Source organism: Streptomyces sp. NPDC000404 (assembly GCF_040300365.1).
Taxonomy (GTDB): Bacteria; Actinomycetota; Actinomycetes; order Streptomycetales; family Streptomycetaceae; genus Streptomyces; species Streptomyces ramulosus.
Map to the genome: position 1 here is coordinate 1 of NZ_JBEPDN010000023.1, position 55,075 is coordinate 55,075.

The window sequence follows — 55,075 nt, forward strand, 5'->3', positions numbered from 1 at the left end:
CTGTGGTACCCGCTCCGCGGGTACCACAGGGCTGCGCCCTGTGCGAGTGAAACGCCTCGCGATGCTCGGCGTGCCCGTGCGGAGCACGGGCGGCTCCCTTCGCTGCGCTTCGGGAGCCAGTGGGCCGGTCGCTGCGCTCCCGGCGGCCGCGCGGTGCGCAGCCGGGCAACTGACGGTTTATCCGATACGGCTAACGTGGTCTGTAGTAAGGCAGTTGAGGGAGCGTTGAACGCTCCCGGCGGGTCCGCTGCGCTCCCCCGTCTGACGGTCCCTCCGGCTGCGCCTCCAGAACCGTTAGGGCCCGCTGACGCGGGCCGGGCTGACTACAGGAGGTGGGGGTCGCTCGATCGTGTCGGGTTCCAGTGTAGCGGGCGCATCAAGTTGATGCAGCATGTACCATTGGCGAAAACACGAGACACCCACCAACCGCCCTGGCGCCTTCCCAGAATTCCGAGAGGAACGATCACAGATGATCGGTTATCAAGAATCCATCGGCCCCGATCCCGCGCTGAGCAGCGATTCTCTGCGCCGGGTGACGCAGTACCAGACAGCGGGCGTGAACGCCCGATTGAAGCTGTTCGCGCTCTTGGAAGCTCAGGGTGTGTCTGCGAGCGAGGCGGACGACCTGGTGGCCGCGCTGGAGGCTGGAGCAGTCGCTGGGGCGCAGTGCGAGGTGGTGGAACTGGACAGGTGCACGGGTACCAGGGTCAAGGAATTCAGGCAGGGCTGGCGCGCAGGTGTGAAGGTCGTGAGTGATGCTCTGGTAGGGATCGCTGACCGGGACTGGTCGCGGCGTGGTGGCCGGTCTTCTGGAGCCTCCAAGCTGGCCGTACACATCGCAGATGTGAGGCAGCGTGAGCGGGCTGAGCTAGTGCGGCTGGAGGAGTTCGTCCGAGAGAACGTGCTGCCGCGCACGCACCCATACACCACGGCGCGGCGCCGTGTGCTGGAGGCGCTGGGCGAGGCCGGCGGTCTGTGCACGGCGCGGACAGTGAACAGCGACGGAGACGTCATCGTCTGCACGCTCGATGCCGGGCACTACGACGTGGACGACAAGCCGCCCTTCAAGGACGGGAAGTCGGGCGGCTGGCACAAGGCGGATGCGTCGATCTGGAACGACCTGGGCCCGGCCTGCATTCCGCACGCGGCCCTCTGAAAGACCACAGGAATTCAGCGCTCGGGGAGGTACAGAAATGTCAGCGATTCCGCTCAAGGAACACCAGGTAGAACAGCGCTCCGCATTTCGTAGGTGGGTGGGATTTCCTGCAAGGCCATCTGTGCCCGAGCAGGGCGTCCGGGGCACGATCGTGTCAGCGACCGGCTCCGGCAAGACGATCACCGCCGCTGCATGTGCGCTGGAGTCGTTCGCGGACGGTCGGATCCTCGTGACCGTGCCGACCTTGGACCTGCTCGCGCAGACCGCCCAGGCGTGGCGGGCGGTGGGCCACCGGGCCCCGATGGTCGCGGTGTGCTCGCTGGAGAACGACGCGGTCCTCAACGCGCTCGGGGTGCGGACCACCACGAACCCGATCCAGCTGGCCCTGTGGGCCGGGCACGGGCCGGTCGTCGTGTTCGCCACGTACGCCTCCCTGGTGGACCGTGAGGACGTCGACGCGCCGGAGGGTCGGCGGAAGGTTCGCGGGCCGCTGGAGGCTGCTCTGGCGGGCGGAGAGCGGCTCTACGGCCAGCGCATGGACGGCTTCGACCTCGCGATCGTGGATGAGGCACACGGGACTGCCGGTGATCTTGGCCGTCCGTGGGCGGCGATCCACGACAACGCCCGGATCCCTGCGGACTTCCGGCTGTACCTGACCGCGACCCCGCGCATCCTCGCCGCGCCCCGGCCCCAGAAGGGCGCGGACGGCCAGGAGCTGGTGCTGGCGTCGATGGGCCAGGACTCCGAGACCTACGGGCCGTGGCTGGCCGAGCTCGGGCTTTCGGAGGCGATCGAGCGGGGCATCCTCGCCGGGTTCGAGATCGACGTGCTGGAGATCCGCGACCCCTCGCCGGTCTATGGGGAGTCGGACGAGGCGCTGCGGGGCCGGCGCATGGCGCTGCTGCAGACTGCGCTTCTGGAGCACGCCGCGAGGTGGAACCTGCACACCGTGATGACGTTCCACCAGCGGGTGGAGGAGGCCGCCGCGTTCGCGGAGAAGCTCCCCGAGACAGCAGCCGAGCTGTACGTCAACGACGCCTCGGACGAGGACCTGACCGCCGCGGAGAAGCTGCCCGCGTCGTCGATCGGCGCGGAGTTCTACGAGTTGGAGGTCGGCCGCCACGTGCCCCCGGACCGGGTGTGGTCGGCGTGGCTGTGCGGCGACCACCTCGTGTCCGAGCGGCGCGAGGTCCTGCGCCAGTTCGCCAACGGCATCGACGCGAACAACCGGCGCGTACACCGGGCGTTCCTCGCCAGCGTTCGCGTGCTCGGGGAGGGCGTGGACATCACCGGCGAACGCGGTGTGGAGGCGATCTGCTTCGCCGACACCCGCGGCTCGCAGGTTGAAATCGTGCAGAACATCGGCCGCGCACTCCGGCTCAACAAGGACGGCTCCACCAAAATCGCCAGGATCATCGTGCCGGTCTTCCTCCAGCCCGGCGAGGACCCGACCGACATGGTCGCCTCCGCCAGTTTCCGCCCGCTTGTCGCCGTCCTCCAGGGCCTGCGCTCGCACGACGAACGCATGGTCGAGCAGCTTGCCTCCCGCGCCCTCACCAGCGGCAAGCGCAAGGTCCACGTCCGGCGGGATGAGGACGGGCGCATCGTCGGGGCCGGCGGCGAGAGCGACAACGAGGGCCAGGAGCACGACGACGGCACCGACGCCGCGGCCGAGTCCGCGCTGCTCCACTTCTCCAGCCCACGCGACGCTGCGACCATCGCGGCGTTCCTCCGTACCCGGGTGTACCGGCCGGAGTCCCTGGTCTGGCTGGAGGGGTACGAGGCATTGCTGCGCTGGCGGGCGGAGAACGGCATCACCGGCCTGTACGCCGTCCCGTACGACACCGAGGTCGAAGTCGGCGTCACCAAGGACTTCCCGCTCGGGCGGTGGGTGCACCAGCAGCGCAAGACACTGCGCGCCGGCGAACTCGATCCGCACCGCAGGGAGCTGCTCGACGCACCGGAGGCCGGGATGGTCTGGGAGCCGGGCGAGGAAGCGTGGGAGACCAAGCTCGCCGCGCTCCGGTCCTACCGGCGGGCCACCGGGCACCTCGCGCCGCGCCAGGACGCGGTGTGGGGCGAGGGCGAAGCGATGGTGCCCATCGGGCAGCACATGGCCAACCTGCGCCGGAAGGGCGGGCTCGGCAAGGACCCGAAGCGCGCGGCGGAGCGCGCGGAACAGCTGGCGGAGATCGACCCGGACTGGAACTGCCCCTGGCCGCTGAGCTGGCAGCGGCACTACCGGGTGCTCGCCGATCTGGTCGATGCCGACGGCGTCCTGCCCTACATCGCACCGGGCGTCGTCTACGACGGCGACGACATCGGCACCTGGAGGTGGCGACAGCAGGAACCAGGCACCTGGGCACAACTCCTACCCGAACAACGCGAGCGGCTGACCGCGCTCGGCATCAACGCTCCTGCGGCCCCGTCTCCCGCCCCGGCAGCGCCCCGTGCGACGAAGGGCCCGAGCAAGGCGCAGCAGGCGTTCCAGCGAGGTCTGGCAGCCCTCGCGCAGTGGGTGGAACGGGAAGGCGCTGGCCGGCCCGTGCCCCGCGGCCACAGCGAGGACATCACGGTCGATGGCGAGGCGGAGCCGGTGGTCGTGAAGCTTGGTGTGTGGGTCTCAAACACCAAGGCCCGGCGGGACAAGCTCACCGTGGAGCAGCGTGCCGCCCTCGCCGCGCTGGGCATGGAGTGGGCGGTGCCGGCCGTCGAGGCCGCCCCGCAGTCCGCGCGGCCCTGAAGCGGCGGGTGCGGGAGCAGCACGAGGAGTGTGACGAGGAGCTGCACGAAGGCGGGAACTGCAGCTGCTGGTCCATCGAGCGGTTCGGCCGCCCTCCGAGCGAGAGGGCGGCTGGGGCAACCTCTGACTGCTCCCCTACCACCGAGACCCCGGGCCCGACAACGGGCCCGGGGTCTCGTGCGTCACTGCGCGGGCTACCAGCGGCGCAGGTCCTTGGTGAGTTCGCCGTACCACTCTGTGCGGCGCGGTACGTACTCGTCGGGCGCCGGTCCGAGCGCGACGGCTTGGTCCGTGATCCCGTAGGTGACTCGGTAGGCCAGGACCTGGGTGGCGAGGTCCATCCACTCCTGCGTCTTGTGCGCCGGCGGTACGGGACCGAGCACGGTCACGAACCACATGGGCAGCAGGGCGCGGTCGCGGATCGCGTCGGCCAGACGGCCGCGCAGCAGCCAGTTCAGTTTCCGCTCCGCCTTGTCGCCCTGCTCGATCAGCGACGCCTTCGCCTGCCGCAGAGTGTCGTCCTGGGCCAGTGCGGCCCGCGCGGCCTGGGCGGGGCCGGCCAGCTTCTTGGCCCGCTGATCGTGCGTCTCGGCGAGGGTGCGGGACATGCCGAAGTCCATGACGGCCTGCTTGTACTCGCGGGACGTACGCGGCTGGCTGGCCAGGGTGTCGGCGGCTTCCACCACCGTGTCGCGGTGCTCGTCGCGTTCGGCGACCGCGCCTTCGTACTCGCGGATCTTGAGGTGGTGGGCCTCGCGCTGGTGTCCGGGGAGCAGGCCGGAGCGTACGTTCCAGCCGTGGCTCGCGGTCCTGGCCAGCTTCTGCCACTCCGGGTCGATGGTGTCGAGGTCGGCGAGCGGGGCGCCGCCCGCGGCGAGCAGGTGTGCTTCGAGGGCCTGGACGCGGCCGGTCAGCCGCTTGAGGGCCTGCTCGGTGTCCTGGATGTCGCCGCGTACGTCGTCGTCCAGCTCGGTGAGATCGTTGCGAACGGTGCTGAGGTCGTCCTCGAGGCTGCGGATGTCGCCGCGGATGTCGTGCAGCTCGTAGTCGAGGTCTTCGACCTCTCCCAGCTTCGACCGCAGTGAGTGCAGCTCGTGTTCCACCCCGCCGGTCCGGGTCTCCAGACGGCTGACCTGGTAGCCGTAGTCGTCGCTCACCGCTGCGCCCCCTTCGGGTCGGCGCCCGTGCTGTCCACCACGGATCCGGCGACAAGCATCCAGCCCAGGGCGGCGGCGATGATGAACCACCGGCTGATGACGCTCAAGCTGATGAGGGCCATCAGGAGGGCGACCACGTGCAGCCCGACGGCTCCGAAGCGGCGGTCACGGTGCTGTTCGGTATCGACCTTCTGGAAGCAGCCGGCCACCGTTCCCGCGAAGTGCGGGACCAGCAGGACCAACCACCAGGTCGAGCGGTCGAGGATGAAGACGAGCGCGATCAGCACGGCGCCGACGGCCGCCTGGCCGCGCCAGGACCACGTCACGATGCGCTCACTGCGTCTGCGCTCGGGTTCGGCCAGACGCTCGGGGATCGTCTTCTCAAACTCCACCAGTTCGTCGGTGACATTCACCAGCCGGGCGTACTCCACCGCGAACTGGTCGTCGTCGACGTCGTGCTTCCGGACCTCGGCATGGTGAGCGCCGACCTTCTGCTGAAGCTGCGCCAACTGCTCCTCGATCTGCTGCTCGGTGCTGCCCACCGAACCACCCCCACCCGCAACACGGCGCACGCCGACCGGACACGTCTTGTCGGCGGACACACCAGCCGTCAAACCGATCGACCGTATCCGCAGCTGTCCCGGCCCCGCCGGGCAATCACGTGGAGTGGCCGAAACCATGCCGCTCAAGGCCGTGCGCCGGTACCTGGCCAGGGGCTTCACCTTGACGGCGGCCCCGGAACCGAACCCGAAAGCACTACAAGGGGGCTCCCCCGCCCGCCGCGTCCCACCCGTCCAGGAAGGCGGCCAGGGCGCGGCGCTGCTCTTCCTCGCGTTCGAGGAGTGCCGCCAGGACGTGCATGTCCCGGTGGGAGGTGATCGCGGTTCTCAGTATGGCGGCGAGGACGTCGGGGGGCAGGGCTTCGGCCTGGGTGGTGGAGGTGCCGCTGAAGGATCGGCGATCGCTGGCCTTCGGCGGGGCGGTGGGCAGATCGTGGTCGGTGATCTGCTGCTCGGTCACCGCCAGGCGCTCGAAGACGACCTCCGTTCCCGGAGCGTCCACGGCGGCGAACGCGGTGACGTCCTCGGCCAGCGCGGAGAACAGGTGGACCCCGCTCTGGTCCCAGTCGGAGACGACGAGGATTCTCACGGCGCGGTGTCCGTCGGCAGCCGCACGCAGCGCCGCTGCCCGTTTCGCCGGCAGCGCGTTGAAGCCGCTGCCCGAGAACACCGGCACGCCGTACGGGTCGGCGACGGCGACAAGCTGTGGAACCATCCCGGCCGTCTCGCAGACGATCTCGAGCCGCACTGGCTGGCCGGCCTGCCGGTCCAAGCGATAGTCCAGCGCAGCCTGGCGCATCCCGGCCCTGAAGTCGTCAGGTCCGTCGTAGGCGGTGGGTTCGGCGCGGATCTCGGTGTCGTCGCGCAGGGCCTCCCACGGGATACGGCCCGAGCGGCGGGCCATGCCAAGGAGCTCCACCGTTTGCTTGTAGGTGCGCTCTTCCTTGACCAGCACGCTGTCGGATACCAGTGAGTACCAGACCTGCCGGACCGTGAGCGGCAGCTGGGCCGCGTAGCGTGCCAGGACCCGGTCCACGGCCGTCAGCAGCTCGCACGTACGGGTGCGGGGCTTCCACTGCGGCTGGTATCCACGCGGCCGCCGGTTCGGCATGACAGCGCCTCCCGACCGGTTAGGACGTCTTGGCGTCCCTTTCCAGGATCCGCCTCGGGCCCTGCCGCGGCAAGGCCCCTCGGTCCGGGGCAGCCGCGACCGCCACGTCCCTCGCCCGGACACCACCCCAGGGGGAGGAGCGGGGCGTGGCGGCGGAGGCGGATCCGGTGGTGTGGGGGCGTCCGGCCGGTGCCTTGGTCGGTCGGGCGTCGCGACGACCATGGCCGTCGGGTCGGAGCGGAAGCCGGGCGGGTGATTTTGTTCTTCACGTACGCGGGCGCGGTTCTAACGGCGCACATCCAACTTGCCCGACTTCAAAGGATATTGACAGGTTTTCAAGTCTTCTGTCATGTTCTGTCCGTCGCTTTCGGCGAACGAGCGAGAGGTGATCTCATGCGACGAACCGAGTACGACGCGAGCCAGGCCGCCAAGCGCCTGAAGGTGCCCGCAACGGCCTTCCGGTGGGCCCGCCACACCGGCCTCATCCCCGCCCCCGACGTGTCGCCGTCCCGGTGGTCCCGGGCCGCCGTGGAAGCGCTGGACGCCGACGCCATCCGGGCCGCGATGCCCGCCCCGGCGATCTCCGGCGGCGCGGCAGCCGACCGGATCGCCAACGCACTCGGCAACCCGAACCCGACCGCGTACGGCGAGCGGGCGAACGTGACGGCGTTCGTGGTGCGCCGGTTCATCGACCGCGGCCTCCTGGTCAACCTGAGCGCGAACCCGGACGGAACGCTGCACCACCCCGACCAGGTCGACCAGGTCTGCCGCCGCGAGGACCTGGCGGACCTGGTCGCCGCCGACACCCCGCTCGGACCCGAGCAGGCCGCCGCCCGCCTGAAGGTGCGCCGTGCCGACTTCGACCACATGGTCCGGCTCGGATGGGTCCGCTCCCCGCAGTCGATCGAGGTCCGCTTCGGCACCAGCCGGGCCGGGGCCGTCGACGTCGCGCTCTACACCACGGCCGCCGTCGACGCGGTCGTTCCCGCCCATCCCGAGGTCGACTGGGAGCAGCTGCGCGCGGTGGAGAAAGGCCGACGCTCTCCGCTCGCCTCCCTGCGCCCGGAACCGGCACCCGCGTAAGCCTGCTGCGGGTGCCGCCCTCCGCACCCGGGCCCGTGGTCCCGCCGGGTGCGGAGGCGGTCAAGAGGACGTCGGTGGGGCTGACTCACGGGTCGCGGAACAGGTCAGCCCTCGCAGGTCAGTTCTTGTCGACGGTGGCCGGCCGGGCGTCCAGGGCCGTACGCAGGCGCTCCGCGACGGCCTGGTACCGCTGGACGAAGCCGGGGTTCTTCATCTGGTCCACGGGCAGTTGCCTGGGCTGGTCGGGCCACCGGCCGGCGAGCGTCCAGCCCAGTGGGCGCAGCCCGGCCCGGTTCATGTCCCGGTCGACGCCCGCCAGGTAGTCCGCGTCGACGGGCAGCTCGCCGTTCGACTGCCAGATCACTCCGTCCAGCCGGATGGGCCGGTTGGGGAAGCCGAAGAGGAAGTCCAGGCAACGCTCCCGCAGAACTGCCGCGCTCTGCTCGGGACTCAGGGGAACGCCCTTCTCTTCGCCTCCGGGCACGGGGAGCGCGGTCCTGCAGTCGGCGTCCGGGAAGACGTCGATCTCGCCGAGCACCACGTGCGCCGTCGCGTTCTCCCGGTCCGGGTAGCTCCACCCGGACTTCGGCAGGAGGACGATCACGTCGTAGGCGTCCAGGGCGCCGGCCACCGTGGCCGCGAGCGGACCGCGGTCCGTGCGGGGCCAGCCGCGGTTGCTCTCGCGCGAGGGGTGGCGGACTTCCCACATGCAGATGTGGCGCATCAGGACGCCGGGGCCGTCCGGTGAGGCCCACAGCGTGCTGGTGGTCGGCTCCGGCGGGGCGGCCGGCTCGGTCTCCTTCTTGCGGCGCCTCCGGCTGCGCGTCACGCCGCTCATGGTCCAGCGCCAGTAGTCCTCGGCTTCCTCGAGGAGCAGGACCCGCTGTCCGCTGTGCGCCCAGGCCGCCGTGATCCCGCCGACCAGGTGGTAGAGGTTGCTCGAGCGCTCCGCCAGGAATCGCACGACGTGCGGCGTGCGCGGCGTCGCGTCGCTGGTCTTCGCCCGGCGCAGGGCCTCGGTGTACTTGTCCCCGCTCCGGCTCGCCCGTCGGGCGCTCTGCGCGGCGGTGGACTGGTTCTTCGGCATGACGTACCCCTCTGCCGTGCCAGGCCACGCCCCGGCACCGGCTCGTACGACTGCCGTAGATACGACGGAACGCAGAACGGTTGGGAGCGGGCCCCGCAGGACCTTGACCCCCGCGTCCGGCGGCGTGGCTCCGGAAGCGGGCGGTGATCGGCAGTACGCCACTAGCCGGGCAGGATGCTAACCGGCACGGCAGCACCAGCCGAAGCCACGAGCCGCCGGTTCCCTCGAACGGGCGAGGTCCCCGGCGGCACGTGCTACGGGTCGTCGGCAACCCGAGCCGTCAGCGGCTGACGGACTCGGGGTAGCGCCGGCGGCGGTCCGGGTCGTCGACACCGATCTCGTACCAGGGCTCGCCCCGCTGGAGCCGCGGCAGGGTTTCACCCACGCCGCGATGGCGATCGCCTACTCCGGGCCGGGGTCGCGCAGCGGGTTGTGGTGACCGCAGTCCCAGCACTTCACGGTCTCCGGGAGCCGCTCGTAGCGCGTGCCGGGGACACCGAAGGAGCCGTCGATGCGGAATCCGCCGCACCCCTGGCAGGGGGTGGCGTGGAAGGGCTTGTCGCAGCGGAGACAGGTGCCTTCCGCGCTGGTCTGGTCGAGGCGGGTAACTCGGGTGTCTGCGCTGCCACATCGCACGCAGAACGCTTCCTGGGTCTTCATGGTTCTGGTGTACAGCAGATTCTCGACATCGTTCCCCCCGCTCCGATCCGAGGCGCAGCCGACGGGCGCAGCCGACGGGCGCAGCCGACGGGCGCAGCCGACGGGCGTGGGTCACGAACCGGGCCCCGGGAAACGGTGGTCCCTCGGGGCCCGTGGTGCGCCGGGTCAGGTCCGCCGACGGAACCAGCCGCCGCGGCCCCGATCCGGCTCGGGTCCCTCCTCCGGCCCCGGCGGCGCGGCAGCCGCAAGGCGGGCGGCTTCGGCGTCGGCCTCCTGGCGGGCGACGTCGTCGGCGCGGCACGGACCGCACACCGACCTGTCCCCGGCCCGGACGGCGGTCCGGTGCACGGCGATCTCCTCCCAGCGCTCGTCACTGAACTTCCGCCCGCACCGCGAGCACACCGGGCGCTGCACCTCCCGCTCAGCAGCACGGCGCTGCTCGTCCTCCGCGGCGGCGCGGGCCTCCTGGGCGCGGTAGAGGGCGTCGCCGTCGAGGTTGTCGAGCGCGGCCGTCAGCGTCTGCTCACCGTCGCGTCCGAGCCGCCGCCATACCGCCGCGTCGGCGCCGTGCTCCTGGAGCTTCTCCAGGGTGGTGATGACGACGGGCACCGCCTGGCGGTAGTCGAGCGCGGTGACGGCCTTCGCATAGAGGGAGTCGTAGCGGCGCGGCGCCCAGTAGCGGCGGCCGTCCTCTTCCAGCACGGCGACCGTGTTGGCGACCTTTGCCTCGGTGGTGTCGGCGAACACGAACGCGAGGGGCACCAGGCCCTCGCGGCCGGTCGGCGGGTAGGACCTGCGCCACAGCCGCTTGTCGTGGTCGACGTGCTCGATCGCGTCCGGTCGGGAGCGGACCAGGTCGACCTCGCTCTTGGCGGCGTCCTTCGGCAGCAGCCGGCCCCACTCCCAGTACCGGCGCAGCTTGGCCACCAGCTCCTGCGCGTCCTCGGTGCGGCGGTCGACCTCCACCAGGAGCACCGGCACCCCGACCGCCGGCGCCCGCACCACCAGGTCGGCCCGCTGCACGAAGCTGCTGCCGAGCCGGTGGCCGATCTCCGTCTGGAAGCCGAGCCGGTGACCGATCCCGGCGCGGTGGAGTTCGGCGGCCGTCGAGGTGACCGCAGCGGCGTGGTCGTCGTAGCCGGTGCCGAGCAGCTCTCCAGTGTCCGGGTCGTACTCCTGCTTGCGCAGCACTGAGACCCGTATGCCCTTCGGCTCCAGCAGCTGCTTCGCCTCACCGTGTCCGCGCTTCGTCAGCACCCACACCTGCCGCTGGTCTTCCTGCACCGACTCGATCCGCACCAGCTGATGGTCCTCCAGATCCAGGAGATTGTCCCGCGTGAGCCGGTCGTGCCGGTTGCCCGGCCGGGTCAGCTTCCAGAGCTGGTCGGGCGTAGCCCTCTGAAAGATCCCGAGTGTTTGCAGGAGCTCCCGCCGTCGAGGCTCGGTCGAAGTCCTCCGGTGCTTGGGCTTCCTAGCTACATCTACATGAGGGTTGTCGACGCTGCGTCGCCCCCCTGCCCACCTGTCCTGACCTGCGGAAACGCCCTGCTTCTGACGACGGGGCGCGGAGGGGGTGATGGAGGGGCCCACGGAGGGGGCCTGTGCGGGCCGGTCGAGGTACTGCTCGGGGGCGTCTGCGGACACAGGATGCTCCAGGAGGTGGGGCGAGACCTATCTCGCCATTCGCCTTGTACTGGTTGGAAATTCGGGGTCCGTGTGACGTCGGCGTCGGAAAACCCCTCCACCGTGACCGCATCGTCATCAATCCCGAGGGGGAGAGTTCTCCCCCGCAGCGGCCGGGCTCTGTCCACAGGGCCGCGGTTCGAGGGTGCCTTCGAGGCCGCCGCGATCAGCGGGGCGGCCCGACGATGAGGAGCCACCCATGCCCAAGAACACCGTCACCGCGCCGCTCCCCCCCGATGGAGCCGGACGACGTCGCCGACGCCTTCGCCTACTTCCGGGCGTTGCAGGCCGATGACATCAACACCGCCTGCGTGGTCATCGACGGCATGGGCCCGGAGTTGCTCAAGGTGCTCCTGGACGTCGCCGCGCGCGTCATCATCCCGATCGCCGCAGCGGACGATCACGACGGGGAGCCCTGCGCGCACTCCTTCCTGGCGGCGACGCTCGGCCGGATCCTGCTGGAACTCCTCTGCAACAGCGTGTGCCTGGCCGGTGCACCGGGCATCGCCAAGACCATCATCCGTTTCACCGAGAACATCCTCACCGAGGACCAGGGCGACGTCGCCGATGTCCTGCGCCAGCTGAAGGCCGCGGGGATGAAGCAGGCGATGGAGGCGCGCCCGGCGCACCACCGCACCACCGCGTAGTCGCGCCTCCGGGATGGCGGTGGTGCGGTGCGGCGCGCATCCCCGGCGTACCACCGCACCACCGTGGTGCGTTCCACCGCACCGCCGGACGCCACCGCGGTGCGGTCCCCCGGCATCACCGCACCGGGCGCGCCACGGCCGGGCGGGCCCCGCTATCACACACCCCCTTGACTGCGACCTGACCGCAAGCCGAAACCGGCGATGTCTAGGGGAAACATCGCGATGGCAGAGCCGGACAAGGGGGGCGCGCGCCCGGCCGCCCCCGGACAAGGGGCGCCGGGCGGCGGGCGCACCGGTGAGGTACGGAGCATCGGGTGCGGCCCACCGGCGCGCGCGAGAATGCCGGGCATCGTCGAGGTGGTGCGGTGTCGGGTGCGGCAGCGCACCACCACGGCGCGCACCGCGGTGGAGTCCGCCGTCGTCCGGCGCACCGGAGTGGAGTCCACTCGGTGGAGTCCACTCCGGTGCGATGCGCGACATCGGGTGGACTCCACCTGGTGGACGATGCCCGGCATCGTCACCACAGCCAGGCGCTGGAGTGCCGCACCCGGGACAGGGCGCGAGCATCCCGGCGCGCGGCCGCGTTGCCGATCCGGCTCTGTCGGGAGCGGGGCCGGCGCGAGTTCCCGGTGGCGAGTCGGCGCTTGGCGGCGTCCTGGAGTCGCCGCCGCTGCTTGCGCAGTTCCTGCTTCTTCGCGGCCTTGGACTTTGGTGTCCGGGGCCGCTTCCAGATCGGCTGCCACCCCACGGGCTCATCGGCCGCGGGCTCCTGGTCCTCGTCGAGCGCGGCGGCCATCTGCCCGCTGGCGGCACGAGCGAGGGCGAGGGCTTCATCGGGGTTGGGCTGTTCGTCCGGGGTGCTCACGTAACTCCTGAACTCCGGCCAGTCGTGTGCTGGGTGCTGGACTGCTGAGTGTGCGGCGGCGGGACCGTCGCCGGGGCGGGCTGCGGACGCAGGCCGTAGGCGGCTTCGCGCGCCCGCCTGCTGTCCTGGATCGTGGCGGCCACCTTCGCGGCGGCTTCGAGGGTCCGGCGGGTCCGCTCCACCGCGTCGATGCAGGTTTCCGGCTCCAGGAGGCGACCGTCCTTCCGGCCGGTGCGGAACGGCCGCGGGCGCGGCCTCGAGGCGGCGGGCACCGCGACGGCGTACGGGCGGGGCCGGGAGCCCAGGCGCTCCGCTCGCCGCGCGGCGCGAACCCGGGCGGCCAGAGCGCCGGCGGCGAGGCGGGCCCGCTCGTACGGGGCCGCCGCGCGGCGGCGGGTCAGCGGGCGCAGCACGGCCTGGTCCTCGGTGTCGTACGGGTACAGGGCGCGCAGGTCGGCGGTCATCATCCGGCCGCGCCCGACGGGGCGGGTGTAGTCGTCGACGACCGCCTGCACGATCTGTTCGTCCAGACCCGGCTCGTGGGGGCGGCCGCGCAGGGCGTAGGCGAGGTGGCGGCGTGCTTCGGCGAGCAGGTGGTGGCGTGCGAAGGCGCCGCGCATCACGAAGACCACGGCGACGGTGTCCACGGCGGCCAGGACGACGTCGACCACCGGCCGCACCCGCGCCCACACCGCCGCGGCCGCCGCCCTCGCCCGCCGTGCCAGTCCGTTGACGACGTCGGCTCCGTACGCCCGGATCGCGGAGCGTCTCCAGCGCGTCCGCAGCTCGGTCAGCGACAGCAGCTCGGTGCGCTTGGGCGGGCGGGTCTGGTCGGCGGCCTGGCAGGCGAGCGCGTAGCCGGCCTTCTCGCCGGGCGGGTGCCCTTGCCGTTCCTCGTACTTGTCGGTGAGGACGGACAGGGCGTCCTCGATCTGCTGACGGCGGGTCGACTGCCAGCCGATGAGCCGCTGGTCGATCCCCGCGATCTCCATGACGGGCCGGCGGCCCGGGGTCACCTCGCGCGGCTCCCACGCCCACCCGAGCCGGGCGGACACCTCCTCCATGAAGTAGAGGGTGTAGAGGCAGTCAGCCGCGACGATGTGGGCCAGCATCGAATCCGCCGACAGGTTGCCCCACTTCCCGTCGTGCGGCCGCCGGGCGCGGATCGACACCACCGCGTGATCGTGAAGCAGCGGCTTCGACTCGGCAGCTCTCGACTCGTAGTGCCGGAACACCGCGACGATCAGCCCGTCCCGGATCGGCTTGCGGTGCTTGCCGCCGCTCCCCCACCTGATCTGTGCGACCGACTCCTCCAGCCACGCCAGCGTCTTGTCCCGGGAGATGTCCTGGCACAGCTCCAGTACCAGGCGGGTCTCGTCATCCCCGAGCGCCCACGCGATGTGTGCCGTCGACGGCGCCCGGAAGGTCAGGTCCATGGCCAGCCAGGGGGTGCGCTCCTTGGCCTTCTCGGTCTCCGACGAGCGGCTGTGCTCGACGGGCCTGCCCAGCACGGTCGCCCGCCGCGCCGTCGCCGGATCGTCGCCCGCCTCCAGGCGCTCGCGCTCGATCCGGTCGGCGTCCGGGTGCCGGCCTTCGCCCAGCAGGAGTTCGGCCTGCCGCTCGGTCACCACGTCCCCGGCCATCAGACCGAGCGCGGTCAGACCGCGCCCCTTCCAGACGCCGGGCGGGACACCGGCTTCGTCCTGGGCGGCGCGCAGCGGCTGGCCCGCAGCGCGGTGGCCGTCACCGACCATCACGCCGCGGAAGAGATAGCGCCACCCGTTCCCCGGGCGAACCTCAGATTTGCTGATCACCGGCCCATGGAATCCCGGCGTTGACCTCGGAAAAGCACGATCCGGGGTCCTTCCCGCAGGGCGGGAGGCCATCACCAGATCTCTACCGGGAGCGCCCGCCAGGCGGGCCGCCGCGACACCAAGACGGTAAGCGGCCGACGCGTGCAAGCCGTCAGGAACGTGACGCGCGCCCGTCCAGACCGGTCGTGCGAATGCTGCGCCCCATCACACGATCCCCACCCGCTGGTCAGTCGCGCGGTCGGTGCATATCGAGGGCGCTTTGCCTGCGGGTCTCGGCGAGCAGGCTGCGCATCAGCGCGTCGAACTGAGCTTCCGGGTCGCCATCTGGCCCTGCTGTTGTGGCGAGGAGCTGGACGATGAGGCCGACGAGGATGGTGACCAGGTCCGCCGAGCCCACGGGGCCGCGGACTGCCAGCAGGTGGCGCACGGCGTTGTCGATCCGGTCGAAGGTCGCTTCGTCGTGGAGGGTCAGGCCCAGCTGGTTGGCGAGGACGATCCGGATGACGGCCACGGCGTCGCCCAGGGCGACGTCCACCTTGTAGTCGATGCGCGCCTTGTCGGCTTCCTTGAGAACGGTGCTGGCGGGCGGCTGCGGTAGTGCCCAGAGCCCCTGCTCCTTCCACTGCTCGTACGGCGGGTCCCCGGCAGCGTCGCGGCGGGCGCGGTGGTGGGTGGTGGGGTGGCCGTTGCTGGTCCGGCAGGCGCGCCCCGTGGCTGCTATGCAGGTGGGGCAGTCGACGCGGCGGAACCAGGTGCGGACCAGCTGCACCTCGGGACCGGACCGGAGGTGCCGCCGCCACTCTCCCCAGGCGGACACGGGCTCGCTCGCGGCGCCCATCAGTGCCCTCCGCCCAGCGGGACTTCGGCGAGCCTGTCCCAGCGGATCTCGCGGCGATCGTGCCATTCGGCGACCAGCGTGAGCGTGGCGACAGGCACGGTGACCGGATCGCCCGGCAAGTCGGACAGCAGCACCTTGAGGGCGCTGCGATCGGCGAGGTGGGCTTCGGCGCCGGCGTAGGCGTGGGCGAGGTGCGGATACGAGACCGTGGGGATGCGGGGCCATCGGTCGCCGACTGCGGCGCGGGTTGCCTGCCAGGTCATCTCCCACAGGGCGCGGTGCGGGGCTCCGGGGTGGCCCTTGGACTCGATGGCGACGGTGCCGATGTCCGGCCGCGACAGCGTCAGGTCGTACGGGGCGACGTCGGCAGCGCGTTGGGTGACTTCGGCGATGAGCTGGTCGGTCTCGCTCGGGGTTGCGGTGTCCTGGGGTCCCATGTGGAGGAGGGTGATGTGCATCCACTCGGGGCGGACCGGGTGCAGGCCCGGCTGCTCGGCCAGCTCCCGGTAGGGCTCATACAGACGCGTCCGTGCGAAGTCCGTTTCGGGGAGGATCAGCCAGTGCAGGTCCTTGCGGCCTGGTGGCCAGGCGTGAGTGCGGTTCTCGACCCGGTCAAAGAAGTCCTCCACGATCAGCCGCCCCTCCCGCGCACCTGGACGCTGCGGTCACGCTACCGGCGGGACGATCTCCGCGAAGCCAGTTCCGGCAAGCCGCCGCGGGCGGCAGGATGGCGTCATGATGTTGGTAATCGAGCAGCTGCGGACGTGGCAGAGCGAGGACCGCGGCGGCCCCGCCGCGTGGGAGGCCGCCTGGGAGCGGGCCCTGGAACTCCTGAGCCCAGTGTGGACGACCGAGAAGGTGTGGCCAGCGTCGCCGCTGGCCGACGGAGGCGCGGCGCTGGCGACCGCGCTCTACATCGTCGCCCGCGAGCAGGACATCGCCCCGAGCGAGGTCTCCCGCAACCAGGTCGGCGATCTCATCGACCGCCAGGGCGAGACCGACCTGGCGATCCCGCCGCGGTGGGAGGCGCGGCTGCGTGCGCTCGGGCACGACCTCGACGACGTCGATGACCCGGTCTCGCTCCGGTGGTGGGCGCTCCGCAAGGACAACAGCCCGCCCGAGGACGCTCCTGATGCCCTGTACGACCACGGCGCGGAGTACCGGTGGGGGCCCGCCTTCCTCGAGGGGCTGCGTGCCGTCCTCGCCCCGATCTACGAGGACCGTCTGCAGTTCTGAGAACACCGGCACCGCCCTGCTGCCGCCCCGTCCAACGCGGCCGCCTCGTCCCGGGGCGCCGGGCGGGAGCCCGGGTTCAGGGGACGTAGCGGACGTGGACGTCTCCCAGATAGCGGATGTCGGGCGCGGGCGGGTCGGCGAAATGATGCGCGCCGATCGGCCCCAGGGCCCAGCCGGAGGCCGTGATCCGGGGATCGGTCCAGGAGTGGGCTGCGGTACACGTCATCATCACGTGGCTGAAGTCGGTGGCGAGGAGCAGCGTTTCGCTGGCGTCACAGCGCGGGCAGTGGGCCAGCAGTACGGACGAGGCGCCCGGGGCGCTCTCGTGGATGCGGATGCTCGCGGCGAGACCGCAGAGGCCAGGGACGCCGTCGGGGGCACATGGCGTGCCGTCTGGCGCGGTCGTGATCCGGTCGAGGAGCTGCAGCATGGCGGCGCGGATGTGGCGGGTGGTGCGGGTCATCACGGGCAGTGAGCCGACCTGGTACGGCTCAAGCTCCGGCTCCCACACCCCGCGTGGTCCCATCCACGGCAGCAAAGCCCGGGCAAAAGCCAGCAGGGTCTCCGCGAACACCGGCGTGAGGGGCTCGGTGTCGACCAGGCGGCCGATGTGCAGGCTGACGTCCCCCAGCAGCATCAGGCGGTCCTCCGTCAGGTCCTCCGGCCGTTCCGTGCTGCCGGCGACGAGGAACTCGGCGAGGCCCGTGGCGGCCTGACGGTCGACCGCGGTGGGGTGCCAGGTGCCTGCGTCGAGGTGATCGCGTGCGGCGGGGCCGACCCGGAGTAGCCAGCGAGCGGGGAGGACATCCAGCGCCTCCGCAGGAACCATCGGCTGTGTCATCGCTCTGCCCTCGCCCGCTCGCGCCCAGACCGATCCATGAGCATGACGGTCACGCTTCCCCCTTTTTTCGACGTCGACGGCGGTCCGGGCAGCGTATCGGCCGACGCCACGGCGAGCGGCAGGCGACCTTCGGCGCAGCGGGTGCTGGTCCCTGCAGGGACCAGCACCCGCTGGCGGTCAGCTTGCCGAGGATCCGCTCTGGTTGCTCCTGTGACCGGCGAGGATGTCGAGCATCTTGTGGAGCTCTTCCCTAGACATCATGCGCATCAGGTGGTGCGCCGCCTTGACGCCGTCCCCGTAGGGGAACTGCGCGGGCGGGTTACCAGCCACGTTTGACGAGCTTCGCGCACCGGCTGGCCCAGGGATGGCGACCGCAGGTTCCGACTCCTTGCGCGGTGCTTGCTGGTCATCGGCGGCTTCTCCAGCCGCGGGAGAGCCTGCTGTTGTTTTACGGCCGTAAAACGGGTCGCCTTCGTGCCCTTCGGGGGTCCGGGGCGGGCTGGGCGGGGGAGGGGCAGCAGCGACCTTCTTCGTTGCTGTCTTTCTGGCTGCCTTTCGGTTCACGGATGCGGCGGCACGTCGCTCTTGCTCTTCTTGCCACCACGCCAGCTGCTGCTCGTTGTCCCACTGGTTGTCGCGGGCGAGTTTTCCCAGGGCCCGCGCAGCTTCGAGCGGCATGCCCTTCTCTCGCACAACTCGCTGTACGTCCGTGGACAGGTGAGTGAGCAGGACTCGCTGGGTGACCCATCCGTCGACTCGGTCGAAGTGCTGGGCCACGGCGCGGTTGGTGCCGAACTCGGCGACGAGGCTCTGGACTGCGTAGGCCTCTTCTATGGGGTTGAAGTTCTGCCGGTCGACGTTCTCGGAGACGACGGCCTCCATGAACGTTTTGCGGTCCTGGGCCAGCGCGTCGTCGACGACACAGTTCAGGGTCGGATTGTCGGCGGCCATAGCACCGAGGTACCGACGGCCTCCTGTGACGAGTACGTAGTCGACGTCCCCGACTCTCTTTGCGTGGTCGGGCCACAGCTTGAGGTAGGCGCTGCGGCTGACCGCCGGGCAGGCTTGGATCTGACGTCGTCGCAGGCTCTTGCCGAGGTCGAGCAGTTCGGCGTCGGTGCCGAAGTCGCGACGTGGGTTGACCAGGTTGGGGGTCAGGCGGCCGAGCGGGACCCGGAGGAGACGACCGTCTGCACGGGTGTCGACGACTGGCGTGTCATCGTCGTCTCCGAAGAAGTCGTCAAACTCATCGTGCCTAGTCATCAACGGGCCTCCGCGTACTTCTGGCGGCGGAGCTGGTGTTCCAGTGCGAGCGATACGAAGTCCTGCTTGGCCTTGGTCGCGACGTGGTTGGACTCGTAGGTCGTGCAGAAGCGTCCATGGACGATGCCGCGGGCGTGCAGCTTGTAGTGACGGACGGTGGCGTTGAACAAAGACCAGTTCCGCGTTTGAGCAAGACTGATGGTCCGGTCGCGGTCGGCGGTTCCGTCGCGTGGGTCCCAGTTGTTGACGACGACGCCGTAGGGGATCTGGCGGGGCATCAGGACGCGTTCGACGGTGACTCGTGTCGGCGTGAACGCCGATCCCTCTGCCTCGAGGGGGACGATGACGTCGTCGGCGACATCGAGGACGGCTCGTAGGGCGTCGCCCGTCGTTCCGTCGCCGAGTGGGTCGATGGACTCGTCTTCGTCGTCCTCTGGCTTCAAGGGCATGAAGCCTGGGGTGTCAACGAGGATGATGTCGGCTTTGGCTCGGCGGAGGCGACGCAGCTTGTCGACATTCTGGCTGGCGTCAACCACGCGGAAGGGAGCAGGCCGTCCGGCCTTCTTGGCTTTCTCGGCGTGTTCGATGCTGGTGCCTTGCGGGTCTATTGAGACGACCGCGACGGACGGGCCGGCGCCTTCTTCGTCCGCGTTGCTGCCGAGGATTTCGGCGTAGACCGCGGCGAGGTTGACCGTCATGAGTGACTTGCCAACCCCGCCCTTTCGGTTCAAGAGCACGGTGATGTAGGGCATGTACTGCTCTCCGACTACTTCCCGGAATACCGGTACTTCGGATGGACGGGGACATCCTCTCAGATGAGTCAGAGGTGCCCGGAGAGCGCGTGGCCAGCGGTTTTACGGCCGTAAAACATGCCCACCGGCTGCTGATGCAGCCGGGTGGCCTCAGAGACGCAGGGCCTCCCTCTCCTGCCAGCTCACGGCCTCATGTGCTGAGTACTGCGGGTTCTTTCACCTCGACGGTGGCCCGTAGGACGTCGTGGGCGCAGTTGAGGAAGGGGGTGAACTGGTCGCGGGGAAGGATGTTGTGCAATGCACGGATGACGTGCCATGCCTCGCGGCGGCCGTCGGCGGAGTCCAGGTCGCCGAGCTCGTCCTGCAAGGTGAGGGAGAAGAACTCCGAGAACGCCCAGCCCGCGGGGCGGGAGCGGTGTGAGGCTTTGCTCTCCTGTTCGCTGCGAAGCGCCGCCCGCAAGATGGCCGCGTAGTCGTCTGTGGTGAGAATCCTGGCCAGCGTGCTGGCCATGGACAGCGCTACCTCGTGATGTGCAGGCCGGTCTTTGCTGGTGCCGAACCGGTCACGCATCAGGTATGCCAGTTCGTCTCGGTACTCGATGTAAGTGCTCAGGTCCACAGGGACAGCAAAGCGATGTCCGGCTCGAAGGTGCGGGCCGACTCGCCGGGGGATCCCTGAAACGCAAGAAGCCCTGCCCCGGCGGATGGCCGGGGCAGGGCTTCGGGCAGTTCACGAGGTGCGGATGCTCTCCGCATCGAGTGCATCGGCCAGGAGCGTGGCGGGATCTGTGGTGCGCGGGTCGGTGTGCAACTGGTGGTCGCTGACGACAAGTGGCGAGTACCGCGTGGAGACCCGGTACCCGGGCACGACGGTGGTCTCCCGTCCCTCCAGCGCAGCTGCGAGCCGGTCGTAGTCCTGCTCGGCGTGCCGGGTCTGGGTGTACGGGCCGAGGCGCAGCAGCGTGAGGCCGTCGCGGCTGCCGTCCTGTTTGCGGGCCTCGATGTAAAGGGCGTAGTGGGCGGGGTCCATGCCGACGTCGTCGGGGAGGTCGCGGCCGGCGGCGGCGTGGGTGAGGGGCGTGTAGGCGGGGTGCCATGCCCCGAGGATTTTTGCTGTTTCGCAGCGGAGCCAGCCGCTGCGGCGGTAGCGGGAGCTGTAGGGCGTGTACGGGCCGCCGGGGTGCTGGAGGGCGATGGCGATGAGGTCGGTGCCGTGGTCGTCGCCGGGACGGGTGTGCGCGCGCTCGATGAACGCGCCGATCCGCACGGCGATGTCCTGGTATCGGCCGGGGATCCAAGGCTCCGGGGCGCGGAGGGCAGCGAGCATCGCTCGGTACGCGTCGGCGACGGTCTGGTCTTCGCGGGGGAGGGGGTTCGGGGCGTGGCCGCGGCGGCGGGGCAGGACGAGGCGTTTCACGGGGGCTCCTGTTCGTGGATGTGGATCAAGTCGAATCAGCGCAGGTTCGCGGTGGGCAGGGACCGAGGCCGATCTGTCTTTGGGCGGAGCGGGTAGGTGAGCTCCAGGGCGTGGGCGAGCAGGGCGGCCTGCGTCCCGCCGCCCACGCGGCGGGACGTTGCGGCTACCGGGACCGCTTGGCGGTGAGGGCAAGGCGCTGCTCGAATGCTTCGAGCAGGTCGCCGAGGTCGCCGGGGATGTCTGCGCAGCCGACCCAGGTTCCGGTCTCGGTCCACATCGGGACCTGGTCGGTGTCAGCGTCGATGTAGCAGACGTACGGGCTGTAGTGCTCCAGCATCGCGGTGCAGGCGTCCGCGAAGGTGGGGGTGGGCTGGAGCAGCGTCATCTCGGTGACGACCAGCCGCATGGGCTCGTCCGGCGTGCGGGGCAGCCGGAAGTAGCCGGTGACGCGCAGTTGGTCGCCGGGGGTGAGCTCGTGCAGGATCTGGTGCGCCATCTCCGGGTCGGCGACGCTGCACGGCAGGGTCATCTCGTCTGTCCGCTCGTCCGTCGGGGAGACGGTGAGCCGGAAGCGGGCGGTGCTGCCGTACAGGTCGCCGGGCGCGGTCTCTTCGTCCAGGAAGCCGTCCAGGACGATCGCGTCGGTGGCGCCCATGTCAGCTGGCCTTCGCGGCCGGGGCCTGGTGGGCGGCGTCGTACGCCTCCAGGACCGCCTTGCGGATCATGCCCGCGTCGGCGACCTGGTGGCCGTTGGCGCGCGCCCAGGTGCGGATCGCGGCCAGTTCCTCGCGGGTGCGTCCGCTGCCGAGGCCGGGCCGGATGGGCGTTGGCGCGGCCGTCGCGGCGGCGGGGGCGCCGTGGGTGCCGGCCTTCGCGGCGCGCAGGTCCTTCTTCGCCTTCTGCAGCTCGGCCGTGAGCTTGGCGATGCGTGCTTCGGCCTCGCGCTGCGCGTCGGCGGCGGCGCGGCGGGCGGTCAGCTCGGACAGGTCGCCGCGGACCCGGGCGGCCTTGTTGCGGATGCCCGCGGTGGGGTGGGCCTCGGCCCACGCGAGCAGCTGCTCCACCGAGTCGTCGACGGCCGCACCCTTTCGGGGTGTCGTCGGTGGCGGCCGGGGCCGTGTCGTCGGTCTTGCGCTGCTGGGCGTCTACGAGGGCGGTGATCTCGTTCTCGGACAGGCCGGTCGCCTCGGTGATCTCCGCCATGGGGTGGTCGGCGTAGAGCATGGACAGCGCTGTCACCTCGAACGCGTTGGGGGTCGGGTTCGCCGGCGTCGCCGGGCAGGCCGACCGCGTCCAGGAGGAGGACCAGGTCCTCCTTGCTGGTCGCGTGGCGGGCGACGGTGCGGGCCGCGGCGGCCTGCTCCTCCACGGGGTTGAGGTTCAGGGGCAGGCCCTCGGCTTCGAGGGCCTGCTGCCAGTCGGTGAACATCTACGCGGCCGCCTTGGTCGACAGCGCGGCCCTGAGGGCCATCCAGTTCTGCGCCTGCCGGGCCGGGGTCATCGGCTCCTTCCACGGCTCGTACGGGGCGGGCCGGGTGGGGATGAGTTCCAGATCCAGGCGGGCCAGCGCCGTCTCGCGGACGGTCGGCGGGGCAAGGCGGGCCGCACGCTGCTTCTCCTGCTGGCGGCGGTCCTGTTCGGCGACGGCGCCGACCCAGTCGTCCCCGAGGCGCCGCACCAGGTCCTTGCGGAGCTTGTTCCGCTCCCGGGCGGTGGTCGCCGCCCACACGCCGGTCGGGGTGAGCGACTTGTTGGCCAGGGCCCACTTGAGGCAGGCGGTGACGATCGGGCAGTCGGCGCAGGCGAGCTTGGCCTTGGCGAGGGCCTTCTCCTGCTTGGCGCGGCCGGTGACGTCCTCGATGGCGAACAGCTTCGGATCGTCCTGGCAGCGGGTCGGGGTGTCGGTGTGGGGGAAGGGGATCCGGTCGTCGGCGACCACGGCCGGGATGTTCGGGGTGCCGGTGCGCAGGCCGCTCATGACGGGACCTCCGTGAGCTGCTGGGTGAGGTGGGGGAGCTGGACGAGGACCTGCTCGAACACGGCGAGCGGGACGCGCCACGGGCCGAGCTGCCCGTCGCACGGGACGGGTAGGGCCAGGGGGTGGACGTAGTCCAGGTCGACGTGGACGCGCTCGGTCTGCGCCCAGGGGCTGCACGGCTCGCCGGGGTCGGTGTGGGAGCCGGTGATGCGGACGATGCCGAGGACCGCGCGGGTGGGCAGCTCGTGCCCGCGGATCGTGCGGGCCACGAGCGGGTCGCGCAGGGCGGTCCGGTCGGTCTGGGCTCCGGCGTGCAGCAGGCGCCAGCCCGGTGCCCAGGCCCGGGGTCGGTTCTCCACGCGCTTGTCGCCGTGGAGGATGCAGGCCGCCCAGGGCTGCTTGATGGTGATGCCGCGGATGTGGTCCGGGGCGTAGAGCGTCGGCTTCTTCACGCGGCGGCCCCCAGGGCGTGGGTGCCCGACCGTCCGGCGCGTCGGCCGTTGATGGACGGGACGGCGGTGTGGGAGCGGTCGGCGAGGACGGCGCGGCCGGTGTGCTTGCCCGCGTACATCGCGGCGTCGGCGGCCCTCTGCAACTGCGACAGGTTGGTGGTGCCGATGGTGTCGGGGGTGGCTGCGCCGATGGAGACGGCGACGTCGACCACGCGGTCGCCGATGTCGACGGGCTGGGCGAGCACGGCGGCCAGCCGGTCCAAGCGCAGGCGGCGGCGCGCGGGTCCGATGCGTACCGTGGCGGCGAACTCGTCCCCTCCGAGCCTGCCGACTGCGCCGCGGCTGCCCGCCCACGCGGCCAGCCGTTGTGCGGTGACGGTGAGGACGCGGTCGCCGGCGCCGTGGCCGTGGATGTCGTTGATCTGCTTGAAGTGGTCGACGTCGACCAGGACCGTCATGGCGCTGGCGCCGTACCGGTCGATGGTCTGTCGGGCCCGGCTGGTGTAGATGTCGCGGCCGTGCAGCCCGGTGAGTGGGTCGCGGCGGGCGGCAGCGAGGCGGCGGTGGAGGCTGACGGCATGGACTGTCCAACCGGTCAGGGGCACCGCGAGGCTGGTGATGAGCAAGGCGCGATTCGCAGTCGGGGCATGGACGCGCGCGATGGAGGCCATACTGGGGGTTCCCTCTCGTCTTGTACGGGATGGGTGGCCCGAGGCAGGCGTCGGTTTCCAGGCCGTGAGCGCCTGCCTCGGGGCGTATCTACAACTCGAAGCTGCTCTTGCTGAACGGGTTGGACCAGGCTTGGGCCCTCGCCGCTCGCCAGTCCGGTTCCCAGCCGTCGCGGGCCCCGCTCGTTCCCCAGCCGCCGTCTTGGCGGCCGGGGCGGCACGGAGCGTCCGTCAGGCAGCAGCCTGGACGGAGGCATCGAGGCCGACGCCGCGCAGCGCGTCGAGGACGTACGCCTCGAAGCGGTTCTGGTGCTGGGCGGCGACCGCGCAGCCGGTGGCGCGGCCGTAGGCGTAGCAGCGCGCCATCATGCTGGCGTCGGTGTCGGTGAGGGCCTGGTCGACGGCGTTGCGGGCGAGGTGCTCGATCCAGGTCTGGGCAGCCGACTCGCGGCGGTTGTGCGAGACCGCCATGGCGAGGGAGTCCGCCCACCGGCCGCTGCCGCAGGTGGGGCCGCCGCACTGCTCCCAGTTCCACTTCCGGTCGCGCATGGCCTCGGGGTCGGCGTCCCAGTCCGCCGCCCAGCGTGCGGCCCGCTCGGGGATCTCCTGCTGGATGACGTTCAGGACGTCGCGGCCGCAGGGCCCGAGGGCGCGGTGGGCGTCGGTCTCCTCGAGGACGCGGATCTGGTGGGAGAGCAGCCGGTAGGGGTAGTGGCGCTGGCTCCAGTTGCCGGTCTCACCGAGCGGCTCCACGATCCACAGCCGCACGGGCCAGGTGACGGGCCAGATGGCGGTGTCCTCCAGGGCTTCGCCGACGCGCTTGACCATGCGGAAGTACGAGAACTGGCTCTCGTCGTACCACTTGTTGGCGCAGGGGTTGGGGTGGTCGATGACCTTGTCGATGTTGGCGGCGAGGTTCACCGGGGTGCCGGCCTGGCGGGACATCTCGATGGTGCCGTCGGTGGGGGTGGCGATGTACCAGGTGACGGGCTTGCGGGCCATGGGGTCCTCCACTGAGGGGTGTTGGCGGCTGGGCCGCTCATAACCGGATGTTGATCGGGGTGCGCGGGTCGTCGGCGGGGTTGTGGACTGTGCGGCGGTGCGCGGCGAGGCCGGCGCTTCCTCCCTGGATCGGCAGGTGGCATTCGGGGCATCCGTGCGCCCACTGGTCGCCGTCCGGGAGGTCGGCCGGGGTGAGCGGGTGCGGATGCGGGCCGTCGGCGGCACGGCTCACTCGCGGACCGCGTCCGCGAACTGGGCTTCGAGGTCGGCGCGGCCGTCGGGGTCGTCGTCCTGGTCGTCGTCGTTGTTCGGGCCGTGGACGGTGCAGACGATGTCCTCGTCGTCGTCCAGGTCGCCGTTCAGAGCGCGGAACAGGCAGGTGACGCTGTAGGCGGGCACCCAGGCGTAGCCGTCGCATTCGTCGTCGTGCGGGCAGGGCACCATCACGTCGAATCCGACATCGCCCTCGCCGTCCACGTCGGTGCGCAGGGCGAGGGTGAGGTACATCTGCCCGAGGCGGATCTCCGCGACGCGGTCGCCGTCGGCGACGTTCGAGCCGTCCTTCCACCGCCACAGCGGCAGGATCTCCGGGCCGAACATTCGGTGGGGGAGCAGCAGATCACCGAGGCCGTCGCCGTCGTCCAGCCCGAGGTCGGCCTGTCGGCTCTCGCTGAGTCGCTCGAGGAACGGCAGCAGCTGGTAGAGGCTCTCGGAGTAGGCGACCTCGATGAAGCCTTCCAACTTGAGGCCACGCCGCTGCGAGTTGACCATGTCCTGGCGCTGCCGGGCGACGATCTCTTCCGGCACGCGGCGGTTGGCCGGCCGCGCGTCCTGCCGGTCCACGCACACTGTGCCGGGTGTGGCGACCAGGAGCGCGATGGGCAGCATGTCGTGCCGCTTGGCGGCGGCGACGAGGGGATGCCTGGCCGCCTCGGTGACGTTGGGGGCGTCGATGACCGTGAACAGCCGGCGGCGCATCCTCGCCTCCAGGAGCAGGTGCAGGGCGGCGGCTGCGTCGCTGGTGGCGTCCTGGTCGCCGGTGTCGTCGCTGACGACTTCGCGCAGCGCGTCCAGGGACAGGACCTGGGATGCGGGCCAGGTGTTCGCGATCGTGGACTTGCCGGCGCCGGAGGGGCCGATGAGGACCACCAGGCTGTGCTCGGGCATCTGCGGGTAGACCAGCTTGGTCATGCGAGTTCTCCTTGCGGGGCGAGGGCGCGGGCAGCTAGCTGGGCCGCTCGACTCGGCCTTGCTCTGCTCGGCAGGCTCGTGTTCCGGCATCGCGGCGCGCTTGCCGGTGCGGGCGGTGGGCGCTATCGGCGGCTGGTGCGCAGGGTGATCCAGGTGGTGACGAGGGCTGCGGCGACGCCGATCGCGCGGTGCGCGGCCTGGTCCAGCTCCATGAGCGCGGTACCGGGGCCGGAGACGTCCTGGACAGGCTCGGTGTCTTCGCCGCCGACCTTGCGGACGACGGTGGCGTGCTGGATGTAGCCGTCCTTACCGGCCTTCTTCGCGAGCCAGATCAGCGGGTCACGGCGGTCGATGATGCCGTGGGTGATCGCGTTGATCGCAGCGCCGGTCAGCAGGGCCTTGGCGGGGACGCGGTAGCCGAGGGTGCGGGTGACGGCGATCGTGGAAGCGAGCTGTACGGCGGTGTAGCTGGCGACGTGTCGGGCGGCGGAGCGGCGGCCGTAGGCGCTGGCAGTGCAGGTGCGGCCCTCTTCGCCGGTCCGCTGCGGGTCGTCCTCCACCGGGGAGCCGTCGTTGCGGTAGACGAGCTGGGGGCCGTGCATGCCCTTGGTTGATGCGTCGTGCGAGTTCTGCGCGAACTGGTCCCCGGCGGGGTGGACGGAGTCGAAGACGGCAGTCAGGGCGGCGACCAGGGCGAGGCCCTCGACGGCGCGAGCGTGGTCGGTCATGTCGGTGTGCTCCTTATCTCGGAGGCGAGTTGGCCGGTCGGCCACTACCGGCCCCGAGCGCCCGCGGGCGGGGTTCGGGGTCGGCGGAAGCGGGCCGGTCAGAGGCCGGTCAGAGCTTGTGGACGCTGCCGTTGTGGGCGCTGGTGCGCACGTTCAGGTCCTGGCGACCGCGCACGCCGCGCAGGGTGATCGAGCCGTTGTGGGTGTGGGCCTCGATCCGGCCGGTGGCCTGCGGGGTGGCGGCGAGGTTGAGAGTGCCGTTGTGGGTGGTCACCCGGGCGTCGTGGCCGTTGTAGCTGCCGATCGTGGTATGGCTGTTGTGGGAGTCGATGTCGACCGACTCCTGGATGGCGTCGAAGGTGTAGTTGCCGTTGTGGCCGTTGACCTTCGCGCGGCCGACGAATCCGGCGGTGACGTGCCCGTTGTGGGTATCCATGCGCAGGGCGGCGAGGGGGCCGGTGACTTCCAGGTGGGCGTTGTGGGAGTCGACCTTCACGCCGGATCCGGCCGGAAGGGTGACGAGGACCTCGATCGGGCTGGAGGAGACTGCGCCGCCGTTGAAGTCGCCGACGATCACGTTGCCGCCGACGATCCGCATGCCGTTGACGGAGCCGTGGACGGTGCCGACGCTCTGGAAGACCGTGGTCCGGCCGCCGCGGCTGGTGAAGACCTGGGTGACGCCGCCCTCAACGCCGGCGCCCTCGATGTCGGGGACGCGGACGGTGAGCCGGTCGCCGGTGAGGGTGACGGTGCTGTCGCGTACGGCGTCTGCGGAGGGGCCGGTCTTGTCGTCGGTGCGCACCGTGGCGCTGGGGACGGTGGCGGTCGGGTCGACGGTCACCGTGACGGCGCCGGAGGGGCAGGTGACGTCGGCGAGGTACGGGCGGCTGGCGGGCTCCTCCTGCCGGGTCCTCTCGCCGGCGGGCCGCGCGGCGGCCGGGCTGGAGTCCTTCTTGAGCAGGGCGATGGCCTCGGCTGCCGCTGCGGCGGGAAGTCCGTACTCGCGCGTCAGCTCGGCGGCGGGGTCCTGGCCGGCGGTGAGGGCGCGCTGGTAGGTGGCGCGGAAGCCCGGGAGGCGCTTGTCGAACGTCGCCTGGACGAACTCTGTGGCCCACGACTCGCCCTGCGCGACGGACTGCATGACGGCCCGCTGGAACTCCGCCTCCGCCTGGTCGTCGGGCATGGCGGAGACGATGGTGAGGAAGAGGCTGGTCGCCATCGTGGCTGCGGGCTCGCTGACGCCGTACTCGGTCATGAAGTCACGGATGAGTTCGGCACGGTCGTCGTCGGTGAGGGTGGCGAGCTGTTCCTTGTTGAACACGGGTTTCTCCCCTTGGTGTGTGGTCGTTGCGCAGAACGGGGCAGGTGGTCAGGCCGCCTGCGAAGGCGTCGGCGGGATGTAGGAGCGGGGGTCGGCGGGGGTGCCGTCGAGGCACTCCTCGCACTTGCCGACCGTCTTGAGGCGGAGGCAGTGGAAGTAGCGGCGTCCGCACTCGGGGCAGGTCTGGCGGGCTGCCATCGCCCGGTCCAGCGCCCATTCCTGGGCGAGCGTCAAGGTGCGCTTCGGCTTCGCCAGGTCGATCCGGTACAGCCACGCCTTGCGCTTGCCGCTGCGCCAGGTGAGCTGCGCGACGGGCTCGTGGCCGCCGGGGCTCAGGCCCATGGCCCTGAGCTGGCGGCGGGTCGCGAGCCCCTTGGGTGCCTGCTTGAAGGCGAACTCCGGGAAGGAGCCGTCGTCGTACAGGTCGACATCGACCAGGTCGCCGTTGTCGTTGGTGCGCACGGGTTGCCTCCCCGGGTGAGTTGGTGTCTCGCTCGGTGCACACCCACCATGCTGTAAACAAGTTTCTTCTGTCAACGGGTTTACAGGTGAAAGACGTTGACAGGTGACGGTGATGGCTTGATCCTCAAAGGCATGACGAACACGCAGCCCGCCGCCGAACACGTCGGCGTCACGGAGATCGGAGAGATGCTGGGCGTCAGCCGCCAGCGGGCCAACAAGCTCGTGACCAGGCCGGACTTCCCTGCCCCCATCGCACGGACGAAGGCCGGCCGGGTATGGGAGCGGGCTGCTGTCGTGGAGTGGGAGAAGGGCTGGGACCGCACCAACGTCGGCGGCCGGCCCTCGAAAAATGCCGCTCAGCAGTAGGAGAACTGAACCGCAGCACAGTGCGCCGCACGGATCTTCCGCGCGGCGCACTGCCGTACCCGAGAGGAATCGACGCTCCGTCGCGTCCTTCACGAGCGTGGGTGTCACCGACAGCAGGCGGGCGTCAGCTACCGGTCGGGGCGGGCCGACGGGGCGGCGGGCGCGGTGTGGCCGGGCCGCGGGTCGGTGTGCTGGGGCGCGGCGTCGCTGGTGTGGATGCCGATGTAGTAGCCGACGATGAGTCCCAGGGTGAGGCAGACCTTGTGCCGGTTGGCCTGCCACCAGCTGGGCGGCGGCGGTTCGGTGAGGACGCCTATGACGGCAGGGCCTTTCGCCAAGACGAAAACTCCTTGGAGATCGCCCGCAGAGGCTGCGGGGTGGTGGTGGAAGGGAGAGCAGGCCGGTCGGCCTGTCCGGTCCTCGGCACGGGGGCCGAGGACCAGGCGGGGCGACGGGTCAGCGTCGGGGGAGGGCTCGGACGTTGCCGGGGGCGTCGGCGACGGGCGGTTCCGGCGGCGAGGAGAGGCGGACCTCGGAGCTCGCGTAGGCGAGCACGCCTCGTAGGGACAGGCCGCGCAGTGCGAAGGCGGAGGCGAGTGTCCAGGCGAGGATGGTGATGGCGGTCGCCACGGTGCGGCCGGTGGTGGGGCTGGACTCCCAGACCATCGCCGCGGTGGCTGCGCCGTGCGTGCTCCAGGTCAGCCGTACGCCGTTGTTGCGGGTGGCGCATCCGAGGACCAAGCAGGCCAGGCCAGTCGCCAGCCACAGCGCGTGGATGGTGGAGGCGCCGATCGGCAGGCCCTGGTTGTGGGAGACGAGGTAGTCGCGAACGGGGTGGTCAATGGCCTCCCAGAGACCGGCGAAGATACCGGTGACCTTCGCGTTGGTGGGCAGCAGCTCCAGCGCCTGGCCGACGGTGCTGACGGCGGCGTGCACCAGGAGCACGGCGGTGGCGCCCCCGGTGATGGCCAGCAGGGTCTTGAGCCACACCGCCATGCCGTGCCAGCCGTCGTCGCGTGCGGTGCGGACGTCTTCCCACAGGGCGTGCAGCGGTCCGCTCGGCGCCCAGGCGGCACGCCAGCGCTCGTGGAGGGCGTGGCGGCGGGACCCGCGCGGCTTCTGTCGCGTCTGCGGATTGTCGGTGTTCACGGTCGGCAGCTCCTTGGCGGTCTGTGTGGCGGGCCGGACGGCCTGTCCCGCACCCGACTCCCGCCCGGCGGGCGTGGTTCGGGTACGGGGCGGGTGGTCCGGGATCTGGCGCGTGGGTCGACGAGTACGGCCAGCTGCGCATCGACATCGACGGCGGTTGACCGCGGCCTGGCGGTGCGGGTCAGATTCCGCGGGCGTCGGCGAGGATGGCGGCTTCGTCGAGCATCCGTATCGGGATGCGGCCGTTGGCCCAGGAGTCGTTGAACGACGGCACCGACTCCGCCGCCTGCGGGCCGAACTTGCGGCGGATGGCGTCCATCAGGACCTCCAGGCCGCGGCTGGCCATTGCGTGGTCGCGGCCGGCTTCCTTGCGGAGGGCTCCGAGCAGGCATCGCGCGCCTTGCTCGTCGACCAGGGCGCCGGCGCACCAGCCGTCGGTGACGAGTCGGTGGTGGGCGCGTTGCAGCAGGGCGGCGACGGGGGTCGGGTAAAGGTCCGGCAGCGGGTGGGGGGCGGGTTCGGCGGGGGCGGTAACGAGGTCGGCGAGGTGCACGGGTTCGGACGGGATGCGTGCGGTGTTCACCTCGAACGCGACGGCGGCTTCGTCCAGCTTGACGGTCATCTGCGCGTCGATGGCGGTCATCCGGGCCTCGAGGGAGAGGTCCGGGGCGGCTTCGCTGGTGGTGGGTGTTCTGGCGGGTGCGGTGATGAGGTTGTGCACGGGGCCCTCACGAGGTCGGTGGGGTGGGTGGGAGGGTTGGGCGGGAGGCTGGTCCTCCCGCCCAGGGCAGGTGAGGGCTGCGGCCGTCAGTCGGTGGGCTCAAGGAGCCCGCGCAGGGCGTCGTCGCCCGTGTCGGCTGCGACGAGGACCTCGCGGGCTTCGCGTTCGTCGTCGGCGGGGCCGACGATGCCGCGCTCTTCAAGGAGGTCCATGAGCTGCTCGGCCAGGGCGAATCCGATGCGCAGCTTGCGCTGGAGCATCGGCAGCGATCCGTACTGGCTGGCGATGACCAGTTCTGCGGCGTGGACGAGCAGGGCGTCGTCGATGCCGTCCGGCAGCGGGCCGTCTGCGTCAGCGGTGGGGGCTGCCCCGTCGGCGTCGGCCGGGGCGTATTCGCCGTGGTCGACCTGGAGCAGCTTGTTCTCTTCGACGAGTTCGCTGAGCTTGTTGCGGACGGTGCCGGGTGCCGCGTCGACCTTTTCGCGGATCTCCTTGGCGGTCATGCGGCTGGTGACGGCGGCGAGGATCTGGTCCTTGACGGTCGTCTTCTTCGGTTTGGTCGCGGTGAACTGCGGGGGCACCGGCGCGGCGCCATCCGTGCCGCCGTCCTGGTTGGGGGCGGGGGCGTTCCAGTCGCCGTAGAGGTCGCCCAGGGCGAACAGGGCGTCGGCCTCGCGGTCGGTGAGGGTGCTGATGACGCCGTCCTCGGGGAAGATTTCGCCCAGTCCGTCGGGGCTTCCGTCGTCGGGGAGGTGGACGTAGAGGGTGCGCATGAACATCGCGCCGGAGCCGGTGACAACGTGGCCTGCGCCCTGAGTGGAGGCGCCGGGGCGGTCGTCTTCGGTGCCCTTCATGCGGTCGAGCAGGGAGACCGCGGCGCCCAAGCGGTCGGGTACCGGGGCGAGTTCGGCGTCGCCGGCCAGGCCGCCGGTGGCTTGGCGGGTGGCTACGCCGCCGGAGATGCGCAGGACGATGCCGACGCCGCCTTGGACCTGTTCGCGCAGGGAGGCGGCGCCGCCGAGCTTGTCGAGGTTGAGGGTCTGGCCGGCGAAGAGCACGCCGATGCCGAACTTGCGGCCCTCGCGGGCGAGGATGTCGGTCAGTTCGGCGATTTCGTCGCCGTATTCGGGGTCGGTGACCAGTGAGTTGAACTCGTCGAGGACGACGATCAGGGCCGGGTAGGGGGAGTGCGGCGAGAAGTCGTGGCCGACTTCGGAGTTGATCTCGCCGCGCACGCTCATCAGGGCGACGGCGGCGCGGAGCTGGCGGACGGTGAACAGGGCGCCGGAGCCCTGGCGGTCGACGTAGCGGCCGACGGCGGACATCTGAGCGTCCGGGCGGGCGGAGGTCACCCAGGCGACGACGCCGGCGTTGGCGTATGCGGCGCACATCAGGGCCATGGCGACGGTCTTGCCGGAGCCGGTGACGCCGACCAGGAAGCCGTGCAGGGTGCCGGAGGCGGAGCGCATGTGGACTTTGGCGTCGCGGCCGTCGTGGGCGGTGCCGATGGTGAAGCGCCCGTACTGGTCCAGGGTGAGCAGTTCGCGGGTGGCCTTGCGGGGCGTTTTGAAGGGGGCTTCGTCGTACAGCGAGATCAGCACCTCGCGGCCCTGCGGTTCGGCCACGAGCCGCATTTCGGAGGGGGCGATGCCGAAGGCGGAGCAGAGCTTGTCGTGGTCGACGCGGGCGACTTTTCCGGCAGGGACCGCGGCGAGGATCATGACTCGGCCGGGGACGTCGTTGTCGATCGCGACGACCTGCGCGCCGGGGATCGCTCCGTCGGGTGCAGCGATGAAGTCGTGCCACATCTGGTCGAAGCGGCTCTTGCCGTCGCGGGAGGGCTGGACGGTCAACCGCATCCGGCCGGGGCCGGTGTTCGGGATCTCTTCCAGCGTCACCGTGGTGACGGGGAAGTCGTAGGTGGCGGCGATGTCGGTCAGGTCCATGCGGGGGACGGCGGTGCCGGCCGGGGCGACGACGTCGGCGGTGAAGTCGGGGTGCTCGTCGGAGATGAGCTGCTGGATGTTCTCCAGCCGGGTTTCCTGCGACACCTTGGAGTCGGCCCACATCCGGGCGACGACCCCGGCGAAGTCGGTCGGGTAGGCGTCCTGGGTGGTGTCGTCGGGGGTCCAGCTGGAGCGGGTGACCGGGAGCCATGCGCCCATCAGACCGCCCCAGACGACGGGCGCGGCGATCTGCCACCAGGAGGTGCCCGGCACGATAGCGTTCGCGGCGTAGACGCCAGCGCCGGTGACGACGGGCAGCACCCGCTGGGCGGTCGTGAGGGCCTTGGGGAAGTCGCCGCGCTTCACCCGACGGTAGAGCCACCACAGGCAGCCGCCACCGACCACGGCAACCGGGGCGTGGACGGCGGCCTCGCCCAGTTCGGGGAGCGTGGCCAGCGCGACGGCGGACGCCCCGTAGACGGCGCGCTCCACCTTCGCCTCCGTAGGCATCCGCTTCCTCATGGTCGTGTTCCTCTCTGCGCTGGTGTGTGAAGGGGAAGGGCCGCGCTCCGGTGGAGCGCGGCCCTTTGATGGCGGGGTTGGGCGGGTGTGTCAGGGCTGCCGGTAGAAGCCCGGCTTGGCCTGGCGTGCCCTCGAGGAGGTGACGGCGGCTTGGATGCCGCCGTAGGTGTTCTGGTGGGTGGACCTCAGCTGACCGGCGGCCTGGCTGACGCCGTCGGCGGCGGCCACGACGCGCCGGCCGCGGACGGCGACCTGTCCGAAGGCATCGGCCACGTCGCCGATCGCGGCGACATGCCGGGAGTCGGCTTGGGCGGCCGCGGACATGTCGGCCACGGTGTCCGCGGCGCTGGAGTTGCGCTTCATGCGCTGTGCGGCGTATCCGACCTGTTCCGACAACTGGTCGGCGGCGCCCTGGAGCCGCTTCAGTTTCGCCTGCAGGGCCTGGTAGCCGTTGCCCGCGCCGTCGGCCCTGGTGGAGGGGAGGTTGCTCATCTGGTCTTCTCCGATCAGTTCTCGTTGTGCAGCCGCGAGCTGGGCGTGCGTAGGCCGGCGTCTGCGGTTGCGTCGATGACGGGCTGGTGGTCGCGTTTCATCGCGGTCTCTTCCGCCTCTGCCAGTTCGGCCGCGTCGAGGCAGGACTTCGCCATCTCCTTGACCACCCGGATCAGGTGGGCGACCTGGTTTTGCAGTTCGGCCACGTCCTCCATGAGCTTCTTGCCGGCGACGTTGTGATCGCTGGCAAGGTCGTGGGCCATGGCCTCCAGCGCGCCGAGCAGCTTGCGTGCCTGCTTCTCCAGGCCGTCGCAGTCGTCGTATGTCTCCATGCCTTCGGTGGTCAGCTTTTCGAGGGCCTTGCAGACGTCGCCCGCGGTGATTTCGGTCGCGTGCGGGGCGGCCATGCTGCCCGGTCGGGGGACGGCCATGTACCTGCCGGTGGGGATCGGTGCCATGGGGATCGGTTCCTTTCTGCGGGTGGTGCCGGGCCGCTGGCCCACCCCGCGCTGCGGAGCGCGGGGGAGAGCTGGCGGACCGGAGTGGGTGAGGGCGCGGCGGGCCGGCGCGATCGGTGTGGGCTCCCACGGGGTGCCGTTTCGGCGGGCCGGGCCGGCCTGCCACACCTTGGCCGTCGCGGGTTCGGGGTCGGCGTAGTCCCATGGGGAGGTCCGGGCCCCGGCGAAACCCGGCCCCGGCCCCGGGCCCGTTCCTGCTCCGGAGCCGCCCGGCCCCGCGGCCCTGCCAGTGCCCGTGTTCTTCGGCCCGGCCTTGCTGTTCTTGCCTCCAGACTTCTTCCAGAACGCCTTCTTCCAGGCCTCCTTCGCCGACCACGGACCCCGGCCGGCGGTCCTGGCTCCAGAGGTCTTCTTCGGCCCGGGGATGCTCCTGGTGCCACCAGGCGGGGTGGAGGCGGCCGGTGTTGCGTTGGTGGCACCGGGCGGCGTGCTGCGGCGCTTTTTCCAGCGGTCGTTCATCGTTTCGCTGACCGCTTGCCAGAACGTCGTACGCCCCGGGCCGTTCTTGCCCGGGGTGTTCCCGGCCCCGGCCGACGCGGTGCCGTCCTTGTTCAGGTTCACACCGCCTGACGGGGTGCTGCCGTTCGTCGGCTTGTTCGTCTTACTGAGAAGCGGCACCGATGGCTGGCGTCGGTTCCACCGGTCCGTCAGCGTGTTGCCGACCGCCTGGGGAAACGTCGTCCGGCCGTTCTTGGAGCTGCCCTTCGGCGCGGCGGGCGACTTCCAGGAGCCGGTGCCGGGGGACTTCCAGGAGCCAGGCGAAGCAGGTCCGGTGGACCTGCCGCCTCCGCCCCCGCCCGAGCCCCCGGAGCCACGCCCGCCGCCGGAGGTTCGCCCGCCACCGGTGCCCGGGCGCCCCAGGCCGTTGTGGCCGGTCGGGCCGCTCGACCTTCCGCCGCCCGAACCGCCGGAGGCGCCGGGCCTGCCGGGGGCGTTCCGTCCCCCGCCCGCACCCCGCGGCGCGCCCCCGCTGCCGAGGCCCTGCGTACGACCGGAGGGCGAGCCGCCAGACGGCCCGCTGGGGGCCCGTCGCGAGCCGCCTGGACCGGTTGCACCCCCGCCCCTTCCGGGGCCGCCAGAGGACCGCCCAAGGGCTCCTCGGCCGTACTCGTGGGACGACTGCACGCCCCGGTTCCGCTGCGCCTTGGCGCGCTCGGACCCGGCCTGCGCGGCGAATTTCACCGCATCCGCGTCGGCCTTGGCCGCCAGCAATTGCACTTCCCGCTTGTGCTTCGCGGCCTCCGCCCGGCGCGGACCGGATTCCTTGACCCAGGCGTGAATTCCTTCGAAAGCGGCCAGAGCGATAGCCAAAATCGCAGCCATCGAAAGCGCTCCCGTATGAGGCGATCCCGAATCAGCCGGGCCATCCCCCGCGCCCTCGCTGCGGAATGCCGCGGGAACGGGTGCGGGCGGGGCGACGGGTGGCGCGGGGGTATCAAATGGGGATACCCGCCCGGATTCCGGTCCGCCGCCGTCCCCTTCCGGCCTCACGGAGCCGTTGGGCGCGAGGGCGGGGGCTGGTGGTACTGCGGGGGGCGGCAGGGAGCCGATCCGGGGGATCTCGTCGGACACGTGCCCTCCCTTCGTGGTGACAGCCGGTCACCGGGAGGAGGGCGCCTCGCACGCGTACATAGCACGCGTGGTTCGGACCCTGCAACCCAGGACTTCGGCGGTGATGATGATGATGACGGTGACGATCACGTGAGGTGAGTTCGGTAGATCCGCTCCAACTCACTGGAGATCGCGTTGAACGTATTTTTGTCGCCCGTTTTCCTGGCCTTTTGCAGGGCCGACACCTTCACCAAATCGAGCCAAACCCGCATGAACTTTTCGGGCGCCTCTTCTCCCTGCTTGTGCGCCTCTTCGAATTTCTCATTCCAGTAGGCCGCCTTTTTCGGCGACATCCCACCGATCTGCATTTAGGCGCCCTTCTGCTGCTTGAAGAAGTCGCTGAGAACCTGCGGGGCACCGGCCTGGTCGCTGTCGTTCTTGGCAGGCGCCAGGCGCTCCAGGGTGCGGTTCGCAGAATTCTGCGTGATCGCCGTGACCTTCCCCTTTCGCATGGCTTTTTTCAGGGCCTTTTTCTCCCGGTCTTCGGCGACTTTCTGCGGCTCGGTCTGCTCGTAGGCGGCGGCCGTACCGTTGATGGCCTTCGCCGCGTCCCGCATGGCCTTCGCGGCCTTCCGCAGCGGCTTGACCCGCTTCTTCGCACGCAGCGCCGCCGACCAGCGCATGTCCCCGTCGACGGGGCGCCCTTTCAGGTCTTCTTCGATGGCGTCGGCGAGGGCGTCGTAGCTCTGCGCGTCGGTCAGCAGCCCCGCTCGGTGCTGCGCCTGCCAGGACTCACGCGTTCCGTCCAGGCGCAGGGCCTGGACACCGGACGTCACGCGAGTCGCGATGTCCTTGCTGCTCATGGGGTTTCTCCTCTGCGGGGGGGATGCGCTCCGGATCGGGGGAGGGGGGTGAAGGCGGCTTTCGGCGCCTTCACCGGCGCCCAGGACACGTGTGTCGTCCTGGACACCGGTGGAGCCGTCGAATCAGCGACGTGCGGTCATACCTGTTGCATGCCGGGTGAGCAGTTCGCTGGTTCAGGTGAGGTACTTGTCGGCGTCCTCGGGGCGGAGCAGCCCGGCCTGGGACAGCAGTCGGATCGCGCGGGGCTGGTTGACGCTGAGCTCCGTCCGTACGCGCGAGATGGTGACGAAGCCGTTCTGGTCACGCGGCAGCTCCTGTACGTACGGGAGCAGTTCGGCGTCAGTACGGGCGCGTGTCGCTGTTCCGGTACGCGGCGCGGTGGCTGCCGTGGTTGTACGGGAGCGGGTGTCTGCCGTACCGGTACGGACGCTCGGGACGCCGTCGGCCGGGGCCGTACGGGCGATGACCGTCCTGGTACGTGCTCCTCCTTCGTACGCGGCGGCGCTGGTACGGCCGGAGTGCTCCGTACTAGTACGCGCGGTCCCGTTCGAAGCGACCTGTACGTCGCTTGTACGGTCGCTGTACGCGCTGGTCACGCGCGCTTTCGCCGTCGCCGGGGCGGTGGCGGGCGGGGTGCCGTGTACAGGTTCTGTACGAGCCGCGTCGGAGGTCGTGCGGGGAGGTGTCGTACCGGTTGCCGGGCCGTACGAGTCCGTACCGGACGGGCTCGTGCGGGCGTGCTGCGTACCAGTCGGGGCGTCCGTACGAGCGGCCGTCCCGGGAGTCGTACTGGTGCGTCCGTCCGCTCCGGCGTCCGTGTCCGTACCGCTGTCGGCGTCCGTACCGGTGTCGTGCATGAGGGAATGGACGCGCCAGATGACGACGACGAAGATCAGTACGACGAACGTCGTCAACAGCCACGGGGCCGACTGGCCTTCCTTGACGAGGTGGGCCTGCTCGGACAGGTGGTAGGTGACGTTCGCGGACGCCATCAGCGCGAGCGCCGCTCCGATGTCCTTCTTGGTGCGGAACGCGGTGACGCAGTAGACGTCGATCGACACCGGCAGGAGCGGTGCGACGTATTCGTTGATGCCGACCATGTGGGCCAGTTCGTACTCGCCGGAGGCGGCGAGACCGACGCCGGCGGCGAGCGCGACCCAGGGCGCTGTCTTCCATGCCGTGCGGCTGACGTGGTGGTGCCAGCCGCGCCAGCGGGAGTTGGCCCGCTTGGCTGCGCGGGCCTCGTCGAGCAGCCGGCGGGCGCGGGCCTCGTCGGCCTGCGCCCGGTCGGTGATGCCCTTGGCCTTCTTCTCCGCCTCCGTCGTGATGCGGTCAGCCTCCTTCTGCGCGGCCTCCCTCAGCTGTGCCGCGACGGTCTTGGCTTCCTCCCGCAGCCGCTCGCGCTGCTTGTCGCAGGCCGCCTTGAGCCCGGCGAGTTCGTCCGTGAGGGCCTTGCGCCGGTCGGCGGCCTCCGCGTCGAACGTCTCGGTGAGTGCGCGCAGCTTCTCGCGCAGTTCGGTGCGGGCCTGCTCGGCCTCGGTGTGGGCGGCGGTGACGTGGGTATCGGCCTCGCGGCGCCGCTCGTCGGCGGCCTGGACCGCGTCCGCGTACAGCTGCTCGGCCTCTGCCCGTCGGGCGTCGTACTGAGCGGCGGCCGTCTCGGCGAGCTTGGCGAACCGCTCGCGTGCCTGCTCCTCCTGCTGCTGGGCTGCGGCCAGCAGGTCGTCGGCCGTCTCCTGGGCGCGGGCGAGGATGGTGCCGGCCTCGGTGCGGCGCTGGTCGACCAGGGTGCTGAGCTCGGCGAGGTCGTTCTCCGCCAGGTCGCGGAGTTCGGCGACGGCCTTCCCGGTCGCTTCGCGGTCGGCGGCGGCCAGGTCGGCGAGGTCGGCAACTTGCGCGCGGGCCGCGGCAAGGAGCCTGTCGACCTCGCCGCGGGCCTCCTCCAGGAGCTGGTCGGCGTGGGTGGTGGCGCGGGTGCGGGTCTCCTTGGCGGTGCGCTCGGCGGCGGCGAGGAGTTCCGCGCGTGTGGTCTCCGCCTCGGCGCGGACCTTCATGGCGGCCTCGGCGGCCTCGATGCGGACGTTGTCGGCCTGGGCGGCCGCTGTGGCGGAGGCCTCTTCGGCCCGGCGACGGGCGACGGCGAGGATCTGCTCGGCCTCGCCGGTCGCCGTCGCGGTGACCGTGTCGGCGTCCTGACGTGCCGTGGCGAGCAGCTGCTCGACCGTCGCCTCGGCGTCTACGCCCGCGGCGGTCGCAGCCTCCGTACGGATCTGCTCGGCCTTCGTCTGAGCGTCGGTGAGGATCCGGGCCCGCTCGGCCCTCGCTGCCTCGGTGATCGAGGCAGCCTCGCTGCGTGCGCCGTCCAGCAGTTCGTCGGCGCGGGACTGGCTGTCGGTGATCAGGTGGGTGGCGGTGTCGGCCGCCAGGTCCCGGATGTCGGCGGCGCGGTCGGCGGCGTCGGCGCGGACCGGGTCGGCCGACGGGAACACCAGGGGGACGTCGAGCTCGGTGTCGGGGGCGGTGGTTTGGGTGGGGATCGCGGTCGGCGTCGGCGCCGCCTTGGCGGGCCTGGTGGCGCGGGGCTTCGCCGCCGGGGCGGCGGGCTTGCGCTTGCGGCGCGTGGCGGTCTTGGTGGCCACGGGGAGTCCTCTCTTACATCTGGCGCCTCGGTTCGGAGTCGCCGCGGCCGGGGGAGTCGGCCGGTAGGGTCATGGACAGGCCCGCCGGGGCCCCGGCAATACGAGTGCCGGGGGCTCGGCGGGCCGTCTGTTGCTGGGGTGTTCAGTTGACGTGGCGTCCGTTGCGGATGACGGCGGTGCCGTCCTTGAGCGTGAGGTCGGTGATGACCGGCGAGAGCGTGGTGCCGTCGAGCGCGCGGCGGGTGTAGGCGACGTCCCACATGCTCCTGAGCCGTCGCACCTCGGTGGCGAAAGCGGGCTCCAGCGCGGCAACGGCCTCCTTGGCCCGCTCCTCGGTCGGCAGATAGAGGCTGCCGGCGGAGTCGTTCAGGCCGACCAGGAGCAGGTCACGCAGCTCGAATCCGCGCAGGTCCAGCAGGCTGAACACCGGCTCGGTCGACCCGGTGGTGATGACGTTGTTGGCGTGGCGCGTGTACCAGGGCTTCTGGGCAAGCTTGTCGAAGTCCATCTTCGTGGCTCCTTGGTGTGGTGGGCCGGGCTGTCCGGCTCCCTGCGACCCGGCCCGCTCGCCGCCGGGGCGTGTGCGGGCCGAGGAGGCAACCAGCAGACGGGCAGTGATCATGCGGCGCGGGTCCAGCCGGCGCGGCGGCGCCGGGCCGCCCGCAGCTCCCGCAGCTCCTCGACCGCCGCGGGCCTGTGGGCGGCGCGGATGGTGGTGTTGAGGGCGCGGATGCGGCGCCGCTCTTCGTCGCCGCGGTCGAGGAAGGCGTGGTCGGCGGCGGTGGCGCGGAGGATGCTGTCGCGGTGGCGCTTGCGGCGGGCGCGGAGTTCGGCGCCGGTGAGGCCGCCGCGGACCATGTCGGGGGCGGCGTTGGGGGCGTCGAGGCGGAGGGCGATCTCGCGGCACTGGGCGAGGACCGGGCAGCTCTCGCAGATCGACTTGAGGTCGATGCTGCGGGCATCCCACTCGGCGCCGGGCTCGCCGTCGGCGCGGAACCAGTCCTGCCGCTGGTCGGCGGGGGTGTTGTGCGGTGCGCAGCTGGCGTGGGCGTCGACGTCGGTCTGGAGGTGGGGGAGCCGGGTGCCGCGGGCGCGGGCGGGGGACATGAGCGTGGGCATGAGGCGGGCCTTTCAGGTGAGGCGGGGCTCGGGTGGGTGGTTGTCGCCGGGCGGCGACAATCGTCGGGTCGCTGGCCTGCGGTGATATGCGTGCAGGGCTTCAGGCGGCGTCGCGGGCGGCGCGGCGGAGGCCGCGGCGCCCGAGGACGCGGTCGCGGGCGTCCATCCCGCCCCAGATCCCGTCGGCCTGACAGGTCTCCAGCGCCCACGCCAGGCAGGTGGCGGAGACGGGACACCTGGCGCAGACGGCCTTGGCCTGGGCGACCTGGTGACGGTTCTTGCCGACAGGGAAGAACAGGTCGGGGTCTTCACCGCGGCAGGCGCCGCGGGCCCGCCAGTTGCTGGTGGCGGGGAGCGCGGTGGCGGGCGGGGTCTTGGTGATGCGGACGGGGACGATGCGGGTCATCGTGGTCTCCGTACGGTGCGTCGAGGCGGCGGGCGGTTTGAGGCGGCCGGTGAGCGCCAGGGCGGCGATGAGGAGGAGCGGGCCGACCATGCCGAGCAGGTAGATGAAACGCATCAGGGGCCTCATTTCAGGTTGGGTAGCTGGTCAGAGCCGGGCGGGCAGCGTGCTGCTGGCCTGGCCAAGGTCCGGTCTGTCCGGCTCCCCGTCACCGCGCGTCCCGGCCGCCGGTTCGGCGGTCGGTGCGGGCGGATCAGTCAGCCGTCAGGCCAGGGCCGCGACGGGGCGGTGCGGGGCGACGACCTGGCCGTCGGGGAGGAGTTCGCCGGTGTCCTCGAAGAGGAGGACGGCGTTGCAGAGCAGGCTCCAGCCCTGCTGCGGGTGGGCGGCCACGACGTGCGCGGCCTCGCGGTCCGGGCTGTCGGCCGTCGGGCACTCCGGGGTGTGCGTGCACAGCGAGTCCGGCAGCCGAGTGCTGGTCGTCGTGTTGGCGAGCGGGGTGCTGCTACGCATGAGCTCTCCTACGAGGGGAAGTCCGGAATGGTCCCGGCCTGGGGGTGCGCGAAAGGCTGGCCGCCGAGCAGGTGCCGGAGCGGGGCCGCGGGGCGGCAGGTAGATGTCGCGGACCCGATGGCCGGCATCGACGGCCTGCTGCGCGAGCCGGTCAGCGGCGGCGAGCAGCAGGTGGGCGGCGGGGTGATCGAGTCCGAGACGGTGGAGGGCCCGCGCCGCCCGGTGTTGGGCGGCGCGGGCACAGTGAAGGAGAGAGATGGGAACTCCGGTGGCGGCGAGCGGCTATGTCTGGCGGCCGGTGCCGTTGCAAGCGGTGCACTGGGCGCGGTAGGTGCCCTGGCCGGTGTAGACGGTCTCGCCCAGTCCGCTGCCCCCGCATGCTGTGCAGGCGGGGGCAGGTGCCTCGCTCATCGGGTCACCGCGACACCGTTGCACCGGCAGCGGAAGTACTCGCAGAGCGGGCACACGTCGCCCGCGTACGGGGACGTGGTGGTGAGGCGGGTGCGCATCTCGGCGAGGGTGCGGGGCGCGCGGCGTCCGGCCGCGGCGGCCCGGCGGTCGCCTTCGCGGACGAGGTGGAGGAGGTGGGCGCCGAGCTGGCGGTCGCGGCCGGTGGGGCCGTCGGCGTCGTCTTCGCGCTCGATGCGGTCGATTTCGTCGTCGAGGCCTGCTCGCGTGCGGGTGGGTGTGGGTGCGAGGATGGCGGTCATCAGGGTCTCCTTGCAGGGTCCTGTGTCTGACAGCCCGGAGCTCCACCTCCGGGCTGTCGCCATGTGGCGGCTCGGACGAGCAGCCCCGAACCGCGGCCCAGCGTGGGGTCGCGGAACGCGGCGGCTGGTACGGCGCGGGCCGTGTCAGCTGACGGCCCCGGTCAGGCGGGAGATCTTGAGGACGTGCGCGTCTTGCTCGTCGACCAGGCGGCGGACCCGCTCCTCCAGCGGCGGACGAGCCGCCAAGTCGACGAAGCGGCGCTCGCCGTATTCCCCGGTGTAGGCGATGTGCCAGTCCTTGGCATCCGGGTATCCAGCAGCCACCAGCGCCGCGTCGCGCTCCATGGCGGTGTAGGGGTGCCGCCGACGGGCGTTGGCGATCTTCTCCGCGCACTCGTCGAACGCGACGGCGGTGACCATCGCGCTGTCCTGCGCGTCGATGAGGCGGGACAGCGCGGAGCGCCACTCCGCGGCTGCGTTGGGGTCGCGGAGGTACTCGTAGCGAAGGGACAGGTCCTCGAGAGCCTGCTCGTAGTTCGTCCAGAGGGCGCCCGCGCTGGCGGCAGCCTTCTTGAGGCTGGCGATGTAGGCGGCGTCATCCCACGCCTCCCGCGCCTGGTGGTACATCTCGAACAGGATGCGGCGGGCCGCCTCGCGGATGCGGTGCTCGCCCGGGTCATCGGGCTCGGATACGTAGCTGAGCTTCGGGTCGTCGTGCGTGGACGGCATGGCCGGCCGCTGCTCCCGGCCGGTGAACGGCGCGAACGTGAAGCTGAGCTGGGGGGTCGTGTCGATGGTCTTGAGGTTCTCCGGGAGGTACGGGGCGAGGCGGCCGAGGATCTCCTTCATCTCGGTCGAGGTGGCCTGGAAATCGGTGAGTGTCACGGGGGGGCTCCTTCGTGAGTTGCCTGCTTGACTCCTGCCGTCGAGCAGCCACGGAAACAGCCGCCGCCCGAAGATGCGGGCGGCGGCCGGACCGTGGTGGCTCGCGCGGGTTAGCCGTTGAGGATCTCGTTGAGGGCGTCGCAGGATTCGCGGGCAGCCGCGGCGACCTCCTTGGACACCTGAGCGTTGCTCCAGTGGATGCCTGCGGCGTCGTGATGTCCCTTGGACGCGAGGTGGTCCGCGATGCGGCGGGAGCCGGCGGCGTCCTCGTCGTACTCCTCGGCGATCTGGTTGCGTTCCTGCTCGGTGTAGCGGCGCCAGGCCATGTCGGTGTCCTCTCGTCGAAGGGGGTGAGTGTTCGAGTGGGTCAGGTGCGGGCGGCTTCGCGGCGGAGGACCTCGAAGAGAGCCCCAATGCGGGCGTCGAGCGCGGCGCGCTCGAAACGGTCGAGCTTCCGGTACTGGCCGGTCTTGTGGTCCTGCAGCTCAAGCAGCGTGGCGTCGAGCTCGTCCCGCACACGCCGCTCGTCCGCGCGGGTGACCGCGGGGACGTACCGGGCGACTTCGGCAGCCCGCCGCGAGGGGAGGCTGCGGGCGCGCTCCCACTCGGCCCGGCGTGCTTCCTGCTCAAGTCGGGCGGCGGCCTTGCGGCGCTCCGGCTCGTCCTGCTGGATCAGGACGTAGATCTGACCGAGGCGCCGTCCGTCCGCGCATGTGAGCGGCTTACCGTGCTGGTCGCGGACCCGCTTGGAGCAGGCGGCGCAGCGGCGGCGGTGGAGGTCGTACGCCTTGTGGGCGCCAGCGGCGGTACGCGGGCCGGGGGCGACGCGGTTGAGCGGCGGGGTCGGCGGGGTCTTCGGCTTGCGACGGACGGCGGTGGCTCGGCGGGCGGCCACGGACGCGGCGGCTTCCGCAGTCTTGCGGCCCCACTCCTCCGGGTCGGCGTCCAGGATGACGCGCCGGTCGCTGCCATCACAGTTGTGCGGGCAGCTGTGCGGTCCGTCCTTCGGCGTGCGGCAGCGGCAGTTGCTGTGCGGGACGAGCTTGGGGGCGGCGACGCCCGAGACGGGGCACCAAGTACTGCAGGTGGGACAGAGCAGGGAGAGCTCGCCGGGGAGCAGGTTGATCTGGTGGAACGGGAGGGTGCTGAGGCGGAGCGGGGGCTGGCCGGAGGTGCTCCGGGTCCGCACCCGCAGTCGACGCCGGGGCTTGTGAGAGGCCTGAGGCGTGGGCTGGGTCTTGGTCGACATCACGAACTCCTGGGAACGGTTGGTGCGGAGTGGCGTAGTGGGTTGTCGACCGGCCCGGGCACGGTGTGGCCGGGCAGGCGGACAATCCACCAGCGGTGGTGTGTCGTACGGAGGTGCTGCGCAGAGTCCCGGCCCGGGGATTGAAATCGACCCTTGACCGTGGCGTGTAAGCCCTGGACGTCTGCGGTGGTGCGTAGGGATTCGGCTCTTGGTCCGGCTCCCTGATCAGCCACCACCTGGCGGTGGGGACTGGTGAGGGAGCCGGGTCCGGTGTGGACCCGGCGGTCTCAGGCCGCGAGCGGCAGATCGGCGGTGCCGACCGGCGGCGTCCGCAGGAATTCGACGACCTCTGCCTCCGGCACCTGTGTTCGGGCGAGGTTCTCGAACGCCTCGAAGTCCGCTGTGTCCCATCCGGCGCAGTCGCCGTGCTGCGCCCGGAACTCCTCGGGCGTACGGGCCGCCGGCTGCGGGGAGAGGGAGTCGAGGATCGGTTCGGTGAAGTCGAAGTCCGCGAGGTCTCCGGTCGGCCGGAGACCGACGACCTCCTCCTGCAGCCCCGCCATCTCCTCGATGACCCGGGCGACCTCCGCCTCCAGCCACGCCCAGTCGGGCAGGGAGTCCTGCTGGACGGCTCGGAGCCACACCTCCTGGGCGATGTCGTGCCGGTCGTCGAGGCGACGGCTCGCCAGGGCGAGGAGGTTGCCCACGTGAGCAGTGAGACGGCCCGAGTAGCGGACGTGCAGGTCAGCGAAGGCGGTGGTGGCGTTCACGACGGGGTCCTCCCGATTGTCGGTGCGTTCTCGCGGTGGTGCTCACTCGCCGTTCGCGAGCTACATCAGGTTGCATCAGGTAACCTCAGGTGTCAAGCGGTATAGTGAGGCACCCAGAAAAAATTCGAAGGAGGCGAAGGCACATGTCAGGGCCACCCCGAGCCGACAATCGGCCGCCGTACGCGCGCATCGCGGGCCACTATCGCGACCTGATCAGTTCCGGGAAACTCTCGCCGGGCGACCTCCTGCCCAGCATCAAGAAGCTGGCGACCAAGTGGGAGGTCAGCACAGCGACTGCAGACCGGGCGATGCGACTGCTGCGCGAAGAGAAGCTCGTGCATGGCATCCCGGGCGTCGGCACCCAGGTAATGGCACGCCCCATCTCCTTGTCCTCCGGAGCGGAGCGACACGACCGCAGCAGCAAGACGCAGTCGTCGTGGGGAGTCGGCGAGAAGTCGTCCGGCCACACCGCCGGCATAGTCGAGGCTCCTGAAGACGTCGCTCACGTACTGGGCATTACGCCTGGTGACGACGTGATTCGCCGTAGCCGCGTCTACCGGGACGGTCATGGCATCGTCTCCCACTCCGTGTCATGGCTCCCCGCAGAGTTCGCCCAGGCCGTACCCGAGCTGGCTCGGAGCGAGCGGCTAAAGGGCGGGCTGTCGCTCGACTTGATCGCTCGGGCTACCGGGCGGCACGTCGTGAAGCGCGTGGATGAGGAGACGGCTCGCATCGCAACGGAAGGCGACCTCGAGCTCTTGGAGCTGGAAGCTGACACCGTCGCGGCGATCCTTGTGCTGACCGCGCGCTTCCTGGACGCCGACGGGGAACTTCTCGAGTACGGCGTGGACTTGGGCGCGCCGGGCCGCACCCGTCGTACGACGTCAGAGGTGCTGCGGTGACTACGCGGAACGTCACCGGCCCCGCGCCTCGCGCAATCCTCATGTCTGGTCTCCAGGGCTCTGGCAAGACGACCCTCGCCCGCGCACTGGAGGAGGCAGGAGTCCGTCGCCTGTGCCCGGATGAGGAGATGTTCCACCGCTACGGCCACTACGGCAGAGATTTTCCCCGCGGGCAGTTCAGGGTCCGGGAAGCGCCCGTCCTCAAGGACATCGCCCTTGAGCTCCAGGAACTCCTGGCAGCCGGACACGACACCGTCGTCGACCACGGCTTCTGGACTCCGGAAGAGCGGGCTCAGTGGGCAGCAACCGTGATGGAGGCTGGCGGCGAACCCGTTCTCATCTACTTGCCCGTGCCGCATGAGGTGCGCTGGGGCCGAATCCGGAAGCGCAACGAGCGATCGCTGGTCGACGCGAACAGCATTGAGTTCAGCGAAGAGGATCTGCTGCGGCATGCCGGCCGTTTTTACCCACCGACCGATGATGAGCCCCACATCGTGTATGACGGTCACCCGGAGAATGTGCTGGCGGAGCTCCGCCGTGCACGCCCCTCCACGGATGGCAGTCGACATTGACTTCCACCTCCCACTCGCGACACCAGGCGGCTGTTGGCCGTCTTGTGGGTGCCATCACACTCGCGGAGGCCGGATCACGACATCACAGAGCCTTGTCGAGGCTCATGCGCATCAGCGTTCACTGATTTTCAACATTTGCGTACACATGAGAATTCGGGCGGGGGCCCTAGGCTCGCGGCCATGATGGTGGAGGGGATTCGGGTGGCGAAGCACCGGGCGGGATGGGTGCCGGACCGACTGCGGGAGCAGCGTGAGGCGCATGGTCTGACGCTGGAGATGGCTGGTGAACGGCTTCGTCAGGTCGCGGAGCAGGCGAAGTTGAAGGGCATCCCGGCTGCGAATGCTCAGACGTTGTGGCAGCACGAGCAGGGCGAGGTCTACCCGGGGCCGCACTACCGTCGCAGCTACTGCTTGCTGTACCGGGCGACCGAGCCCGATCTCGGCTTCCGCAACGCTTTGCCGGGTGAGGAGAGCACCTTCAAGCTGACGCCGTCGGACGACCAGGTGACCGGCGCGCACGTTCTGGCCGTCGAGCGTGCGGTGCACCGCATCGCGCCGGGCAGCGATGACGCCGACCACGTCGCGCTGCAGCAGCGGATCATTGACGCGTGGAAGCGGCGGCACACCGGCGGGGATCCGCACCGCCCGGTCCTGATCCTCGTCGGCGGCTACGCCGGCAGCGGGAAGACGGAGTTGGCCCGGTTCCTTGTGCAGTTGACCGGCTGGCCGCTGCTCGACAAGGACCCGTTGACGAGGCCGCTCGTTGAGCGGCTCCTGGTCGCGCTCGGCGGGGACCCGAACGATCGGCACACGAGCCTCTACCGCGAGAAGGTCCGGCCGGTGGAGTACGACTGCCTGATGCAGTCCGCGATGGCCAACATCACCTGTGGCATCTCCACTGTGCTGAGCGCGCCGTTCATCGCCGAAATGACTAGCGCGGCCTGGATGCAGCGTCTGACGAACCGCGCCAACTCCCTCGGCGTCGATGTCTACCCGATCTGGGTGCGCTGCGATGAGGAGTCGATGAAGGAGTACATCGGCTTTCGCTCCGCCGCCCGAGATGCCTGGAAGCTCCAGCGCTGGGACGAGTACATGGACACGATCGACTTGGACCTGCGGCCGGCGGTTCCGCACTTGGTCGTCGACAACCAGCTCGGTGGCGCGGTCTCGCTCGCGGACCAGGCCCGGCAGGCGATGGGTGCGGTGTTCGCATGACCCGGCAGGGCGTCGTTCTCTACGGTCCTCCGGCGGCGGGCAAGGACACGGTCACCACGGCGCTCGCCGAGGTGAACTCCCGGTACGCGCAGTTTGAGCGGCTCAAGGTCGGGACGGGCAAGTCCGCGGGTTACCGGATGGGTGCGTCGGAGCAGTTGCACGAGCTGGAGGCTGCGGGCGACGTCGTCTACGCGAACGTCCGGTACGGCAACACCTACGTGATCGACCGGCCGGGTCTGGATGCGGCGTTCGCGGTGGGGGTGCCGGTGGTGCATCTCGGGCAGGTCGACGGCATCCGGGCCCTGGTCGACGGCTACTCGGCGGGCTGGTTGGTCGTGCTGCTGTGGTGCCCGCGCGAGGTGACCGCGCAGCGGTCCGCCGCCCGCGGTGATACCGATACTGGCGCGCGGCTGGCGGCGTGGGACGCGACCCGCGAGGACCTGGACGCGCACCCGGACTTCGACTGGGACCTGACGGTGGACACGACGGCGGCGGCGCCGCAGGAAGCGGCGCGGCTTATCGACCGGCTGGTGCGGCGGGCGGGAGCGGCGTCGGCATGAGCGCGGGTTACGGCTGGGTGAGGCGGTCGAGGGCGTCGGTGAGCGTGAGCTCACCGTTGTCCTTGGCGTCGTGCCAGCGTGCCAGCGTGGCTGCGGCTGCGCGCAGCATCTCCGGCGGGAGGCCGGCGGCCTCGAGCGTGTCGGCGGCCTCTTCCAGTTCGGGGCCCCAGCGCCAGGCGCGGGCGGCGGTCTTGGCGACGTACTGCGGTTCGGAGAGGTACGAGTCGGTGCGTCGGGAGGCGACCTCGATGAGCTCCTGGTCGACGTCGTGCTCGCGGGCCATCCCGATGGCGAGCGCCACCAGCACTCGGCTGGTCTTCTGGAAGGACGCGTACGACAGCTTCAGCGCGGACGCCTTCCCGACCTTCGCGCCCAGCACCGCGGTCCGGACCGCGGTGCCCGCGAACAGCGCCTCGACACGCTCGGTCGCGGCGGGCGGGCCGGACAGGTACAGGGTCGGCGACTTGCCGCGTACCGGCGGGGACCCGACGACGACGCCGTCGACAACGGTCGCATCCGGGGCGAGCAGCACGGCGATCCGCTGCGTGCGCTCGGGGGCGATAGCGTTCGCCTCCACGAACACCCCGGCGAAGCCGTGCTCGGCGACGTCGCGAGCGAGGTCCTCGGCGGCGGCCGGCGGGCAGAGGCTGACGACGATGTCGCTGCGGTCCAGCAGCTCAACCAGCGTCGGCACCGACGTCAGGCCGGCCTGGGCGGCGCGCTCAGCGGATGCGGGGCTCCGTCCAGCCTCGCACCAAAGGACCTCGGTGGCGTTGGTCGCGGCGCAGGCGGCGACGGCGGCGCCCATGCTTCCGGGGTGGAGGATGCCGACGGTCGGCTGGTCCATGGCGCTACTCCGAGGTCGTGGTGAGCAGGAGGTCGATGGCGTCGGTGACGTCGTCGACGGCGTGGTGCGCGGCGCGGAGGCCGTCCGGCCAGGGGCGGCCGCGCAGCCAGATGGTGCGCAGGCCTGCTTCGTGGCCGCCGCCGATGTCCCCGGCGGGATTGTCGCCGATCATCCAGCCGCCATCCGCGAGGTTCATGCCGCAGCGGGTGACGGCGAGTTCGAAAAGCCGCGGGTCCGGTTTGCGGATCTCGAGGTCGCCCGAGACGGCGACGCCGTCGACCAGGTCGGCGAGGCCGGTCGCGGCGAGCTTGGCGCGCTGGATGTCGCTGGCCCCGTTGGTGATGATGCCGATCGTCCATGCGGCGGTGCGGAGTCGGGCCAGGCCCTCGAGGACCTCCGGGCGGGTGGTGACGGCGGCCGCCATGAGGTCGACGTAGTCCTGCCAGAGCTGTGCGGCAGGCTCGGTGCGCGCGAAGGCGGCACGGAACCGGGCGAAGTCCTCGGGGTGGGCGCGGTCGGCGAGTTCGGCGAGCAGCCATTGCTCGGCCGCCGCGGGGAAGCGGTGACGGCGGCTCAGGGTGGCCACGGCGTCGGTGAATGCGGCGTGGCGGTCGACGAGGGTGCCGTCGAGGTCGAAGAGGGCCAGCATGATGGTGACCCTATCGGCGTATCGCCAAGTGGTCTGCAACACCGCTCGCGTGGTGTATCTTTCAGGGTCACGGTGATCATGGGAGGGTTGGGTCATGGCCGATACGGACGCTCTGCGGCGAGTCGACGCCCTCGTGGGCGGCGTTCTGCCGCCTCCGCCCGTACGCCAGCGCCTACGTCGCGCTGCGGGACTCACGCAGCAGGAAGTCGCGGATGCCGTGGGCGTGAAGCGGCTCGCGGTAGCGCGCTGGGAGCTCGGCGAGACCCACCCGCGCCGTCCCCACCGGGCCGTCTACATGCACCTGCTCAGGCAGCTCGCCGAGCGGTTCCCGGAAGCCGCGGACCCGGATTCGGGCATGCCGACACCAGCCTCGGAATCAAGGGGGTCGGGATGACCTAGGTCATCGGCCGCGCGCGCCGTCAGGAGGACTAGCCACCCTCCGGCCTCGCGCGGCCCTTCCGCTCAGATCCCGGTTGCCGCCGGTTCTGAGCCGCGGCGTATCACGCCGCTGAATTTCCATCGGCCCCTCATCAGGGCCATACACAAAACCGCAGAACCCCTGCCAGGGGGTTCCGCACCCGTCTCGGCGGCCCTGCCAGGGGCTTCCGAGACATCCGAGTCACCACAAGAAACACCCCGAAGGGAGGTCGCCTCTGGATCGTCGGCCGCACCACCTATCCGTCGAAGTGGCCGCCGCCCACCAGGGCGCCGGACCACCTATCTAGCTAGGTAGGTACTCGTCATAGTGCACGACCTCGTGTCCCCTTGTCAGCTCTGCCATGTCCAGATGGCTGGTACTCACGTCCTCTATGTGACGGAAAACACGACTGACTGGCCGGTTTCTTCCGTCCCCGGCGCCTGCATGACTCGCTGTGCCGACCGCGTCCGCGGGGCCGTCGTCCCGCCTCCCGGGACTGAAAACGAGATCATTTCTCACCCGGTGGGAGCACCGACAGGTGTTCGGGCCGGCCGGGCTCTGTCCACAGGTCGCCCGGTGCAGGGTCGGCAAATGGATGACGAACTGCGGGGTCCGGGGGGTGTCCGCTTTCGCGTGTACACCGGCCCGATGACGACACAGACGACCTCGGGCCGTCGTACTACTTCCGCCGCTCCCGCCAGGCCGATGAGCGCCCTGGCGGCGCCGACCACCGCGTTCCCGCGCCTCCGCCCCGAGTTCCTCGGCGGGGCGTCGTGCCGTCGGCTGCGGTCGGTGCCGCCGCAGGCCGGTCCGATCGGTCCGCTGGAGCGGGGCGGTCCTCTCCAGCTCTCGTTCGTCTGGGCTGGGCGGTCAAGTAGCCGGTGCCGCCACCTTCTGTTCCACGAACGTCCATTGGCCTCCTGCTGCGGAGTACGGGGTGCCGGGGGGAACGGTCATCCACAGGGATCCGTCGTCCGCGACGAGGAGCATGCCCTGCGCGTGCAGGGAGTGAAGCGATTCACGGACGTCGCCTGCCGTGGAGCCGATCGATTCGGCGAGGTCTGCTCCGAGCTCGCTGTCCTGCAGGATCACGTCGAGGTGGCCGGCGGCTGCGAACGGGATGCGCGGGCCGTAGATCCCGCGGTACTCCAGCAGGATGCGCATCGTGGCTGCCTCCCCCGAGTCGGTCCCGAATGCCTCGGCCACCTTGCTCATCACCTCCTCATCCGTGCCTGTCGGCGTGTCCCACTCCTTGTAGTAGAGGCCCGGCGGGTTGAGGCTGTAGAGAGTCCTCGGGCGCGGCGCCTTGATGGGGCGGGGCCCGATTCGCTCGGCTGCGGCGGCGCGGCGCGCGGCCTCGCGGGCGCGGCGCACGGCGGGGTTCTTCTTGGAAGCCATGTCCTGCGCAACGAGCGGCGTGGCGGCGGGTTCCCCGTGCGTCGTTCGGGCCTGGGGGTGTCCCTGTGATGGCGCGGGCGGCAGCCGCCGCGTTGGACCGCCCCAGCGGAAAGCTCACCGGCGGCTCTGTCGGTGACGCGCTGGGGCGGAGGGAACGTCGGCTGCGGTCCGTCCCAGCGGGGCCGGTTCCGGAGCGGGCGGCGGGCCATCCGCTGTCCCTTGGTCGGGAAGCGCGCGCCCGTCTGCGCGGCGCGGTGCACGCGCTGCTGAACCTCGTCGGCCTGAACGACGTGTCGGATGCGGTACGCCTGGCGGTGCTGGTCCTGGCAGCGCGGACGCCGTCGGAGACCGGCGTGGTGGAGATCCGCGCCTCGGAGCTGGGCCGGTGGCTCGGGCTGTCGACGTCGTACGTGGCCTCCGAGGTGTTGCCGGTGCTGCGACGCTCGGGCGTGGTGTCGGTGGACACGGCGAAGGGCGAGTACGGCCAGGACAACGGCTTGGCGTGCCGGGTACTGCCGCTGTGGGCGGCACAGGACGTGGTCGGGAACCCGCTGGCGCTGGCGAAGAAGGAGTACGCGACGCTGCTGCGGCTTTTGGAGGCCGTGATGGCGCCGGGCTGGACGCACCGGGACGGGCGGGTCACCCCGGCCGGGCTGATCGGTACGCGTACCGGTCGGGGCGCGGCGACGGACCGGCTGGCGCTTCTGCTGCTGGTGCTGGAGGCGCGGGAGACCGGGCGGGTGCGGCAGTGCGGCGGGACGGTGGACAGCAAGCGCGGCCGTGCGGCAGCGACGCTGGCCCGGCTGCTGGGCTGCTCGGCGTCGGCTGCGGAGCGAGTGCTGGAACGCCTGGAGGACCGGGAGCTGGTGCTGCGGGTGCGGCTGAAGACGGGCTCGGGTCTGGCGAACCGGTCGCGGCTGATGGTGCCGGCGGTCGCCGCCGCGCACGGCCGTACGGTCGCCGACGACGTCCAGGGAGACCGTACGGAGGCCCCGGAGCCCGAGTTTTCAGACCCCGACGTTGCGGCAGGGCCCGTTGAGGCGCCGGACCTGGCGACGGAATCCCAGGTCAGCGGCGTGCCGGTGACGGATGAGGCGGATGTTGCAGAGCCCGACGTTGCGGCAGCCCTTCACACTGACCACCCTCACCTGCTTACTCCCGTCTCTTCTCCCGCTCTCTCTGGTGGCTTTTCCGGCGAAGGCCGTGGTGGGTCCGGTGATCTGCCGGACCTCGCGTGCGTGCGCGAGGACGGCCCGCTTCGCGGGGAACAGCAGGAGAAGTCCCCGGTCGGCGAAGGCGAGAACGGCGACCGCGGGCCGGTGGCCGGTGCTCCGGTGCGGGGCCTGGACGGCGAAGGTCAGAGCAGGCAGCAGCGGGGGAGGGTGCCCCTGCCGCCGGAGGATCTGCGGGTCGTCCTGGCCCCGGTCGACCTGGTGTGGGCTCGGCTGGAGCGTCCGGCTGCCCGCCGCCTGGTGGAGGCCGCTGCCCGCCGCGAGCTGGGCAAGGTGGTCGGGTTCGCCGGCCGCGCGGACGCGCCGCAGGTCCTCGCCGACCGGCTCGCCCGGCGCCTGGCCGACCAGATGCGGCTGGCCGGGCCGATCAAGGACCCGGTGGGCTGGCTGATCGGCCTTGCTCTGCCGCAGCGCCAGCTGTGCGCGGAGCCCCGGTGCGACGAGGGCGCACTGCTCGACTCCGGCCGGGACTGCCCGCGCTGCGAGGACCGGCAGCTCGACCGTCGCGTCCAACGCCGCGCAGTCGCGGCCGCCGTCGACGCCGCGATGCGCGGAGCCTCCGAGAGCGAGCGCCGCGCGGCCGTCGAGCAGCAGCTGCACCAGGACGTGACCGCCGAAGCGTGGGCCAAGGCGCGCCGGTGGGAGCAGATCCGGAAGCAGCAGGCCGCCGCTGCCAAGGCCTGCGCCGAAGCCGCGGCCGCCCAGCCCGCCGACGTCGTCGTGGGCGAGCCGGTGGTCCCGGTCGTGCTGCCCGCGCCCCGCCCGGCCGCCGCCCCGACCCCGGAGGTCGCGGACATCGACGACGACCAGGAGCTGGTCCTCGAAGACCTGACCCGTGAACAGGTGCGCAACTGGCGTGTGCGGGCGCTCAAGGACCACCAGGTGGTGTTCGACCACATCGACCGCTACGGCGAGCCGTCCGCCAGGCGCCTGTTCAGCAATCAGCTGGTCGACCAGGCGCAGCGCTTCTCCGGGCTCGGTCACCTCGGCCTCGGCTACACCCCGTGGGGGCAGGCGTGAGCGGCAGCGAGACGTCCGGCGTCGACCTGGCCCGGGTCGCGCTGCGGGCCGCGAGGGAAGCAGCCCGCGCCAACGGCGGCGGGCAGAAGGTGAAGGCGAAGCCGCGGCTGGTCCGTGCGGCGCGCCGCGATGGGCGCGAGCCGATGGGACTCGGGGCAGCGATCGGCGCGCTAGTCGCCGAGCGCGCGTGGGAGCTCCCGGCCGCCGGCGCGACGCTGCGCGAGCGGTGGGCGGCCATCGCCCCCGAGCTCGCCGGGCACGTCGCTGCCGTGTCGTACGACACCGACTCCGGCCAGCTCACCGTGTGCCCGGAGTCGTCAGCCTGGGCGACAAAGACCCGCTTGGAGCAGACCCAGATCATCGCGGCCGCCAACGACTCGGCGGGCCGGACGGTCGTCCGGTCCCTGCGGATCCTGGCGCCCGGCGCGGTGCCGGTGCCCGAGCCAGCCGACGTCGATCCGGAGCCCCCGACCGCACCCGCCGGGCCGCAGCGCACCCGGGAGACCGCCTCGGACGGCTACCGCCGCGCGCTCGCCGCGCACCAGGCCGTCGTGCCTCCGAGCCGCGTGGACCCGTCGATCGCAGAGGCAGTGGAGCGGCAGAACGCCGCGATGCGGGAGCTGAGCCGCCGCGCGTTCCCCGAGCCCGACGTCGTCCTGGACGATGCGCCGGCCCCGATCGAGCAGGTTCGCCTTCAGCGCCGCCGTCAGGCCGCGGTGACCGAGGCCGCCGCGCTGCGCCGGGCCCGCGCCGAACGAGCTGGGACGGCCGTGCCCTCGGCACCTCGCCCTCGACAGATGACGGGGGAGGTGGCGTGATCCGGCGCTCTGATCAACCACGTTGGTGGCATGGGCAGTTCGTGCCCTGCCGCGAGTGCGGGCTGGTGGCTACGCTGCCGGGTATGTCGAAGCATCGTCAGTGGCCGGGCCCGAAGGGGCAGTCGTACGTTGCCGCGCCGGAGCTCCCGTCGTACGACCGGCCACCGGCCTCGGACGTCACCATCGTCCGTCGCGACGACACCCAGGAGAGCAGGCCGGCCCTGGCTCCGAAGCTGTCCCGGGGCTCGTACGACCCCGCCCGCGCCAAGCCCCGGGAGAGGGCGGAGGCGGCGAAGAAGTGCGCCAGCTGCG

At 71.1% G+C, this 55,075-nt stretch carries 62 protein-coding genes (1 of these 62 cut by a window edge); 14 read left to right on the forward strand and 48 right to left on the reverse strand.

From position 1 onward, the window contains the following. The first annotated feature begins 469 nt into the window (after nt 1-469). Nucleotides 470-1,156 (forward strand): hypothetical protein, encoded by a 687-nt coding sequence (locus tag ABT345_RS32475; protein ID WP_345078849.1) that lies wholly within the window; start codon nt 470-472, stop codon nt 1,154-1,156. Between the two features lie 37 nt (nt 1,157-1,193). After that, complete coding sequence (locus tag ABT345_RS32480) at nt 1,194-3,899, forward strand: DEAD/DEAH box helicase (RefSeq protein WP_345078846.1); 2,706 nt, start codon at nt 1,194-1,196, stop codon at nt 3,897-3,899. Nucleotides 3,900-4,093: 194 nt separating this feature from the next. Here the strand turns inward: ABT345_RS32480 and ABT345_RS32485 are convergent, their stop codons facing one another. From ABT345_RS32485 to ABT345_RS32495, 3 genes are all read right to left on the reverse strand, one after another. Then, nucleotides 4,094-5,056 carry a hypothetical protein gene (locus tag ABT345_RS32485; protein WP_345078843.1) on the reverse strand — a complete coding sequence of 321 codons (963 nt, stop codon included), beginning with the start codon at nt 5,054-5,056 and terminating at the stop codon, nt 4,094-4,096. Beyond that, nucleotides 5,053-5,598 (reverse strand): hypothetical protein, encoded by a 546-nt coding sequence (locus tag ABT345_RS32490; protein WP_345078840.1) that lies wholly within the window; start codon nt 5,596-5,598, stop codon nt 5,053-5,055. The genes ABT345_RS32485 and ABT345_RS32490 overlap by 4 nt, the downstream gene beginning before the upstream one ends. 214 nt (nt 5,599-5,812) lie before the next feature. Beyond that, a complete protein-coding gene (locus ABT345_RS32495; RefSeq protein WP_345078837.1) occupies nt 5,813-6,727 on the reverse strand; it encodes a hypothetical protein in 915 nt (304 codons plus the stop codon). A 393-nt stretch (nt 6,728-7,120) separates the two neighbouring features. Here ABT345_RS32495 and ABT345_RS32500 point away from each other — a divergent pair, with 393 nt between their 5' ends. Beyond that, entirely contained in the window at nt 7,121-7,810 is a 690-nt protein-coding gene (locus ABT345_RS32500) for a hypothetical protein (protein ID WP_345078834.1), read from the forward strand. 118 nt (nt 7,811-7,928) lie between these two features. Here ABT345_RS32500 and ABT345_RS32505 read toward each other — a convergent pair whose 3' ends face one another. The 3 genes from ABT345_RS32505 to ABT345_RS32515 form a co-directional block, all read right to left on the reverse strand. Then, nucleotides 7,929-8,897: a hypothetical protein gene (locus ABT345_RS32505; RefSeq protein WP_345078831.1), complete on the reverse strand. Its 969-nt coding sequence runs from the start codon at nt 8,895-8,897 to the stop codon at nt 7,929-7,931. Between the two features lie 402 nt (nt 8,898-9,299). Then, entirely contained in the window at nt 9,300-9,557 is a 258-nt protein-coding gene (locus ABT345_RS32510) for a hypothetical protein (protein ID WP_345078828.1), read from the reverse strand. Nucleotides 9,558-9,722: 165 nt separating this feature from the next. After that, nucleotides 9,723-11,201 (reverse strand): replication-relaxation family protein, encoded by a 1,479-nt coding sequence (locus ABT345_RS32515; protein ID WP_345078825.1) that lies wholly within the window; start codon nt 11,199-11,201, stop codon nt 9,723-9,725. Between the two features lie 275 nt (nt 11,202-11,476). Between ABT345_RS32515 and ABT345_RS32520 the strand changes: the two genes are divergently transcribed. Further along, on the forward strand, nt 11,477-11,887 hold the full coding sequence (locus ABT345_RS32520; protein ID WP_345078822.1) for a hypothetical protein: 411 nt from the start codon (nt 11,477-11,479) through the stop codon (nt 11,885-11,887). Between the two features lie 517 nt (nt 11,888-12,404). Here the strand turns inward: ABT345_RS32520 and ABT345_RS32525 are convergent. From ABT345_RS32525 to ABT345_RS32540, 4 genes are all read right to left on the reverse strand, one after another. Beyond that, on the reverse strand, nt 12,405-12,752 hold the full coding sequence (locus ABT345_RS32525) for a hypothetical protein (RefSeq protein ID WP_345078819.1): 348 nt from the start codon (nt 12,750-12,752) through the stop codon (nt 12,405-12,407). Then, entirely contained in the window at nt 12,749-14,506 is a 1,758-nt protein-coding gene (gene mobF, locus ABT345_RS32530; RefSeq protein ID WP_345078861.1) for a MobF family relaxase, read from the reverse strand. Before mobF ends, ABT345_RS32525 begins: the two co-directional genes overlap by 4 nt. Before the next feature lie 286 nt (nt 14,507-14,792). After that, a complete protein-coding gene (locus tag ABT345_RS32535; protein WP_345078816.1) occupies nt 14,793-15,404 on the reverse strand; it encodes a zinc finger domain-containing protein in 612 nt (203 codons plus the stop codon). Beyond that, entirely contained in the window at nt 15,404-16,033 is a 630-nt protein-coding gene (locus ABT345_RS32540; protein ID WP_345078813.1) for a 2'-5' RNA ligase family protein, read from the reverse strand. Before ABT345_RS32540 ends, ABT345_RS32535 begins: the two co-directional genes overlap by 1 nt. A gap of 106 nt (nt 16,034-16,139) precedes the next feature. Here ABT345_RS32540 and ABT345_RS32545 point away from each other — a divergent pair, with 106 nt between their 5' ends. Next, complete coding sequence (locus ABT345_RS32545) at nt 16,140-16,640, forward strand: hypothetical protein (RefSeq protein WP_345078810.1); 501 nt, start codon at nt 16,140-16,142, stop codon at nt 16,638-16,640. 76 nt (nt 16,641-16,716) lie between these two features. Here the strand turns inward: ABT345_RS32545 and ABT345_RS32550 are convergent, their stop codons facing one another. The 16 genes from ABT345_RS32550 to ABT345_RS32625 form a co-directional block, all read right to left on the reverse strand. Beyond that, nucleotides 16,717-17,481, reverse strand: a complete 765-nt coding sequence (locus ABT345_RS32550; RefSeq protein ID WP_345078808.1) for a hypothetical protein — start codon at nt 17,479-17,481, stop codon at nt 16,717-16,719. A 177-nt stretch (nt 17,482-17,658) separates the two neighbouring features. Further along, on the reverse strand, nt 17,659-18,744 hold the full coding sequence (locus tag ABT345_RS32555) for a ParB/RepB/Spo0J family partition protein (protein ID WP_345078805.1): 1,086 nt from the start codon (nt 18,742-18,744) through the stop codon (nt 17,659-17,661). Then, a complete protein-coding gene (locus ABT345_RS32560; protein ID WP_345078802.1) occupies nt 18,744-19,496 on the reverse strand; it encodes a ParA family protein in 753 nt (250 codons plus the stop codon). Before ABT345_RS32560 ends, ABT345_RS32555 begins: the two co-directional genes overlap by 1 nt. 190 nt (nt 19,497-19,686) lie before the next feature. After that, nucleotides 19,687-20,115, reverse strand: coding sequence for a hypothetical protein (locus tag ABT345_RS32565; RefSeq protein WP_345078799.1), 429 nt, complete (start codon nt 20,113-20,115; stop codon nt 19,687-19,689). Nucleotides 20,116-20,226: 111 nt separating this feature from the next. After that, a complete protein-coding gene (locus ABT345_RS32570) occupies nt 20,227-20,913 on the reverse strand; it encodes a hypothetical protein (protein ID WP_345078796.1) in 687 nt (228 codons plus the stop codon). A gap of 163 nt (nt 20,914-21,076) precedes the next feature. Continuing rightward, nucleotides 21,077-21,568, reverse strand: a complete 492-nt coding sequence (locus tag ABT345_RS32575) for a hypothetical protein (protein ID WP_345078793.1) — start codon at nt 21,566-21,568, stop codon at nt 21,077-21,079. Nucleotide 21,569: 1 nt separating this feature from the next. Continuing rightward, a complete protein-coding gene (locus tag ABT345_RS32580; protein ID WP_345078790.1) occupies nt 21,570-21,977 on the reverse strand; it encodes an Lsr2 family DNA-binding protein in 408 nt (135 codons plus the stop codon). A 365-nt stretch (nt 21,978-22,342) separates the two neighbouring features. Continuing rightward, nucleotides 22,343-22,891: a WhiB family transcriptional regulator gene (locus ABT345_RS32585; RefSeq protein WP_345078787.1), complete on the reverse strand. Its 549-nt coding sequence runs from the start codon at nt 22,889-22,891 to the stop codon at nt 22,343-22,345. Continuing rightward, nucleotides 22,888-23,343, reverse strand: a complete 456-nt coding sequence (locus ABT345_RS32590; protein WP_345078784.1) for an ASCH domain-containing protein — start codon at nt 23,341-23,343, stop codon at nt 22,888-22,890. Before ABT345_RS32590 ends, ABT345_RS32585 begins: the two co-directional genes overlap by 4 nt. Next, entirely contained in the window at nt 23,340-24,014 is a 675-nt protein-coding gene (locus ABT345_RS32595) for a GGDEF domain-containing protein (protein ID WP_345078781.1), read from the reverse strand. Before ABT345_RS32595 ends, ABT345_RS32590 begins: the two co-directional genes overlap by 4 nt. Nucleotides 24,015-24,242: 228 nt before the next feature. After that, nucleotides 24,243-25,013: a hypothetical protein gene (locus ABT345_RS32600; RefSeq protein ID WP_345078777.1), complete on the reverse strand. Its 771-nt coding sequence runs from the start codon at nt 25,011-25,013 to the stop codon at nt 24,243-24,245. Nucleotides 25,014-25,050: 37 nt separating this feature from the next. Further along, entirely contained in the window at nt 25,051-25,245 is a 195-nt protein-coding gene (locus tag ABT345_RS32605; RefSeq protein WP_345078774.1) for a hypothetical protein, read from the reverse strand. After that, entirely contained in the window at nt 25,242-26,204 is a 963-nt protein-coding gene (locus ABT345_RS32610) for an AAA family ATPase (RefSeq protein WP_345078771.1), read from the reverse strand. Before ABT345_RS32610 ends, ABT345_RS32605 begins: the two co-directional genes overlap by 4 nt. A 122-nt stretch (nt 26,205-26,326) precedes the next feature. Next, nucleotides 26,327-26,932, reverse strand: coding sequence for a hypothetical protein (locus ABT345_RS32615; RefSeq protein WP_345078769.1), 606 nt, complete (start codon nt 26,930-26,932; stop codon nt 26,327-26,329). 109 nt (nt 26,933-27,041) lie between these two features. Next, a complete protein-coding gene (locus tag ABT345_RS32620; protein WP_345078767.1) occupies nt 27,042-28,253 on the reverse strand; it encodes a DUF4097 family beta strand repeat-containing protein in 1,212 nt (403 codons plus the stop codon). Between the two features lie 48 nt (nt 28,254-28,301). Beyond that, the gene (locus ABT345_RS32625) at nt 28,302-28,715 is read right to left on the reverse strand and encodes an RRQRL motif-containing zinc-binding protein (RefSeq protein ID WP_345078765.1); all 414 of its coding nucleotides are present in this window, start codon (nt 28,713-28,715) and stop codon (nt 28,302-28,304) included. Nucleotides 28,716-28,847: 132 nt separating this feature from the next. Between ABT345_RS32625 and ABT345_RS32630 the strand changes: the two genes are divergently transcribed. After that, nucleotides 28,848-29,081, forward strand: coding sequence for a helix-turn-helix transcriptional regulator (locus ABT345_RS32630; RefSeq protein ID WP_345078762.1), 234 nt, complete (start codon nt 28,848-28,850; stop codon nt 29,079-29,081). A 128-nt stretch (nt 29,082-29,209) separates the two neighbouring features. Here the strand turns inward: ABT345_RS32630 and ABT345_RS32635 are convergent, their stop codons facing one another. The 19 genes from ABT345_RS32635 to ABT345_RS32725 all read right to left on the reverse strand — a co-directional run bounded on the left by ABT345_RS32635 (nt 29,210) and on the right by ABT345_RS32725 (nt 45,132). Further along, entirely contained in the window at nt 29,210-29,419 is a 210-nt protein-coding gene (locus tag ABT345_RS32635) for a hypothetical protein (protein ID WP_345078759.1), read from the reverse strand. 118 nt (nt 29,420-29,537) lie between these two features. Continuing rightward, complete coding sequence (locus ABT345_RS32640) at nt 29,538-30,230, reverse strand: hypothetical protein (RefSeq protein ID WP_345078756.1); 693 nt, start codon at nt 30,228-30,230, stop codon at nt 29,538-29,540. Nucleotides 30,231-30,411: 181 nt separating this feature from the next. Further along, the gene (locus ABT345_RS32645) at nt 30,412-30,951 is read right to left on the reverse strand and encodes a DUF6197 family protein (RefSeq protein WP_345078753.1); all 540 of its coding nucleotides are present in this window, start codon (nt 30,949-30,951) and stop codon (nt 30,412-30,414) included. A gap of 86 nt (nt 30,952-31,037) precedes the next feature. Then, nucleotides 31,038-33,419: a DNA translocase FtsK gene (locus tag ABT345_RS32650; RefSeq protein ID WP_345078750.1), complete on the reverse strand. Its 2,382-nt coding sequence runs from the start codon at nt 33,417-33,419 to the stop codon at nt 31,038-31,040. A gap of 90 nt (nt 33,420-33,509) precedes the next feature. Further along, on the reverse strand, nt 33,510-33,911 hold the full coding sequence (locus ABT345_RS32655; protein ID WP_345078748.1) for a hypothetical protein: 402 nt from the start codon (nt 33,909-33,911) through the stop codon (nt 33,510-33,512). 14 nt (nt 33,912-33,925) lie between these two features. Further along, nucleotides 33,926-34,990, reverse strand: a complete 1,065-nt coding sequence (locus ABT345_RS32660; protein WP_345078745.1) for a hypothetical protein — start codon at nt 34,988-34,990, stop codon at nt 33,926-33,928. Nucleotides 34,991-36,126: 1,136 nt separating this feature from the next. Continuing rightward, on the reverse strand, nt 36,127-36,348 hold the full coding sequence (locus tag ABT345_RS32665) for a hypothetical protein (RefSeq protein ID WP_345078742.1): 222 nt from the start codon (nt 36,346-36,348) through the stop codon (nt 36,127-36,129). Continuing rightward, nucleotides 36,349-36,843, reverse strand: a complete 495-nt coding sequence (locus tag ABT345_RS32670) for a hypothetical protein (RefSeq protein ID WP_345078739.1) — start codon at nt 36,841-36,843, stop codon at nt 36,349-36,351. 174 nt (nt 36,844-37,017) lie between these two features. Beyond that, nucleotides 37,018-39,483 (reverse strand): hypothetical protein, encoded by a 2,466-nt coding sequence (locus tag ABT345_RS32675; protein WP_345078736.1) that lies wholly within the window; start codon nt 39,481-39,483, stop codon nt 37,018-37,020. A 142-nt stretch (nt 39,484-39,625) separates the two neighbouring features. Continuing rightward, nucleotides 39,626-39,991: a hypothetical protein gene (locus ABT345_RS32680; protein WP_345078733.1), complete on the reverse strand. Its 366-nt coding sequence runs from the start codon at nt 39,989-39,991 to the stop codon at nt 39,626-39,628. Between the two features lie 110 nt (nt 39,992-40,101). After that, on the reverse strand, nt 40,102-40,602 hold the full coding sequence (locus tag ABT345_RS32685; protein WP_345078730.1) for a WhiB family transcriptional regulator: 501 nt from the start codon (nt 40,600-40,602) through the stop codon (nt 40,102-40,104). A 100-nt stretch (nt 40,603-40,702) separates the two neighbouring features. Next, nucleotides 40,703-41,122 (reverse strand): WhiB family transcriptional regulator, encoded by a 420-nt coding sequence (locus ABT345_RS32690; protein WP_425584423.1) that lies wholly within the window; start codon nt 41,120-41,122, stop codon nt 40,703-40,705. Between the two features lie 147 nt (nt 41,123-41,269). Beyond that, nucleotides 41,270-41,461: a DUF5999 family protein gene (locus ABT345_RS32695; protein ID WP_345078855.1), complete on the reverse strand. Its 192-nt coding sequence runs from the start codon at nt 41,459-41,461 to the stop codon at nt 41,270-41,272. Between the two features lie 339 nt (nt 41,462-41,800). Beyond that, nucleotides 41,801-41,929: a hypothetical protein gene (locus ABT345_RS32700; RefSeq protein WP_345078727.1), complete on the reverse strand. Its 129-nt coding sequence runs from the start codon at nt 41,927-41,929 to the stop codon at nt 41,801-41,803. After that, a complete protein-coding gene (locus ABT345_RS32705; RefSeq protein ID WP_345078724.1) occupies nt 41,926-42,228 on the reverse strand; it encodes a hypothetical protein in 303 nt (100 codons plus the stop codon). Before ABT345_RS32705 ends, ABT345_RS32700 begins: the two co-directional genes overlap by 4 nt. 144 nt (nt 42,229-42,372) lie before the next feature. Continuing rightward, nucleotides 42,373-43,113 (reverse strand): hypothetical protein, encoded by a 741-nt coding sequence (locus tag ABT345_RS32710; protein WP_345078722.1) that lies wholly within the window; start codon nt 43,111-43,113, stop codon nt 42,373-42,375. Nucleotides 43,114-43,223: 110 nt separating this feature from the next. After that, nucleotides 43,224-43,439: a hypothetical protein gene (locus tag ABT345_RS32715; RefSeq protein ID WP_345078719.1), complete on the reverse strand. Its 216-nt coding sequence runs from the start codon at nt 43,437-43,439 to the stop codon at nt 43,224-43,226. A 41-nt stretch (nt 43,440-43,480) separates the two neighbouring features. Further along, nucleotides 43,481-44,362 carry a hypothetical protein gene (locus tag ABT345_RS32720; protein ID WP_345078716.1) on the reverse strand — a complete coding sequence of 294 codons (882 nt, stop codon included), beginning with the start codon at nt 44,360-44,362 and terminating at the stop codon, nt 43,481-43,483. A gap of 287 nt (nt 44,363-44,649) precedes the next feature. Further along, entirely contained in the window at nt 44,650-45,132 is a 483-nt protein-coding gene (locus tag ABT345_RS32725) for a hypothetical protein (RefSeq protein WP_345078713.1), read from the reverse strand. 143 nt (nt 45,133-45,275) lie between these two features. Between ABT345_RS32725 and ABT345_RS32730 the strand changes: the two genes are divergently transcribed. The 4 genes from ABT345_RS32730 to ABT345_RS32745 all read left to right on the forward strand — a co-directional run bounded on the left by ABT345_RS32730 (nt 45,276) and on the right by ABT345_RS32745 (nt 48,381). Then, entirely contained in the window at nt 45,276-46,034 is a 759-nt protein-coding gene (locus tag ABT345_RS32730) for a GntR family transcriptional regulator (RefSeq protein ID WP_345078710.1), read from the forward strand. Then, a complete protein-coding gene (locus ABT345_RS32735; protein WP_425584422.1) occupies nt 46,031-46,606 on the forward strand; it encodes a P-loop nucleotide/nucleoside kinase family protein in 576 nt (191 codons plus the stop codon). Before ABT345_RS32730 ends, ABT345_RS32735 begins: the two co-directional genes overlap by 4 nt. A gap of 180 nt (nt 46,607-46,786) precedes the next feature. Continuing rightward, a complete protein-coding gene (locus ABT345_RS32740) occupies nt 46,787-47,821 on the forward strand; it encodes an AAA family ATPase (protein ID WP_345078704.1) in 1,035 nt (344 codons plus the stop codon). Further along, the gene (locus tag ABT345_RS32745) at nt 47,818-48,381 is read left to right on the forward strand and encodes a phosphotransferase-like protein (protein ID WP_345078701.1); all 564 of its coding nucleotides are present in this window, start codon (nt 47,818-47,820) and stop codon (nt 48,379-48,381) included. Before ABT345_RS32740 ends, ABT345_RS32745 begins: the two co-directional genes overlap by 4 nt. A gap of 7 nt (nt 48,382-48,388) precedes the next feature. On the opposite strand, the gene ABT345_RS32750 is transcribed toward ABT345_RS32745, so the two are convergent. Both ABT345_RS32750 and ABT345_RS32755 read right to left on the reverse strand, forming a co-directional pair. After that, on the reverse strand, nt 48,389-49,228 hold the full coding sequence (locus tag ABT345_RS32750) for an NAD(P)-dependent oxidoreductase (protein ID WP_345078697.1): 840 nt from the start codon (nt 49,226-49,228) through the stop codon (nt 48,389-48,391). Between the two features lie 4 nt (nt 49,229-49,232). Further along, complete coding sequence (locus ABT345_RS32755; RefSeq protein WP_345078852.1) at nt 49,233-49,880, reverse strand: HAD family hydrolase; 648 nt, start codon at nt 49,878-49,880, stop codon at nt 49,233-49,235. Between the two features lie 91 nt (nt 49,881-49,971). Here ABT345_RS32755 and ABT345_RS32760 point away from each other — a divergent pair, with 91 nt between their 5' ends. Next, on the forward strand, nt 49,972-50,271 hold the full coding sequence (locus ABT345_RS32760) for a helix-turn-helix domain-containing protein (RefSeq protein WP_345078694.1): 300 nt from the start codon (nt 49,972-49,974) through the stop codon (nt 50,269-50,271). Between the two features lie 894 nt (nt 50,272-51,165). Here ABT345_RS32760 and ABT345_RS32765 read toward each other — a convergent pair. Then, the gene (locus ABT345_RS32765; protein ID WP_345078691.1) at nt 51,166-51,693 is read right to left on the reverse strand and encodes a hypothetical protein; all 528 of its coding nucleotides are present in this window, start codon (nt 51,691-51,693) and stop codon (nt 51,166-51,168) included. A 68-nt stretch (nt 51,694-51,761) separates the two neighbouring features. On the opposite strand from ABT345_RS32765, the gene ABT345_RS32770 reads away from it, so the two are divergent. The 3 genes from ABT345_RS32770 to ABT345_RS32780 form a co-directional block, all read left to right on the forward strand. Then, entirely contained in the window at nt 51,762-53,945 is a 2,184-nt protein-coding gene (locus tag ABT345_RS32770; RefSeq protein WP_345078689.1) for a hypothetical protein, read from the forward strand. Beyond that, complete coding sequence (locus ABT345_RS32775) at nt 53,942-54,763, forward strand: DciA family protein (RefSeq protein ID WP_345078686.1); 822 nt, start codon at nt 53,942-53,944, stop codon at nt 54,761-54,763. The genes ABT345_RS32770 and ABT345_RS32775 overlap by 4 nt, the downstream gene beginning before the upstream one ends. An 83-nt stretch (nt 54,764-54,846) precedes the next feature. Then, nucleotides 54,847-55,075 carry the 5' portion of a hypothetical protein gene (locus ABT345_RS32780; protein WP_345078682.1) on the forward strand. The gene runs 509 nt beyond the window's last position, so only the first 229 of its 738 coding nucleotides appear in the window; it begins with the start codon at nt 54,847-54,849; the stop codon falls past the right edge of the window.

Coding starts and splice junctions, on each gene's coding strand:
- ABT345_RS32730 (WP_345078710.1), top strand. CDS start 45,276: ATGTCAGGGCCACCCCGAGCCGACAATCGGCCGCCGTACGCGCGCATC.
- ABT345_RS32510 (WP_345078828.1), bottom strand. CDS start 9,557: ATGAAGACCCAGGAAGCGTTCTGCGTGCGATGTGGCAGCGCAGACACC.
- ABT345_RS32475 (WP_345078849.1), top strand. CDS start 470: ATGATCGGTTATCAAGAATCCATCGGCCCCGATCCCGCGCTGAGCAGC.
- ABT345_RS32720 (WP_345078716.1), bottom strand. CDS start 44,362: ATGTCGACCAAGACCCAGCCCACGCCTCAGGCCTCTCACAAGCCCCGG.
- ABT345_RS32705 (WP_345078724.1), bottom strand. CDS start 42,228: ATGACCGCCATCCTCGCACCCACACCCACCCGCACGCGAGCAGGCCTC.
- ABT345_RS32690 (WP_425584423.1), bottom strand. CDS start 41,122: ATGCGTTTCATCTACCTGCTCGGCATGGTCGGCCCGCTCCTCCTCATC.
- ABT345_RS32750 (WP_345078697.1), bottom strand. CDS start 49,228: ATGGACCAGCCGACCGTCGGCATCCTCCACCCCGGAAGCATGGGCGCC.
- ABT345_RS32505 (WP_345078831.1), bottom strand. CDS start 8,897: ATGCCGAAGAACCAGTCCACCGCCGCGCAGAGCGCCCGACGGGCGAGC.
- ABT345_RS32550 (WP_345078808.1), bottom strand. CDS start 17,481: ATGACACAGCCGATGGTTCCTGCGGAGGCGCTGGATGTCCTCCCCGCT.
- ABT345_RS32760 (WP_345078694.1), top strand. CDS start 49,972: ATGGCCGATACGGACGCTCTGCGGCGAGTCGACGCCCTCGTGGGCGGC.
- ABT345_RS32600 (WP_345078777.1), bottom strand. CDS start 25,013: ATGGCCCGCAAGCCCGTCACCTGGTACATCGCCACCCCCACCGACGGC.
- ABT345_RS32700 (WP_345078727.1), bottom strand. CDS start 41,929: ATGAGCGAGGCACCTGCCCCCGCCTGCACAGCATGCGGGGGCAGCGGA.
- ABT345_RS32655 (WP_345078748.1), bottom strand. CDS start 33,911: ATGAGCAACCTCCCCTCCACCAGGGCCGACGGCGCGGGCAACGGCTAC.
- mobF (WP_345078861.1), bottom strand. CDS start 14,506: ATGGTCGGTGACGGCCACCGCGCTGCGGGCCAGCCGCTGCGCGCCGCC.
- ABT345_RS32500 (WP_345078834.1), top strand. CDS start 7,121: ATGCGACGAACCGAGTACGACGCGAGCCAGGCCGCCAAGCGCCTGAAG.
- ABT345_RS32480 (WP_345078846.1), top strand. CDS start 1,194: ATGTCAGCGATTCCGCTCAAGGAACACCAGGTAGAACAGCGCTCCGCA.
- ABT345_RS32715 (WP_345078719.1), bottom strand. CDS start 43,439: ATGGCCTGGCGCCGCTACACCGAGCAGGAACGCAACCAGATCGCCGAG.
- ABT345_RS32545 (WP_345078810.1), top strand. CDS start 16,140: ATGATGTTGGTAATCGAGCAGCTGCGGACGTGGCAGAGCGAGGACCGC.
- ABT345_RS32685 (WP_345078730.1), bottom strand. CDS start 40,602: ATGCCCACGCTCATGTCCCCCGCCCGCGCCCGCGGCACCCGGCTCCCC.
- ABT345_RS32535 (WP_345078816.1), bottom strand. CDS start 15,404: ATGGGCGCCGCGAGCGAGCCCGTGTCCGCCTGGGGAGAGTGGCGGCGG.
- ABT345_RS32520 (WP_345078822.1), top strand. CDS start 11,477: ATGGAGCCGGACGACGTCGCCGACGCCTTCGCCTACTTCCGGGCGTTG.
- ABT345_RS32495 (WP_345078837.1), bottom strand. CDS start 6,727: ATGCCGAACCGGCGGCCGCGTGGATACCAGCCGCAGTGGAAGCCCCGC.
- ABT345_RS32765 (WP_345078691.1), bottom strand. CDS start 51,693: ATGGCTTCCAAGAAGAACCCCGCCGTGCGCCGCGCCCGCGAGGCCGCG.
- ABT345_RS32665 (WP_345078742.1), bottom strand. CDS start 36,348: ATGCAGATCGGTGGGATGTCGCCGAAAAAGGCGGCCTACTGGAATGAG.
- ABT345_RS32740 (WP_345078704.1), top strand. CDS start 46,787: ATGATGGTGGAGGGGATTCGGGTGGCGAAGCACCGGGCGGGATGGGTG.
- ABT345_RS32745 (WP_345078701.1), top strand. CDS start 47,818: ATGACCCGGCAGGGCGTCGTTCTCTACGGTCCTCCGGCGGCGGGCAAG.
- ABT345_RS32555 (WP_345078805.1), bottom strand. CDS start 18,744: ATGACTAGGCACGATGAGTTTGACGACTTCTTCGGAGACGACGATGAC.
- ABT345_RS32575 (WP_345078793.1), bottom strand. CDS start 21,568: ATGGGCGCCACCGACGCGATCGTCCTGGACGGCTTCCTGGACGAAGAG.
- ABT345_RS32595 (WP_345078781.1), bottom strand. CDS start 24,014: ATGGCCTCCATCGCGCGCGTCCATGCCCCGACTGCGAATCGCGCCTTG.
- ABT345_RS32680 (WP_345078733.1), bottom strand. CDS start 39,991: ATGGACTTCGACAAGCTTGCCCAGAAGCCCTGGTACACGCGCCACGCC.
- ABT345_RS32610 (WP_345078771.1), bottom strand. CDS start 26,204: ATGACCAAGCTGGTCTACCCGCAGATGCCCGAGCACAGCCTGGTGGTC.
- ABT345_RS32770 (WP_345078689.1), top strand. CDS start 51,762: ATGGCGCGGGCGGCAGCCGCCGCGTTGGACCGCCCCAGCGGAAAGCTC.
- ABT345_RS32585 (WP_345078787.1), bottom strand. CDS start 22,891: ATGAGCGGCCTGCGCACCGGCACCCCGAACATCCCGGCCGTGGTCGCC.
- ABT345_RS32630 (WP_345078762.1), top strand. CDS start 28,848: ATGACGAACACGCAGCCCGCCGCCGAACACGTCGGCGTCACGGAGATC.
- ABT345_RS32615 (WP_345078769.1), bottom strand. CDS start 26,932: ATGACCGACCACGCTCGCGCCGTCGAGGGCCTCGCCCTGGTCGCCGCC.
- ABT345_RS32670 (WP_345078739.1), bottom strand. CDS start 36,843: ATGAGCAGCAAGGACATCGCGACTCGCGTGACGTCCGGTGTCCAGGCC.
- ABT345_RS32650 (WP_345078750.1), bottom strand. CDS start 33,419: ATGAGGAAGCGGATGCCTACGGAGGCGAAGGTGGAGCGCGCCGTCTAC.
- ABT345_RS32560 (WP_345078802.1), bottom strand. CDS start 19,496: ATGCCCTACATCACCGTGCTCTTGAACCGAAAGGGCGGGGTTGGCAAG.